Here is a 57671-nt window from a genome sequence, read left to right as displayed (position 1 = left end):
GCTCATCATGCAGGTGAAGAGCGACGGCGACACCATCGGCGGCGTCATCACCTGTGTGGTCGAGGGATGTCCTACCGGGCTGGGCGAACCAGAGTTCGGCAAACTGCACGCCCAACTGGGCAGTGCGATGCTGAGTATCAATGCCGTCAAAGGTTTTGAATATGGCGACGGCTTTGACATGGCCTCACACAGAGGCAGCGAGGTGAACGACCTCTTTGACCCCGATGGCAGCCACGTGACGCTTACCAACCACAGCGGAGGCATACAGGGCGGCATAAGCAATGGCGAAGACATCTGTTTCCGTGTGGCGTTCAAGCCTGTGGCAACACTGCTCAGACCGCAAGCCACAATAGACACAGACGGCAATGCTACGCAGCTGGAGGTCAAAGGTCGACACGACCCATGCGTGCTGCCACGCGCCGTACCAGTGGTGGAAGCTATGGCTGCCATGGTGATACTCGACTGCTATCTGGTCAACAAGACCACACACCTGTAGGAAAGCGGGCGGAACACGGCAGACGTGACGCCCAGCATGACTCATAAAGATACGAAAAAAGGTTCTTCTGTCTTTGCCAATGGCAAGCAGAAGAACCTTTTTCTATGTATTACGCGTCAAGCCTTAATCGGCATCGGGAACGATGAGCTTGTAGCCCTTGCCGTGGATGTTGATAATCTCAATCTGGTCATCGTCTTTCAGATGCTTACGCAGCTTGGTGATATACACGTCCATCGAGCGGGCATTGAAGTAGTTGTCGTCAATCCAGATGGTCTTGAGGGCAAAGTCGCGCTGCAGAATCTCGTTGGAGTGGGCGCAGAGCAGAGCCAGGAGCTCGTTCTCCTTGGTGGTGAGTTTGGTCTGCTTCTCGCCGATGGTGAGCAACTGCTTCTGGGCATCGAACACGAAGCGGCCGATACGGAATACGGTAGCATCCTTGGCCTTCTTGCCATGGACACGACGCAGGATGGCCTCAATACGCAGCACGAGCTCCTCCATAGAGAATGGCTTGGTGATATAATCGTCGGCACCAATCTTGAAACCTTCGAGGATATCGTCCTTGAGGGCACGGGCGGTAAGGAAGATGATAGGAATCTCGGTGTTGGCCTGACGAATCTCCTGGGCCAGGGTGAATCCGTCTTTTTTGGGCATCATCACGTCGAGAACGGCGATGTCGAACTTGCCCTTGGCAAACTCTCTGTAGCCGACCTCACCATCCTGGCAGAGAACTGCCTGATAACCTTTGGCCTGTAGATACTCACGGAGCAACATTCCCAAATTCTCATCGTCTTCGCAAAGCAAAATTTTCAACTTCTCGTCCATAGTTGTATTGTTTAAATGATTATTGATATTGTTTCTATTGATAATTGTGATTGATTAATCTTCTATCTTTGGCAACTTGATGGTAAAGGTGGTACCCTTGCCCACTTCACTTTCTACCTTGATGGTGCCGCTATGCAGGTCGATAATCTTCTTGACATAGGCAAGTCCCAGACCGAAGCCCTTGACATCGTGCACGTTGCCGGTATGCACGCGGTAGAACTTCTCAAACACCTTCTTCAGGTTTTCCTTCTTGATGCCGATGCCGGTATCTCGCACGGAGAAGCAGAGATGGGTATCGTCGTTCCAGGTGCGCAGATAGATATTGAGCGGCTTCTCGGGCTTGCCATACTTCACGGCGTTGTCCATCAGATTGAAGAGGGCGTTCTGGAAATGAACCTCGTCGACATAGATGGCAGAGTCGACAGCCTCAATCTCGGTGTAGATTTTTCCGCCGGTATGCTCTACGCGCAGGGTAAACGAGTTGGCCATGTTCTCGACCATCTCGTTGAGGTCGAGGTGCTTCTTCTTGAACACAGCCTTCTTGCGGTCGAACATACTCATCTGCAGTACCTTCTCCACGAGGAAGCGCAGGCGCTTGGACTCGTCCTGCACCACTCCCGACAGATGCTTCATCATGGTCTCGCTCTTGGTGACACTCTGGTCGTTCATCATCTGCGCCGCAAGCGAAATGCTGGCGATAGGCGTCTTGAGCTCGTGGGTCATATTGTTGATGAAGTCATTCTTAATCTCAGACAATCTCTTCGAGCGGAATATCGTGACTATCGTGAAGATAAAGGTGATGAGCAGCACCACGGTGAAGATCACACTGGGAATCATGAAGCGGATAGACGAGTAGATGTAGCTGTTCATATCGGGGAAGTGCAGCTTGACAACTCCCATCTTGCTGACCGGGTCGTTGCGGAAGAGTATCTGGGTGTAGGTGTACTCTTCTCCCTCGTCGGAATAGTCGGGACAACGATAGACCTCGCGACCGTCCTGGGTAGACACGGTGAAATGGTAGCCAATGTTGACGCCATTGTTCATCAACTCTGCCTTGAGGTCCTGGTCGAGCAGCTTGAAGTTGATGCGCTCCTTCAGCGGTTTGTCTGATGCCGAGTAGAGTATAGACACCACCACCTCGTCGAGCAGCGCCTTCTGATAGACGTAGCGGTTCTTGACAATCTCCTGCAACGACCTCGAAGCCTCGGAGATGCTGCCCTTGTCGTTTTCGAGAATCATTCCCTTGGGCTTGGTGGCAGGATTGGATGATATGGTCTTGAGCTCGAACGAGGTGTAGATAGTGCCGTCCTTGCCCACGGCAGCATACTGATGCGACTGCTGCACTGTAGCGTCGGGATGGCCGGAGCGCGTGCCCACAGAGTCCTTCTTGAAGGCCTTACGCTCAGTCTCGTTGACGTCTTTCTCAAGATAACGCAGGGTCTCGTTAAGCTCCAAATTGCGCGAGGCCTGATAGAGAGAACGGTTGACACTCTCGTCAAACTGCTCTTTCTTCATATCCACCATCTCCTGGATATACTTGAGCTGTAGGAAAAGCAGAATCAGGAAGCTGACGCCCATGATGACTGCTATGGTCCATATTGTTTTCTTTTTCATAATGCAAATATACGTAAATACTTAAAACGTTAACATTAAAAGGTTAATTATTTACACAGAGTTTAACATTATTAACTATAAACACACAGATTACTTACGCATTTGTAATTATCGTGATGACGGATAGGATAAAAAAAAGGAGGGATATGGCTTTACCCATTCCCTCCATCATTTTCGGATTTTATACTCTGTTATTCGTCATCGTCTTTCTGCTCTGCCTCATGCTCGGCAATCAGCTTGGACTGAACATCATTGGGCACGAGTTCGTAGCTGGCGAACTTGGTGGTAAACGAGGCACGTCCGCCAGTAAGGCTACTCAGAGAAATAGAGTAGTTGGCGAGCTCCTTCAATGGAATCTTGGCCTGGAGTTTCTGGTAACCAGCCTCTGAGTCCATACCCATGATGAGGGCACGACGTCCCTGCAGGTCGCTCATCACATCGCCCATATAGTCTGACGGTACATAAACCTCGAGGTCATAGATAGGCTCCAGAATCTTAGGACCGGCATTCTTGAACGCATCAGAGAAAGCGTGGCGGGCAGCCAGGGTGAATGAGATTTCATTGGAGTCAACTGGGTGCATCTTGCCATCATAAACGATTACGCGTACATCACGGGCGTAGCTACCAGTAAGAGGTCCGCGCTCCATGCAGTCCATAATACCCTTGAGGATAGCGGGCATGAAACGAGTATCGATGGCACCGCCAACAACCGAGTTGAGGAATACGAGCTTGCCGCCCCACTCCAAATCAACTTCCTGACGGCTCTTGATGTTCATCTTGAACTCCTGACCACCGAAGTTGAACACGGTAGGATCGGGCATACCCTCGGCATAAGGCTCGACGATGAGGTGAACCTCGCCAAACTGTCCGGCACCACCACTCTGCTTCTTATGACGATACTCGGCCTTGGCTTTCTTGGTGATGGTCTCACGGTAAGGCACGCGGGGCTCATCGAAGACTACACTCAGCTTCTCGTTGTTTTCCAGACGCCACTTCAGCGTACGCAGATGGAACTCTCCCTGACCGTGAACGATGGTCTGGCGCAGTTCCTTGCTCTGCTCTACCACCCATGTGGGGTCTTCCTGACGCATCTTGAGCAGGGCGACCATGAGTTTCTCCATATCCTGGGCATTGGTAGTGCGGATAGCACGCGAATACTTGGAGTTGGGATACTTGATGAAGTCGAAACGCCACTCACAGTCCTTGCCGTTGAGCGTGTTGCCGGTCTTGACATCCTTGAGCTTCACGGTACAGCCGATGTCGCCAGCCTCGAGACGGTCTACAGCGATACGGTTGGCACCGGCGCAGGCATAGATGGTACCCAGACGCTCCTTGGAACCACGGTCGGCATTGGTAAGGTCGTCACCAGGCTTAACCGAACCACTCATAACCTTGAAGTAAGACACTTCACCGATATGGGGTTCCATACCGGTCTTGAAGAAATACAGACTCTCTGGTCCAGCGGCGTTGGCCTCAACCTCTTCACCACGGGTATTGTGCATCTTAGGCATCTCGCTTACGAAGGGAACTACATTGCCCAAGAATTCCATCAGTCGGCGAACGCCCATGTCCTTGCCTGCACATACGCAGAATACAGGGAAGATAGAGCGGGTTACCAGACCCTTGCGGATACCTTCACGCAGCTCGTCCTCGGTGAGGGTTTCCTCTTCGAAGAACTTCTCCATCAGAGACTCGTCGTTCTCGGCAGCAGCCTCGACCAGAGCCTTGTGCAGCTCCAGAGCCTTGTCCATCTCCTCGGCAGGAATGTCCTCGATGATAGGCGCACCACCCTCGGGCTTCCAGCTGTACTTCTTCATCAGGAGCACGTCGATAAGCGCATTGAAACCAGGACCGGTAGACAAGGGGTACTGTATCTGTACGCACTTGCTGCCATAGATTTCATGCATGCTGTTGATGATGTTGTCGAAGTCGCACTTGTCTGAATCCAACTGGTTGACAAGGAAGATAACGGGCTTCTTGAGCTTCTCGGTATAACGGAAGTTATTCTGTGTACCCACCTCAGGACCATACTGGCCATTGATGAGAATCACGGCCTGATCAGTAACGTTGAGGGCAGTAATGGCGCCACCCACGAAGTCATCGGAACCGGGGCAGTCGATAATATTCAGTTTCTTGTTGTTCCACTCTACATGGAATACTGTGGGGAATACAGAGTAGCCATACTCCTGCTCTACGGGGAAGTAGTCGCTCACCGTATTCTTGGCTTCCACTGTACCACGACGTTTGATGATTCCAGCTTCAAAAAGCATACTCTCGGCAAGCGTGGTCTTGCCGCTACCCGCACTGCCAAGCAGCGCGATGTTCTTGATTTCATTTGTTTGATATACTCTCATATCAAAAAGATTTAAGTTGTTAGTAATGTTCTTAGTCATGGCATGTGTTGCGATACACTTGCCCTTATCGATGCTAAAGTTATATATTTTAGGAGAAACACCAAAAGAAAACGGCAAAAATCTTCATTTTTTTTCAACTTATTAGTAATTTTGCGCCAATTATGGCTGGTTTATACATTCACATACCTTTCTGTGCATCGCGTTGTGCCTACTGTGGCTTTTACAGTACCACACGTGCTGATATGCAAGATAGTTATATCGACGCCGTGTGCCACGAACTTGACATGCGCCAAGCCTCTGCCGACAGCATCGATACCATCTATCTGGGGGGAGGTACGCCCAGCATGCTCTCTGCCGGCAATCTCGACAGACTCATCTCCTATATATATAATAGGTATAGGGTGAGCGACGACGCCGAAGTCACCATCGAATGTAATCCTGACGACGTGTGTCGCGCAGGTTTCCGCCTGCCGCCACAGGTAAACCGTGTAAGTATGGGAGCCCAGACTTTCAGTGACAGCAGGCTCCGTCTGATTCGCCGACGCCACACTGCCAATGAGGTGACACGGGCTGTAGAGACACTGCATCTGCTGAACATCGGCAATATCAGCGTAGACCTCATGTTCGGTTTTCCCGACGAGACTCTGGCCGACTGGGAGAGCGACATAGACCATGCTCTCGCTCTCGGCGCCCAACACCTGTCGGCCTACTCCTTGATGTATGAAGAGGGTACCCTGCTCTACCGGTATCTGGAACAAGGGAAGATAAAAGAAATAAGCGACGAACTGTCGCTCGACATGTACAACGTGCTTATCGACCGGCTTACCGCTGCCGGATATGAACACTATGAGATAAGCAACTTTGCCCTACCGGGCTTCCGAAGCCGCCACAACAGCAGCTACTGGCACGACACGCCCTACATAGGCGTAGGTGCAGCCGCGCACTCGTATGACGGAAATACAAGGAGTTGGAATACAGCCAGTCTGGACGACTACATCAGCTCGATAGAAGATGGCATTCGCCCCTGCGAATACGAGACGATAGATGCCGAGACCCACTACAACGACCTTATCACCACTGCTCTACGCACGCGAGAGGGGCTGCAGCTCGAGCACCTTTCGCCCGAAGACCGGCAGTTTGCCCTCGACGCCGCCAGACCACACATCGGCCGCGGCCTGCTGGCTGTCGACGACGACCGCCTCCACCTCACCCGCAGCGGCATCTACCTCTCCGACAGCATCATGAGCGACCTGATGCGGATATAGCCATCCTTACAGTTCTATCTTTCCGTCGCGGCGATACTGCTCGTAGTAGTATTGCTTGATTTCCTTGTCTATTTCGGCCACGCTGCGTTTGCCGGTGACATAGGGACGCACCATCTGGCACACCACCACGCACACCACGCAGATGACGAGCAGGATAAGGAAGTTGACCAGGCTGCTCGCCACAAACCTATAATCCATCAGACACACCACCACGCCCACGGGCACTATCCAGAGCAGCCAGTCGCCCAGAGTGTTCATCCCCAAGCTATGGGTTCGCTCTTCCTGCCAGCGCTTGGGGGCTCGCGCAATGAGTTGTTTGCTATGAGCGGTCCAGAAGTCTTCAAATTCTTTTTCCATAATCTATCTTTTTGCAACGCTACTCTGACAGTGCAAGCCTCAGCCCCGTAGTATGGCGCGAATCGGGCACTGCCGAGCCTCGGGCACATATATAGCACCCTATCTGCGCACCATTCCAGTAATTGCCACGCACCACGCGGAAATCGCCCGTAGCCGGTCCTTTGGGGTCAACGGCCGGGCTGGCCGTATAGTCGCCCATAAAGTCGCTGCACCACTCAGACACATTGCCTGCCATGTCATACAGCCCCAGTTCGTTGGGTTCCAGGCCTCCCACATCGTGGGTGGTCATGTCGCTATTGCCCTTGTACCAGGCCACGTTATTCAGGTTGTCACTACCGCTGAACACATAGCCACGCGACCTGTTACCACCGCGTGCGGCATACTCCCACTCGGCCTCGGTGGGCAGACGGAAACTGTAGCCGGTAAGTGTTCTGAGGCGCGAAAGAAACAGCTGGCAGTCATCCCAACTCACATGCTCCACAGGTCTGTTGTCGCCCTTAAACCGCGAAGGGTTACTGCCCATGACGGCACGCCACAGCGCCTGAGTCACCTCATACTTACTGATAAAGAAAGAGCTTACCGTAACTCTATGAGCCGGCGAGGCCCACCCTACTGCATCCTGCATACCCTTGGTAAGTCCCATTGTATAGGTGCCGCCCTCTACGCGTACCATATCATGTACAGCCTGATCCAGCAGTTGCTTACGCGACGGCCCACTCTTTCGGGTCTGCACCGTACGCTTCTGTGTCTTAGACTTTGAGGGTGTGGTATGCGTAACATTCGGAGCAGGCGTGGTCTTAGGGCGTATAATGCCCTGTGCCCCCATTTCTATCGATACGGCCAGTGCCAGTATCGCCATCATGCTTCTTACTGTTTTCATCCTATATGTATTAAAAGACGAGGACAAAAGTACAAAAAAAAATGATGAAGCAGTCTATTATTCGGGAATAATTGCACAATGCTTCTCATAACCGCCAACATAATAGTAAAAAAAACAATACACTCACATAACGATAATGGGAATGCGCTATGGGGCAGACGCACGAGCCCAAAGACGGTGAGAAACAGATACAGTGCATTCTCGCTGGTTGTTACCATGGTTGGATTCAAGCTCATGTACTATGTCGATTTTATCGCTTTCATGGAAGACCCCGAGAAAACATGGAATGATATTCTTGCAAAAAGAGACGCAAAAAGCGCCGCCACCACCTAATCTTTTCGATTAAGGGGGCTTATTGTTGGAAAAAGAAAGCCCGAAGTCAAATTTACTGGGCTTCGGGCGAGATTTTATGCTATTTTGATTTTTACCGGACAGCAATATTTTCCATAATCATCTGTTTTAATCGTTTCTTCATCAGGTGCAGGCCTGCGGCTACACCCTCTGCTCGGTATTATTGAACTGGAGCATACGTTGGGGCACGCTGCGGCGCACGGCGTCGGCAATGAGATTGAGCACCGAGTGGCGCACAAAGGCACGCGTGGTAAGCAGCACCACCTCGCGCACAGGTATGGGCAGAGCAAAGGGGCGCACCAGTTCGTGCTGAGCCGGAGAGAGCTGTTCGAGAGCCAGCTCGGGAATGAAGGTGACACCCTGGCCGCCCTCCACCATGCGCATGAAGGTCTCGATACTACCGAGCGAATAGGTCTTCTTGCTGCTGTCGGCCGACTTGAGTTGGCAGAACTTGACCAGCTGGTCGCGGAAGCAGTGACCCTCTTCGAGCAGCCATAGGAACTCGTTGTTCAGGTCGCTGGTCTTGATGGCCTTGTGGGAGAAGAGGGCATCGCCACGCGACACGTAGGCCAGAAACTGCTCATAGAAGAGCGGTGTCTGCACATAGTGGTCCATATCGTCGAGGCTCACCAGGATGGCGGCGTCGAGCTCGCCCCGGTTGAGGGCACGCTTGATGTCGGCAGTCTTCATCTCCATCACGCGGATATCGGCCTCGGGGTGCTCGCGCTGCAGACGGGTGAAGAACCGAGGCAGCAGATATGGGGCTATGGTGGGCAGGATACCCAGACTGAAAGTGCCTGCCAGCGACTGGCGCTCTTCGTTCACGATGTCGTGGATGCGGTTGGCTCTCACCAGCACCTTCCATGCCTGCTCTACCACCTTGCGGCCTATCTCGGTGGGTATCACCTGCTGCGACGAGCGCTCAAATATCTTCACGCCCAATTCGGTTTCCAACTTCTGTATCATGGCGCTCAGCGTGGGCTGGGTGACGCCACAATGCTCGGCGGCACGGGCGAAATGGCGAAGCCGATATACCGCCACAATATATTCCATCTGTTGTAATGTCATGGCCTATTTACGCGTTAAAATTATCATTTGTATGGGCAAAGTTAATAAAATAATCAACGGCAGAGCAAACTATTATAGATTTTTTCTATGGGCAGATAGAAAAAAACGTTTGGAGGCTGTCGGATATATGGTTAACTTTGCATCCAGAATAACAAACAAAACAGAAATGATTATGAAAGAACTTAAAGGAACCAAAACAGAGAAGAACCTCATGGAGGCTTTCGCAGGTGAGTCTATGGCTCGCAACAAATATACCTATTTCGCATCACGCGCCAAGAAGGACGGCTTCGAGCAGATAGCTGCCATCTTCGAAGAGACTGCCGCCAATGAGAAAGAGCACGCCAAGTTGTGGTTCAAGTACCTTGAAGGTGGCGCCGTAAAGGATACCAGAAGCAACCTGAAGGCTGCCGCCGAGGGCGAAAACTACGAGTGGACCGACATGTACGACCGCATGGCACAGGAGGCCGAGGAAGAGGGCTTCACAGAGATTGCTGCCAAGATGCGCGGCGTGGCTGCCATCGAGAAGCTCCATGAAGAGCGCTACCGCAAGTTGCTGAAGAACATCGAGGACGCCCTCGTATTCTCACGCGAAGGCGACGCCATCTGGGTATGCCGCAACTGTGGCCACGTGGTAGTGGGCAAGCAGGCACCCCAGGTATGCCCCGTGTGCAACCATCCGCAGAGCTACTTCGAGCTCAAGGCTGAGAATTATTAAGCAATGGCCCTCTGCCGCAAGGCGAGGCCAAGAAGATAACTGCCCAGGACTGTCGAGGAATTTTCCCCACAGTCCTGGGCTTTGTCGTCACTACAACCATCATTCCCGCCACCACACTCCCCCATCCCACCACACGGAAGAAGGTGGTGATAATGGCTTTGGGAAGTTTTTCGGGGTTGGATTTTATTGTTTCGTGGTTTGCTTTTATGATTGCGCGCCACGATTTCTGCATTTCATGCTTTGAGATAAACTTAGGGGTGGTGGCGGAGATGTTGTGGATATGAAAAAAGCCACTCACGGCATGGGTGAGTGGCTTGATGGGGTGAAACTAAAACAGGGATTATTTGGGATTAACTATCTCGTTGACTGCGTCGCCTATGCAGGCGTTGGGCATCTGGATATGCAGCATCTCGCACACGGTGGGGGCGATATCGACGATGCGGGTAGGTGTGGAGGTCTGTCCGTGGGGCACCTTCCATCCCATAAATACCATGGGGATGTGTGAGTCGTAGGGGTTCCACACGCCGTGGCTGGTGCCGCGGTATTCGGGGGTAACCACGCCATCGACATGATGGGGCTTGGGCACCACAAAGAGGTCGCCGCTGCGCTCGGGGTTCCATCCGTTGACGATGCGCTCGCGGATGAGCTGTGGTAGACTGGTGTTGACGGCATTGGCATAGTCGACTACCATGTGTACCTTGGGGTTGCGGGCCAGGAAGTCGGCAGCCTCTTTCTTCACGGCGTCGAGCTGGAGTCCTGCCTTGGCGATGGCAGCGTGGTCGAGGTAGATGCGGTTGGCATTGGCCATGAGCGCCACGGTCTCGATGCCATACTTGGTGCGGAAGGCCTCGTTGAGCGACTTGATTTCGTTCCATGCGGCATAGCCGTCGGCGGGTATCTTGTGCTCCTTCATCACATTGGCGTTGTGCATGCCACCGTGGTCAGCGGAGAGGAAGAAGAGGTAGTTGCCCTTGCCCACCTTCTGGTCGAGATAGGCGAGGAAGTCTGCCAACTCGGCATCGGTACGCATATAGGCAGCCTTATTCTCGGCGCCACGGGTGCCATAGGCATGTCCGATGATGTCGGTCGAAGAGATGCTGATGGCGAGCATGTCGGTGACATCGTCCTGACCCAGCTGCTCATTGTCGAGCACGGCTTTGGCCATCTGGAAAGTCTTGGTGACACCCTCGGGGCTGCACTTGATGTCGGTACCAGGCTTCACGCGCACGGTCTTGTTGAAGCGGTTGACCCACTCGGGCAGCTTGTCCATATAATAGGAGCTGGAGATGAAGTGTCCTGCCGAGGTGTCCCACCAGTAGGCGGCGTCGGCAGCATGGCCTGCGGGCAGGATGGCTGCGCGGTCCTTGAGCGCAACGCCAAAGACCTTGGCCTTGTAGTCGGTGGCTATCTTGAGCATATCGCCGATGCCTGTGGCAAGGAGGTTGCGAGGCGACATTTTGCCCTCTCTGCTCGACGAGCCCACGCCATGCACGGTGGAGTCGGACACGCAGTACATCTTCTTGCCGGCAATCATAAAATCGTTGCCGGCGATGCCGTTGAGGCCTGGCACCGAGCCGGTATAGATACATGAATGGCCGATGGCAGTAACGGTGGGCACATAGTTGATCATGGTGTTCTCGCAGCTGAACCCTTCGCGCAGCAGGCGCTTGAAGCCGCCTTCGCCAAACTGGTCATTATAATAATAGAGGTAATCCCATCTCATCTGGTCGACCACGAAGCCTACCACGAGCTTGGGCCGCTCTACCTGGGCGAAAGTCGCGGTGCAGGCAAAGACCATCATCAAGAAAGAAATCAATCTTTTCATTGTAACTTGTTTTATTGTTTGTTAATTGTTTGTAGAGAAAAAGTCCGGCCACATGCCGAAATCGGATACAAAGGTAAGAATAATCAACATATCAGGGCATAGAAATTTGACAAAAAAGGCCCGGTTTCTTTCAAAACCAGGCCTTTTCCACCTAAATTATTATAATTGTAACACCAATGGTGTTTTACCTTTCTTCGCAAGGGGCTTACTTGCCCATGTCGAGGTTGTGACCCAAACTGATGGCCTTAACCAAAGCGACTGCGATAATCATTACAAATCCTAATGTCAACATAATCTTTTTACCTTTCTTTTTTAAGTTGTTAATGTTATCCTTTTGTTATCGAGTGCAAAGTTACGCTGTTTGCGCACACAGTCCAAACAATTCGCACTAAAATGGTATGAAATCCCACTTTTGTTGACCTCGGTCAAAATAAAAATCGAGGACTTGCGTTATATCAATAAAAGGCAATTAATAACTACATAACAACAACTATGATGACGGAAGGATATATCGTAAAGCGCTTCGGCCAACCCGTAAAGCGTTATGTTCAGATTTTGGAGCTCAAGGACGACCCTGAGTCGCTGGCCAGCTATCGTAAAGCTCATTCGCGCGAGGACTTCTGGCCCGAAATCAAGCAGGGAATACAGGAAGTAGGCATCCTGGAGATGGAACTATATATTATAGGTACACGCGAGGTGATGATCGTAGAGACTCCCCTCGACTTCGACTGGGACAAGGCTATGGCCAGACTCGCACAGCTGCCCCGCCAGCAGGAGTGGGAAAACTTTGTCGGCCGTTTCCAAAAGTGCAAGGAGGGCGATACCTCTGACGAGAAGTGGCAGATGATGGAGCGTTTCTTCTATCTGTACGAAGACTGATGACTGGCAACGGTCGCAGAAACAGCTGCAGAATTAGCGGCATAATGGTTGGAAGAAGTGGGGATAATGATGACAATCCTTACTTTTTTCAACATTTTTCGTAAATTTCATTACAATTTGTGCGGTTTTTAAGTAAAAATGTATAACTTTGCCCAAAAGATTGAGAGAAATTGTATCAAGGTTAACATTTTTACTTAAAACATTAACAGAATGAAAGCTACGGATGTTGTGGAAAATCTTAAGAGAAGATTTCCAAATGAGCCTGAGTATATCCAGGCTGTCAGCCAGGTTTTGGCCACCATTGAGGATGAATACAACAAGCACCCCGAATTTGACAGGGCCAACCTCATCGAGCGCCTTTGTGTTCCGGATCGCATCATCCAGTTCCGCGTAAACTGGGTCGACGACAAAGGCAATGTGCAGACCAACATGGGTTACCGCGTCCAGCACAACAACGCCATCGGCCCCTACAAAGGCGGCATTCGTTTCCACTCATCGGTAAACCAGTCTATTCTCAAGTTTCTTGCTTTTGAGCAGACTTTCAAGAACTCGCTCACTACCCTGCCTATGGGCGGCGGCAAAGGCGGCAGCGACTTCTCTCCCCGCGGCAAGAGCAATGCCGAGGTGATGAGGTTCTGCCAGGCTTTCATGCTCGAACTCTACCGCCACATCGGTCCCGACGAAGACGTTCCGGCAGGTGACATCGGCGTGGGTGGCCGCGAGGTGGGCTACATGTTTGGTATGTACAAGAAGCTCACCCATCAGTTCTGTGGCATCCTCACCGGAAAGGGTCAGGAGTTTGGCGGTTCGCGCATCCGTCCCGAAGCCACGGGCTACGGCAACATCTACTTCCTCGAAAACATGCTGAAGACGCGCAACATAGAGCTCGCCGGCAAGACAGTGCTCGTATCGGGTTCGGGCAACGTGGCACAATATACTATGGAGAAACTGCTCGAGCTCGGCGCCAAGCCCGTCACCTGTTCTGACTCAGACGGATATATCTACGACCCCGACGGAATAGACCGCGAGAAGCTCGACTACATCATGGAACTCAAGAATATAGAGCGTGGCCGCATACGCGAATATGCCGAGAAGTACGGCGTGAAATACGTGGAGGGCGCCAAGCCTTGGTTTGAGAAGGCCGACATCGCCACACCCTGTGCCACCCAGAACGAAATCAACGAAGAGGCTGCGCAGGCACTGGTGGCCAACGGCGTGATAGCCGTAACCGAGGGCGCCAACATGCCCACCACTCCCGAGGCCATCAAGGTGTTCCAGGATGCCAAAATCCTCTACTGCCCCGGCAAGGCAAGCAATGCCGGCGGTGTGGCAGTATCGGGACTGGAGATGACGCAGAACTCGGAGCGTCTGCGCTGGTCGCGCGAGGAGGTGGATGCCAAGCTGCGCGAAATCATGAACGACATCCACGCCAACTGTGTGAAATACGGTACACAGGCCGATGGCTACATCAACTACGTGAAGGGTGCCAACATAGCCGGCTTCCTCAAGGTTGCACGAGCCATGATGGCACAGGGCATAGTCTAAAACAAGATGCGCACCACCTCGTCCATGGGCAGACGCTGCTCCTTGGGCACCGCAAAGTAAAGGTGGCCGTCGCGATAGATAAACGATAACTTCTGGCCAGTGCGCAAGACGGTGACACTGGCAGGCTTACGGGCAGTAATCAGGTTGACCTGGTTGCTGCCCTTTGGCATTACATGGGCATAGAGCGTATCGCTGCCGCGCGAGGTGAGCTTGACGTTGCAGAGCTCGGGTCCGGGCGTGATGCCGGTGCCGAAGATTGACTCGCGACCATACTTCATCCACTGCGACAGACTGTCCATCTTGGCATAGAACTCCCGCGGCATATCGCCGTCGGGCCGGGGACCCACATTGACCAGGAAGTTGCCACCAAGGGAACGCGCCTGGGCCAAGCGGTTGAAGAACCAGGCCATAGGGCGGAACTTCTCCTTGCGGTCGTAGCCCCAGCCGCCGCCATAGGTCCACAGGTCCTGCACCTCCCACCAAGGCGAAGGGATATAGGTAGGCTCGCCGCACTCAAAGGGCGTGGTGAGGTCGCCTATGCGCACGCTGGTTCCGTCGGGGTTGTCGGGGTCTACCAGGTTGGCCCATCTGTCGTTGATGACGATACCGGGCTGCATGGTTCTAATCCAACTGTATATCTTCTCGGTGTTGTTCTCAGTGATGCCACGCCACTCCATACCGTCGAGCCACAGCAGATCTATCTTGCCATAGTGCGTAAGCAGTTCTTCCAGCTGGCGCATCACATATCCCACAAACCTTACATACTTCGCGCGATTGGCTACACTGTCGGTTATGGCTGGCACCTTGCTTCGGGTTCTGACATTAAACTCACATGGCGCCATTGCCTCAGGATAATGCCAGTCGCGGGGCGAAAAGTAAAGGCCCACCTTGAGTCCGGCGGCACGACACGCATCGACATACTCGCGCACGAGGTCGCGGCCGGGCAAGTCGTGGCGCACGCCTATACCATACTTGGATGGCCAGAGAGCATAACCGTCGTGGTGACGGGTGGTAAGCACGGCATAGGTGAACCCGGCGTCATGGGCTGCCGTGAGGAAACTGTCGGGAAGAATGGTGGGCTTGAACTTGCGGGCAAGCCGGTAATAACGCTTGGGACTGTGATAACGCTTGCCGCCATAGCGGTAGTGCTTTATCATGTTCCAGGATGGCTGGATGCCGTCGACACTGTGTATGCCCCAGTGCATAAACAGGCCGAGCGCCGCGCCGGGATACCACTGGGCATCAGGATGGCGCGTGGGCATCACCACGTCGTCGGGCACCGGAGCGGCAATGAGCTTCTCGGCCCGCTGCACGTCGGCAGCGTCTATCTTGTAATCATCGGGGTTGATGCGGGGCTGCGCATGGAGCATCGACGCCGCCGCACAGATAGTCAGCAATGTATTGATTTTTCGCATTAGGTTTGGTATTGTTAAGTATTACTGTTGCAAAATTACACAATTAAGCCAATACCGCGCCTGCAATATTTGCTATTTCGCTTGTGGCACATGACACAATGACAACAACGGCGGCCACCCCAAAAAGAAGAAATGCGGCCTTGCGTGCGGACATAAAAAAAGGACTGAGAAAACCTCAGTCCTTAGTGGTGATTCCGGCGGGATTCAAACCCACAACCTTCTGATCCGTAGTCAGATGCTCTATTCAGTTGAGCTACGGAACCATTCCGTTCTTTGCTTCTTAAGTAGTAGGCTAACCTTGTTCCTTAATTTCGAGTGCAAAGGTACAGAGTTTTTCCTATACCGCCAAACATTTCCCCAATTATTTTTCAAAAAACTGCATTTTTCCTGTTTTCGGCCATATTTTACCCCATATTTGGCGATAATGACTGCCCGGGCCATGTCTGCCGAGCGCAACCTGGCTTCGCAACATAGGAACTGCACCCAGAGACCGGAAACGACAATCTGCGCCCTGGTGACCACGGCGAACATAAAAAAAAGAGCCGTATCCACTACAGATACGACTCTCTAAAAAGAAATATAGATAATTCGATTACTTAATCAGGTCAACCGAACGCTTGAGGAAGTCATTCAGACGCTGTCCCTTCAGCATGCCGTTCTGGAGCAATGCCAAGTCGATGAGCTGATGTACCACCTCATTGCCAGCAGCGTATTCGCCCAGAATCTGGGTCTTCTTGGCGCGCTGGTCGTTGATGGCCTTCTGCGTATTGGCCTTGTCGTCCTTCTCCTCCTGGCTGATTTCCTCGTCTTTCTTGCCACTCTGGCTCTGATTGATGGCAGCCAGACGAGCTTCCTGACCACGCAATTCGGCCTCAACCGGCTTCAGAGCATCTGCAGTAGCCTTGTCGGTCTCGTCAAGTACACGCTTGATGAGCGGATGGTCGCTGTTGAGTACTACCATATACGAATCAGGCATCTGCATATAGAAACTCATGCCAGGCTGATACTTGCTGGTCTCCTTCATACGACGCATATATTCATTCTGGGTGACGAGTACAGGCTGTCCATTCTCGCCCATAGGCTGGACCTCGACCATGAACTCGGCCTTGTCTATCTTGGGCATCTGGGTCTTGAAGACCTCTGACAGCTTGGCGCTCTCATCCTCGCCCAACTCGTTCTTCTTCTCGTCGTCCTTGGTGATAAGACGGTCGGCGATGTCGGCATCGACACGTGTGAAGCGGCTCTTCTCAAACTTCTGCTCCAACATGGAGATGGCAGGAGTATCGAGTTCACCATCCATCAACAGCACGCTGTAACCCTTGGCCTTGGCTGCCTCGATATATGAATACTGCTCGGTGGCATCGTTGGCGTAGAGATATACCAGATTGCCATCCTTGTCGGTCTGGTTGTCCTTGATGAGGGTCTTGTATTCCTCGAAGGTGAAGTACTTGCCGTCGGTGTCCTTCATCAGGGCAAAGTCCTTGGCGCGGTCATAGAAATCTTCCTGCGACAGCATGCCGTAGTTGATGAAGAGCTTCAGGTCGTCCCACTTCTCCTCGAAAGCCTTGCGGTCGGCCTTGAAGAGCGACTGCAGACGGTCTGCCACCTTCTTGGTGATGTAGGTAGAGATCTTCTTCACGTTGGCATCACTCTGTAGATAGCTTCGGCTTACGTTGAGGGGGATGTCGGGAGAGTCAATCACACCATGCAGGAGAGTGAGGAAGTCGGGCACGATGCCTTCGACCTGATCGGTCACAAACACCTGGTTGCAGTAGAGCTGTATCTTGTTGCGCTGGAGTTCTATATTGCTCTTGATGCGTGGGAAATAGAGAATACCCGTAAGATGGAAGGGGTAATCTACATTCAGATGAATCCAGAAGAGGGGCTCATCGTGCATGGGATAGAGCGTGCGATAGAACTTCTTGTAGTCCTCGTCCTTCAACTGACTTGGGGTAGCGGTCCAGAGAGGCTCCACGTCGTTGATGATATTGTCCTCGGCAGTCTCCACCTGCTTGCCGTCCTTCCACTCGGTCTTCTTGCCGAAGGCTACGGGCACAGCCAGGAACTTGCAGTACTTGTTGAGCAGCGACTCGATGCGGGCCTTCTCCAGGAATTCCTTGCAGTCATCGTCGATGTAGAGGATGATGTCAGAACCACGGCCTTCCTTCTCTGTTTCTTCCAGTGTATATGAAGGGCTGCCGTCGCAAGACCATTTCACGGCCTTGGCGTCATCCTTGTAGCTGCGGGTAACAATCTCTACTTTCTTGCTTACCATGAAAGCAGAGTAGAAACCCAAGCCGAAATGACCGATGATGGCATTGGCCTTGTCCTTGTACTTCTCCATGAAGTCGTTGACGCCAGAGAAGGCTATCTGATTGATATAGCGGTCAACCTCGTCGGCAGTCATACCGATACCGCGGTCGCTGATGGTGAGCGTACCCTTGTCCTTATCCAGGTTTACATGCACGGTGAGGTCACCCATCTCGCCCTTGAAATCACCCTGGGCAGCCAGGGTCTTCAGCTTCTGGGTAGCGTCTACCGCATTGGAAACCATTTCACGAAGGAAGATCTCGTGATCAGAATAGAGGAACTTCTTGATGACAGGGAATATGTTCTCTGTCGTTACTCCGATATTACCTTTTTGCATAGTTATATGTATTTTATAAAGTTTCGTTCACTTTAATCATTTGCAAAAAACGTGCCACAGCCATCTGGATGCTCCATAAAATCATATTGCCATGTTGCGCTTGCTCCTTATATATATAATAAGGTATAGGGATGCAGGAAAAGTGATGACTGCTGATTGCCCTACCCTACCAGCTACGAGTGATATGACTCAAAACACGCGCAACAATCGCCTTGATACCCACAAACCCAGCAATCATAAAGCCTAAATAGACAAAAATACGATGAAAACCATCACTTTTCCACTAATTTTCTTTCGTTTTCCAAAAAGATATAGTACCTTTGCACCCGCTGTCACGTGATGGCAGCAATAAAATTCAAACCTAATCATAATTTTACATTAAAAATGGCAACAAAGATCAGATTACAGCGCGGCGGTCGTAAAGGCTATGCTTTCTACAGCATCATTATCGCTGACGCAAGAGCACCACGTGATGGTAGATTTACTGAGAAGATTGGTACTTACAATCCTAACACCAATCCTGCAACTGTAGATTTGAATTTCGAGCGTGCACTCTACTGGGTAGAGGTTGGCGCACAGCCCACCGACACAGCTCGCAACATCCTCAAGGGCGAAGGCGTTTACCTGATGAAGCACCTCAAAGGTGGCGTAAAGAAGGGCGCATTCGACGAAGCTGCTATGCAGCAGAAGTTTGAGGCCTGGAAGCAGGGCAAGGACCAGAAGACCACTACTACTCGTGAGAACGTAGCAAAGGGTAAGAAGGAAGCTGCTGCCAAGGAGCTCGAGCAGGAGAAGAAGATTAACGAGGCTATCGCCAAGAAAGTAGCTGACAAGAAGGCTGCTGAGGCTGCTGCCAAGGCTGAGGCCGAGGCTGCTGCTCAGGCTGAAGCTACCGAAGAGGCTCCCGCTGAGGCTTAATTCTTCACCGGAAAAGAAATTGATATAGGCTGATTTCCGCAAGGAAGTCAGCCTATTATCGTTTGTATGCATCATAATGACGCTACCCCATCCTATCTCCATGATGATAATGACAGCTTTGCCGAGTTCCCGTACCATCGTGATGGATTGCCGAGTTGTGGCAGCCAACAAATGAAAATTGCTTCTATACAATGACAAGGCATCACCGTATAGAAGCAATATATGGGGACAAGTCTATCCCGTAGAGTTATTACATCACGCCGTCTTCACGGAGCTTGAGCTGCCAGTTCCATGCACTGCGCATGACGTCATCAAGAGGAGTATCGGCCTTCCAACCCAGCACCTCATTGGCGTGGGTACAGTCGCCCCAAATCTTCTCGATATCGCCTTCACGACGAGGACCATACTTCCAGTTGAGCTTCACGCCGGTGGCACGCTCAAAAGCCTCGACAATCTCGAGGGTAGAATTGCCCTTGCCTGTACCGATATTGAAATACTCGATAGGCTCGGTTTCCTTGTCAAGCACGCGCGCCATAGCAGCCACATGGGCCTTGGCCAGATCCACTACATAGATATAGTCGCGGATACAGGTACCGTCGGGAGTGTTATAGTCGTTGCCGAAGATGGTGAGCTGCTCGCGTACACCGATAGCGGTCTGAGTGACAAAGGGTATGAGGTTGTTGGGCACACCATTGGGCAGCTCGCCGATGAGAGCCGATGGGTGGGCACCGATAGGATTGAAGTAGCGCAGCACGATGCTCTTGATGGGAGCGCCACTGTTGATATCGTCGAGGATAATCTGCTCGTTCACCTCCTTGGTATTGCCATAAGGCGAGGTAGCCTTCTGGTGAGGAGCCTGCTCGGTAACAGGCAGATTCTCGGGCTTGGGCTGACCGTATACGGTGCATGAAGAAGAGAAGATGATGCCCTTGACATTATACTTAGGCATGAGTTCCAGCAGGTTGACCAGCGAGATGATATTGTTGTGATAATAGAGCAAAGGCTTCTGCACACTCTCACCCACTGCCTTGGAAGCGGCGAAATGGATGATACCCTCGATGTCAGGGTATTTCTCAAACACCTTCTCTGTAGCCTCCTTGTCACGGAGGTCAACCTTCTCAAAGGCAGGACGGATGCCTGTGATTTTCTCAATACCGTCGAGCACTTTCTCATTGGAGTTAGACAGATTGTCTACTACAACTACCTTGTAGCCTGCCTGCTGCAGTTCAACTGTGGTATGAGAGCCGATAAAGCCAGTACCACCTGTTACCAGAATTGTCTGTTTCATATTGTTTGATGTTATGATAAATAATCGTTATTCTACCGTTTATTCGAGCCCCAATGCGGCCTTCAGACCGCTATCCACGCCGCCGAAGCCCATAAATGCGAGACTCAGCAGGCCGGCTGCCACGAGCACGATACCCATACCACGCATGCCCTTGGGTATCTGCACCAGAGCCATCTGCTCTCTCATTCCGGCAAAGACGGTGAGCGCCAAGGCAAAGCCCAATGCGGTAGAGAAAGCATAGGCGATGCTCTCCGCCAGCGTATAGTCTTTCTGAATGACGAGGATGGCCACACCCAGCACCGCACAGTTGGTCGTAATGAGTGGCAGGAAGATGCCCAACGCCTGATAGAGGGCGGGCGAAACCTTACGCAGGATGATTTCAACCATCTGTACCAGTGCCGCGATGACCAGAATGAAGGCCAGCGTCTGCAGATACTGCAACCCGAGCGGCACAAGCAGTCCATACTGGATAAGATAGGTCACGATGGTGGCCAGCGTGAGCACAAAAGCCACTGCCATACCCATGCCCAGAGCGGTGTCTATCTTCTTGGAGACACCCAGGAACGGACAGATGCCCAAGAACTGGGAGAGAATGATGTTGTTGACGAATATCGCCGAGATGAATATCAGGATATATTCCATAGTCTATGCCTTTTTGAAATGGTTGAACACTGCGACAAGATAACCCAAGGTGATGAATGCACCCGGAGGAAGCACAAAGAGCAGGATGTTGGTAGTCTCGGGCAAGAGGGCACACCCGAAGAGCGACCCTGCGCCCAGAATTTCACGCACGGCACCGAGCAGAGTCAGTGCCAGGGCAAAGCCCAGACCGATACCCACGCCGTCGGCGATGCTCGCCAGCGGAGTGTTCTTGCAGGCGAAGGCTTCAGCACGGCCCAATATCACACAGTTGACCACAATCAGCGGGATATAGATGCCCAGACTCTTGTTGACATCGGGCAGATAAGCCTCGATAAACATCTGGAGAATGGTGACGAAGGTAGCGATGACCACTACAAAGACAGGTATGCGCACCTTGTCGGGGGTGATGTTCTTGATGCAGGAGATGACAAAGTTGGTACATATCAGCACTGCCATCGTGGCCAGACCCATCATCAGTCCGTTGGTAGCACTTGTGGTGGTAGCCAGTGTGGGACACATGCCCAAGAGCAATACGAATGTGGCATTCTCCTTGATGATGCCGTTTTTGATTATATTGAGTAGATTCATCGTTGTCTATCCTTTCTTTATTTTGGTTGCGCCGGTGTGGGCGTCGGCAGACTGCTGCATATAGGCGGCATACGCCTGGTTTACGGCTTTCAGGAAGGCTCTCGAGGTGATGGTCGAGGCGGTGATGGCGTCTACCTCACCTCCGTCCTTGCTCACGGCGAGTGGCTTCACGGCCTTCTTGCCGATGATGTTTCCCTTGCCGTCTTTCTGAAACCACGTGGCAGCCTTGGCGCCAAGTCCTGGCGTCTCAGCGTGCTGCAATATGGTATAACCGGTGATGGTGCCGTCATCGGCAAAACCCACCAGCACACGCAAGTCACCGCCAAATCCCATCGTCTGGCTCTCCACGGCAGCACCGCCGCCAGCCACACGATGCACTATCAGTTCCGTCGGTTTGCCGTTGACCGTCATACATACGGTGTCTGTCTTGCTCACCGTCACGTCGCTGTTTCCCATCACGGTGCGTATGCCCTCAGCCAGAGCCAGAGTCTTCTGCGCAGCCTTCGGACCCTCTGTGATGTGGTTGACCACTGCCAGCAGGCATCCTGTCACCAGTGCCACTCCCACCAGCACCACTATCATGTTGGTGAGTGTCGATTCCATTTTCTTCATCGGCTTACCTCCCCAAATCGTTTAGGTTTGACATAGAAGTTGATGAGGGGCGTAAAGGCATTCATGATGAGTATGGCAAACGACATACCCTCGGGATAGCTGCCCCAGTTGCGTATCACCACGGTGAGCACACCTATGCCCACGGCATAGATGACCTGCCCGCGATGGGTCATGGGCGAGGTGACATAGTCGGTAGCCATAAAGATGGCACCCAGCATCAGTCCGCCACTTAGCACCACTGCCATAGGATGGGCGTAGACCGGATTGGCCACATGCAACGCCCCGCTCAGCACGAAGACGGTGGCCAGAATGGTAATGGGGATATGCCAGGTAATGACGCGGCGCCAGAGCATCCATATCAGTCCGGCTATCAGCGCCAGGGCACACACCTCGCCTATGGTGCCTGCTCCATAGCCATTGGCCACATTGCCCAGCAACATGTCGACCGTGTCGGGCAAGCCCTGCAACACGCTTACGTCGCCAGTCTTGATGGCGGTCTTCATCAGGCTCAGCGGAGTGGCTCCAGTCACTGCATCGGTGTACGCCATCTGCTGTCCTGCCACTGGCCATGACGTCATGGCTGCCGGAAAGCTGACCAGGAGAAAACAGCGACCCACGATGGCTGGATTGAAGGGGTTGCAACCCAGTCCGCCAAAGGTCATCTTGCCGATGCCGATGGCTACCAGTGCGCCCACGATAATCATCCAGATGGGGAAGTTGCTGGGCAGGTTCATGCCCAGCAGCAGACCCGTGATGCAGGCCGACCCGTCGAGCAGCGTGGTGGGGCGGCGCAGCATATAGCGTGTTATCGCCCACTCAAAGAAGACACAGGCCGCCACGCTTACCGAACAGACTACCACCGAGCCCAGCCCGAAGTAATAGAACGACACCAGCAGGGCCGGCACCAGCGCTAACAGCACATTATACATATTGCGCTCTACGCTGTCGCCGCCGTGGGCGTGGGGCGAAAGGGATATTATCAATTTACTCATTATCTTATTTCTTCTGATTACGTGATTTGATATTGGCCATCACCCTACCCTTGCCGATTACGATGTTGTCGAGGATAGGCCGGTGTGACGGACAGGTAAACTGGCAGCTGCCGCAGGCTATGCACGATACTATCTGCTCCTGCTCGGCACGGTCGTACATATCGTTGGCAGAGAGCGTAGCGAGCAGATAGGGCTCGAGACCCATAGGGCATACCTCGACACACTTGCCGCAACGGATGCAGGGCTGCACCTTGCCGCGATGGGCGTCGCTGCCACTGAGCACGGTCACGGCATTGGTACCCTTGCATACGGGCACATCGAGCGAGGCTACAGCCTTACCCATCATGGGTCCGCCGGCCAGCACCTTGTTGTCGCCCTCGGGCAGACCGCCGCAGAGGTCCACCAGTTGGGCAAAGGGGGTACCCATGCGCACCAGATAGTTGGCCGACTTGCCCATAGCCAGACCCGACACCGTGGTATAGCGTTCGAAGAGAGGCTTGTGCTTCATCACTGCCTGATAGACGGCATAAGCCGTGGCCACGTTCTGCACGATGGCACCCACACTGACGGGGATGGCAGGCGGCGCCGGAACCTGTCGGTCGATGACGGCATCGACCAGCTGCTTCTCGCCACCCTGCGGGTACTTCATCTTCAGCGGCACAATCTTTATATCTTGCCTGTTGGCAGTCTTCTCTTGCAAGAGACGGATGGCGTCGGGCTTGTTTTCCTCGATACCTATATAGCCACGCTCTACGTGGGCAGCGCGCATCAGCAGGTCGAGACCCACCAGTATCTCGTCGGCATGCTCCAGCATGAGCCGATAGTCCGACGTGATGTAGGGTTCACACTCCACGCCGTTAAGTATCACGCACTCTGCCTTGGCAGTAGGCGGTGGACAGAGCTTGACATGACAGGGGAAGCCGGCACCACCCATACCCGTAATACCGCCCCACTTCACGCGGGCCACGATCTCTTCGGCAGTGAGTTCGGGGTGTTTGTCCAGGGTTTCGAGCGCCGCACTGCGGTCTATCGTTTCTTCCCACTCGTCGCCCTCTACCTTGATGATGATGGCGGGATGGCGGTAGCCCGTGGCGTCGACGACGCTGTCTATGCGGGTCACCGTACCCGATACCGATGAATAGATGGGTGCCGACACAAATCCGCCGGCCTCGGCGATGAGCGTACCCACCTTCACCTTGTCGCCCTTGGCTACCACAGCCTTAGCGGGTGCGCCGATATGCTGTGAGAGGGGGAATATGGCCTCTGTGGGCAGCGGCGCCTGGACGGTGGCCACGTCGGCAGTGATTTTGTGCTCTGCCGGGTGCACGCCACCTATCTTGAATGTATGCAGTTTCATGCTTCTGCCTCCTTCTTCTTTATGGGGAAATTGACTTTGACGATGGCACCGGTAGGACACTCAGCCACACACTTGGTACACATACGGCATTTGTTGTAGTCGATATACGACAGATTGTTCTCTACAGTGATGGCGCCAAAGGGACAGACCTTCTCGCACTTGCCACAGCCTATGCAGGCAGCCTGACACGACTTGCGGGCTATGGGTCCGCGGTCTTGGTTGACACAGCCCACATAGACGCGACGCCCCTTGGGGCCCTTCTTGCGCAGTTCGATGACGTGGCGAGGACAGGCCTTGGCACAACTGCCACAGCCGGTACACATCTGCTCATCGACTTCGGGCAGTCCGGTAGCTGGATTGATGACGATGCCACCAAACTGGCAGGCATCGGCACAGTCGCCACAGCCCAGACAGCCATAGCCACAACCGCTCTCGCCTGCTCCGGCAGCATTGACAGCCGCACAGGTGTGCAGACCTTCATAGACAGCCACCTTGCCACGCTTGTCGCAACTGCCGTTGCAGCGCACCACCGCCACCATAGGTTCGGCAGCCTGGGCAGCCATGCCCAACACATCGGCAATCTTGCCCATAGCCTCGTCGCCACCTACAGGACAGCGCAGTCCGTCCAGACTTCCCTTGTCGGCGCCTTTGACCAGCGCTTCTGCCAAGGCTGCACATCCAGCAAAGCCACAACCGCCACAGTTGGCACCGGGCAGACACTCCTGCACGTCCTTGACGCGAGGGTCTTCCTTGACGGCAAACCTGCGCGACACGATGTACACCACCACTGCTGCCAGCAAACCCCCCCCGCCGAGGGTCAGCACCGCCACTACAATATAGTTCATTTCATTCATAGTCTCTCAATAATGCTTATTTGGATACGTCTGCCCACAATATTACGGCAGAGGTATAGTAATATATAATAAGGTATAAGAACCAGCAGACTGTACAGCGCCGCCGCCATTTCGCTGGTTCCGGCCATGGCTCTACAGACGCCAAATACCGTCATCATCAAGAGCAGCGGCATTGCAAATCCCAATGCCAGAGCCACCTTGACCGATGACGAAGAGGTGACAACTCTCACCCTGTCGCCCACGCTGCAGGCTACGCATCTATCTACAGGTACGCTGATGAGCGTCTCCCTGCACTCCGAGGCGTTGCAGTGACCCGACAGACCGCATCCGGCACAAGCCGACGACCGTACTACCCGTACGCTGACGCTTGTCGGGGTTATCTGTTCTACGATGCCTTCCTTACTGACGGCATTGACAGACTTAGGGGATGAACTTGCTGATGTTGTCAAACCAATCCTAAACACAAAGGCAATAGACTCATTGCCCATATATTAATAATGTGTGCAAAATTAACTATTTTTTCTGACTTAGCCACACACTTTGGCCATTAAATGAGCGTTAAACTTTGATTAAACGATGACCTTCCCACGCCTGTTCATTCCATTTTTGCATACAATGATAAAAAACTTAGGTTTTTTCTTTGTGTTTTATCCCACATCCATTATCTTTGCATATAGATAAACACCATGGAGCCGGCCTGCCGGTACCCTGGAAAACTAATAATACAAAGCCTACGGCATGAAAGCGACAGAACAAACGGTGCAACAGATAGAGCGCGCCATCCGAAAAACAGCACAGAAGTTTCCCACTGACAGCGAGAACTCGGTGATTACAGACATACACATCAAGGTATCGCCTGAGAGCGGCGAGATGGTCTCGTTCGACGACGATGACATGGAGCTCAACCGCTGCGTGGTAGAACAGTGGATAGACTGCAACGACGACGATTTCTACACCCATGTCACCACCCTGCTCACCAACACGCTGAAGCGCATGAGCGACACCATCGACCAGATGGGCATCATGAAGCCTTTCAGTTTTGTGCTGGAAGACGACGACCGCAACACCGTAGCCGACCTGTATCTCGCCGACGACGATACCGTTATCATTGGCGACGACCTGATGAAGGACCTCGACTCAGACCTCGACTCCTTCTTCGACAATCTGATGAAGGAATAGACCGGAGCATTATCCGCCCTCAAGATACCAGCCCCCACAGTGCCAGTCATGGCGTTGTGGGGGCTGTCGGTTGCTGACCGCCCATTGGAGGCCGAAGGGGAAACCGCCGTGATGCGGTTTATCTGCGTTGCAGGGCGCGAAATGGCAAATGCGGGGCGCGAAACGAGTATGGCAAAGCACGATTTCAGCATTTCAGGGTTTGAAACCATCGCCAACGCGGTCGCCGCAGAGAATTGCCGGCACGGTATACACTTTATGCCGTGTGCCAGGGCGACGGGGAGAGACTAACGGCGAGTCTGGCTGACTGCGGAAGACCAAGTGCTGACTGCGGAAGACCAAGCGCTGTACAGCGCCAGCGTGCAGCCCAATGCGGCAGCCACGACATCGGGCACAAAGATTTTGGCGTTTTGTTGTCCGTTCTCATAAATTATTTATAATTTCGCCTTTCAATTGACAATAGCACATAGAGATGAAGAAAACCATAAGATATATAGGTGGCATCGTGACGGCGGCAGCACTTGCAGCGGCAGCGGCATGGTGGCTGAGCCTGCCCGCCCCCGAAGACCAGCACCGCTGCATGGCGATGATAGAGCAGCAACGCTGCGCACAGCTGTCTGTAGGCACGCTGTCTATGCCACTCATCAGCAACATCGACGACCGCGACACCACGCGACCCTACCGCAACTTCGACACATGGACTCCTGCCTATACCGATACCATCTACACCCCGGCGGTGTGGGTAAACCGTTGGGCGCTGCTCCCCTCCTGTCACGGCAGTCTTGCCACTCCCATTGCCCGCCCCATCTATGGCGGCGACAGCACAGCCACAGCCCTTCACCTGCGCCGCGAGCTGGCGCTCTACGAAGATATGCTCCACTACTATCGGGGCGACGAAGAGAGCGGCTATACCCTGAAGAGAAACATCGACGAGCAGCGCCGCGAGACAGCCAATCTGAAATACTATCTGCGGGTACACGGCGTGCAGGACGAAGGCTATCACGACATTACACGCTATTACCGCCGCCAGGACCGACAACTGCAAAGGCTGCTGTCGCTGCAGCGCGACACTAAGCGCCAGACGGCCATCATCACTCAGCGCATATCCATCCTCCGCAAAGCACTCGCCAACCTCTCAGGTGCCAAGTTTACCACCCAAGCCCGATACGAAGCCATTGTACAAGAGGGAAAACAACGGCAGCGCTACCCGCTGCACGCTGTGGCAGAGCGCAGCAGGCAAGGCTATCTGCTGCTGCAACGTACAGACAGCATAACCCCCGACAGCGCAAGGGCCGTGAGCATGGTGGCATGGCCGAGGATGCTGGACGAAGAGGCACTGGTCACCACCTATCGCGACCTTTACGCCCGCCACGTCATACGCGACAACAGGCTCAACATCAGCCGCAGACTGGGTATCACCCCCATCGGTCCCCTACCTGCCGGCTATACCGGCTACTGGCTCAGCCGCCAGGACAATGGCTCGGTCACTGCCGGATATAGGGTCAAGGGTCGCCGCCAGGGCGAGGGCCTCATCTTCTGCCCCGACAGTGTGGAGCTATGGGGACGCTTCAATGCCGACACCCTCTGCTACGGCATCAGCCGCCACCGCACCGACTGGTACAGAGGCGACATGGACCGCCGTGGGCGCCCCCACGGTCACGGCACTCTCTGCTATGACGGCTGTCGCACATACTGCGGCAGCTGGAAAGCCGGACACAGAGAAGGTTTCGGCTATCAGACGGGGCTCAACACGGCACTGCAAGCAGGTGAATGGGAATCCGGAAACTATCGCGGCGAGCGCCTCACCTATACCTCTGACCGCATCTATGGCATAGACATCTCGCGATTTCAACACGAGAAAGGCAAGAAGAAATTCGGCATCGACTGGCAGCGGCTGCGCATCAGCCATCTCGGCACGTCGAGCCGCAAGCGCATCAACGGGCATGTGGACTACCCCATCTCCTTCATGTACATCAAAGCCACTGAGGGCATCTCCATACGCAACCGCTACTACGCAGCCGACTATCGCCAGGCACGAAGCCACAATATACACGTGGGCAGTTACCACTTCTTCTCGACCACCACTCCGGGAGCAGCACAGGCACGCCACTTTCTGCGCCACGCCCGTCTGTCAAAGGGCGACCTGCCTCCGGTGCTCGACATAGAACCCTCGACGGCACAAATCAAACGCATGGGCGGCCCCGAAGCCCTCTGGCGCGAGGTGAGAGCATGGCTCAGGGTGGTAAGACTGCGCTCGGGCGTGGCACCGGTGCTCTACATCAGCCAGATGTTTGTCAACACCTATCTGCCCTACGCCCCCGACGTGCGCAGCAACCATCCGGTGTGGATAGCACGCTATGGCGAATACAAGCCCGATGTGCGCCTGGCCTACTGGCAGCTGTGTGCCGACGGCCGCGTCAATGGTATCAGGGGCGAGGTAGACATCAATGTGTTCAACGGCTATAAAGACGAGTTCAGACTCTTTCTGGAGCAAAACTGCATACGCTGAAAAAAAATCGGCATCGGTGCAACTTTTCCTGCCGATGGTTCGTCCAATAATCAGAAACCAATAAAACAATGACAAATATGAAACGAATAATCATTATGGCACTGGTGGCGCTGATGACTTGCACCGCCATGCAGGCAGCAGGAAAGCACGTTGACGCAACTGAAGGCAACACCGTATCGCAGCGTAGAGTACCCAACTTCACAAGAATAGAATCTGTAGGAAGTATAGACATCGTATACACCCAGGGCAACAGACCGAGCGTCAAGGTCGTGGGAAAAGCCAAAGAGGTAGACCGCGTCACGACCTACGTGAGGGGCAACATACTCAGAGTAGGCTACAACAGCGGATCGCGTATGTTCAGCTTCGACTCAGGAGATGATGTCAAGGTATATGTAACCTCGCCCGACCTGGTAGGCGTAACGCTTAGGGGCAGCGGCGACTTCGAGTCCAAGGGCAAGATAGACAGCGACAACCTGACGGTAGAAATCGTAGGCTCGGGCGATGCCGACATGAAATACGTAATATGCGACAACTTTACCGTCAATCTGCGCGGTTCGGGCGATGTGGAAGTCGACTATCTGCGCTGTGCCACATCGAACATCTGGCTGCGCGGCTCGGGCGATATCGAAATCAAGCAGGACAGGGTCAAGAATACCAACATCATGCTCTATGGTTCGGGCAGCATCGAGGTCAAGGCGCAACGCTGCGGAGTAATCAACGCCTATACATACGGTTCGGGCGACATCACGCTGAAAGGTTCGGCACGCCACCTCAACAGGAGAGCCAACGGCTCGGGCAGCATCGATGCCTCACAACTGATGGAAACGCGATAAGAATGTATCATCATAACCCAAAAGACCATCTTCACCACTGCGGAGAAGATGGTCTTTTGGTTTGTAGCGGGTCAGCGCCTTATCCACGACATGTAGCGGTCGGTCCAGCGGCGCCCTCGGGCTGTATGGGCAAGTACCCACTCGGTAAGCGCCACACCCACAAGCGCCGTGACGATGCCCAGCAAGACATCGATGATGTAATGGTGGCAGGTGTAGACAGCCGTAAACCAGATGCCGATGCAGATAAAGGCGAAGAGCGCGACAAGCCAACGGCGGCTGCGACCCAGGACGGCATAGACAGTGGCTACCAGCATGTAGGCGGCATGCAGCGAAGGCACCGCGGCAAAGACATTGGCATTCTGGCCATACAGGGCATGGAAGACGGGCAGCCGGGTGAGGGCATCAAAGCGCGCGAGACCCGCCATATTGCCCGGCGTATGCAGAACGGGGGTAAATCCATAGTCAAGAGCATACCATGGCGGGGCGGCGGGATGGATGTAATAGACGCAAAAGCCTATCAGATTGACCACAAGGAAGGCAATGGAGAAGCGGAGATAGACCGAATATCTGCCACGGAAATAGAGACACAGCGCAAAGGCCAAGGGCACAGGCACCCAGCACAGATAGAAGAGCCCTGCCATGACATCGGCCACGACATGATGGTGCTGGGCAAACCAGGCGCCGGGAATAACCGTCTCGCCGGAGGACAGGGCAATGCCAAACCATCTGAGCTCGGTATCATAGAGCTGGCGCACGTCGATGTCGTTGACCATATAGTTGGGATAGAGGCGCATGGCATCGTAGGAGCAGGCGAAGATGACCCAAGGCATCAGCGCCAGCGCCACACGGCGGGTGGGTCTGAGGGCAACGAGCGCCACATAGACCACAAGAATATAGATGCTGAACATAGGGGGTTACTGCTTCTTGCCGGCGTTCAACACTTTGTAGCAATGGGCTATGCGCCAGCAGGCAGTAAGATTGGCAAGGACGGCGATGACCAGCATACCGCCAGCCAGCCACCACAGATTGCCGGTCGCTCCGCTCGCGATAGCCGCCAAGGCGGTGATGACCACACGCTCGGGACGCTGGAGGAGTCCTACCTTGCACTCGATGCCCAACCCCTCGGCTCGGGCTCGCACATAACTGACCATCACCGAACCCAGGATGGCTGCATAGGTGGCGATGCCCATCCAGAACCAGTCGCAGTAAAGGAATACGACCGAGACGCCGAAGAGCGAAACCATCTCGCTATAGCGGTCGAGGGTAGAGTCCCACAGGGCGCCGAAGACCGAAGACTTGCCGCTGACGCGGGCCAACCGCCCGTCCATCATGTCGAAGAGTCCGGCAAAGAGTATCGTGGCACCACCCCATCCTACCATCTCCATGGCCTGGGCGGTATCGCCGCTGCGGACCATGAGGGCTGCGACAACAAAGAGTGAGGTGGCAGCAAGATTGCCCACAAATCCTATGGTGGTCACCATATTGGGGGTAATGCCCACCTTGACCATAACCTGGATAATGGGATTGATGATGACGTAGATTACGCGTTGAAGAAAATCTCTGTAATTCATATTTCTATTGATTATTATCCATATTGTCATGACGGCACGCGAAGACATAGCAACGCTGCATCTGATAGTTCCACAAGACTGCCACCAAGCAGGCCACAACCACCTTGGACACGATGAAATTGCAACCGGCGAGCTCGGTGACGAGATAGGTAAGCCCCGTATTGAGCCCGATGCTGCCCGCCCATACCACTATATAGCGCAGAGCAAGCCTCATCTTGCCCAGACGCTGTGCGGAGAAGACCCATCGATAGTTGACCATGCAGTTGACCACACCTCCCGTGACGGCTCCGATAAAGGTGGCGCAGACATACCATAACCCCAGAAGTTCAGCAAGTATCAGCGTGACGGCGAAGTCGGCTGCCGAAGCCACAACCGCCGAAGCCTCTGCCTTGCAGAAAGTCACGAGCTGTGTCTTCATATCATCCATATCACCAGTAACAGGATGAGAAGAGAATAGATGCCAGCCAGAATATCGTCGGCCATAACCCAGAAAGCGCCACGGCAACGGTCAAGGGCACGGATGCCCAATGGTTTGACGATATCAAAAAACCGGAAAAGGACAAACGCCAGCGCCGCAAAGAGCCAGTGGCCCGCGGGGCACACGATGAGCGGAATCCAGACTCCAACCATCTCGTCGACAACCACACGGGAGGGGTCGTCGCCCCAGAACGGCTGCAACTTGTGGGTAGCCCATGTGCCCAAGCTGGTGAAGACCACAGCGGCAGCAAGCGTGACCCACGCCAGAGAGACAGCGTCGAGCCAGAACGATGCCCCCATCCACAGCAAGGTGGCAACGAGGGCTCCCATGGTGCCAGGGCCCCACGGCCAGAAGCCACAGCCAAAGCCCGTGGCTATCAAGGTAGGAACAAAGGGTATATGCCTAATCATGAGTGCAAAAGTACTGATTATAAAAATAATGTAAAAGCTATTTAACGAAAAAAACATAAAAAGACAAAAAAGTTTTCTCGCATCCCAACAATATGCTTACCTTTGTATTTCGAACAACGTAAAAGAAATGGATGACAACAACATACTCTTAATTCGCAGGACTACCCTCGTGCTATTGCTGGTGATGCTAAAACTCACCATGATGGCACAGGCGATGCTCACGGGGCGGATAGTGGACGCTGACGATGGCGGCCCGATACCCTACGCCAGTGCCTCATACAAGGGACAGCACAAGGCGGTGTCGAGCGATGCCGATGGCAAGTTCAGCATCGAACGCCACGAGGGCTGGACACTGACATTCAGTTCGGTAGGCTACACTCCTGTCTCCATCACCGTCAACGCCGCCACCAAGGAGTTGACCATCAAGCTGAAATCGGAGTCGCGCAAGATAGACGAAATAGTGGTCAAGGCACGCAGAGGCAAATACCGCCGCAAGGACAACCCTGCCGTGGAGCTCATGCGTCGTGTCATCGCAGCCAAGAAGCGCACCCATCTCGATAACCACCCCTACTACCAGTTCAACAAATACCAGAAGATAACCTTCGGTCTCAACGACATCAGCGACAGCGACCTGGAGCAGGGGCTCTTCAAACGCTCGCCGTGGCTGGTGGACTTTGTGGAGACCAGTCCCTATAACCACAAGCGCATCCTGCCCATCTCGGTCGACGAGACGGTGACGCAGCATGTGTATCGCAAAGACCCCAAGTCGGCAAAGACCATCATCAAGGGCCAACGTAGTGATGGCATCAACAACGTATTGCAGACGGGCGAAATACTTAATACTATGCTCAAAGACGTGTTTACCGACATAGACCTCTATGACAACCACATCCGTCTGCTGCAACACCCCTTCACCTCGCCTATCGGTGAGACAGCCATCTCCTTCTACCGCTATTATATAGAGGACACAGTGTATGTGGACCGCGACCTGTGCTATCACCTGCAATTCATCCCCAACAACCAGCAGGACTTCGGCTTCAGGGGCGACCTGTATATCCTCGCCGACTCGACACTGCATGTCAAGAAGTGTAACATGACTATCCCCAAGAAGAGTGACGTCAACTTCATCGACGACATCAAGATAATACAGGAATATACCCGTCTGCCCAATGGAGACTGGGCGCTGACGACCGATGACATGGTGGCAGAGCTGAGCATCATAGCCAAGGCAGCCAAGGTGGTATGCATACGCACGACGAGGCTGAGTGACTATGCTTTCGACGAACTGCCCAACAAGATATTCAAGGGCCGTGCCAACACGCGGCATGAAGCCGACGCCATGATTAGGGACGACGCTTTCTGGAACCAGTACCGTGCTGTGGAACTGACCAAATGTGAGTCGTCGATGGATGCATTTATCCACCGTATGGAGCAATCGCGCAACTACAAGTGGGTATTGTTTACCTTGAAAGCCTTCATGGAGAACTACATCGAGACCGGCAGCAAGAAGAACAGCAAGTTTGATTTCGGCCCAGTCAATACCATTGTGTCGAGCAACTTCGTCGACGGCCTTCGTTTCCGTGTCAGCGGCCGCACGACAGCCAAGCTCAATCCGCACCTGTTCTGGAAAGGATACTACGCCTATGGCTCGCGCTCGAACAGGCATTACTATTCTTCGGAACTTACCTACTCGCTCAACAGCAAGAAGAATGTTCCGTTTGAATTTCCCCAGCGTAACATCATCTTTGAAACTACGCGCGACGTGATGTCTCCCGCCGACAAATACCTCCTGCACAACAAGGACAACATGTTCATGGCGTTTCGTGTACAGAAAGTGGAGCAGATGTACTTCTACAACCGTCAGCGTCTGGCTTTCGACTACGAGACCGACTGGGGTCTGAAGATGAGCGCGCAGATAAAGGCGGAGAGCAACAGCCCTACGGGCAATCTTAGCTTTATCAATAATGTCGACGGTAGCAATGTATCGCAAATCCGCACCACTGAGGTGAAAGCCGGACTGAAATACTGCCCCGGCCAGACATACATCAACACCAAGCAACAGCGTCTGCCGGTCAACTTCGACGCTCCCGAATTCGGCATCAGTCATACCGCAGGTTTCAAACACATGCTGGGTGGCCAATACAAGCTCAACCTTACCGAAGCCAGTATCTACAAACGGTTCTGGATGGGCAGTTGGGGATATATAGACAACCGCCTCAACGTGGGGGCACAATGGAGCAAGGTGCCATTCCCACTGCTGATTATGCCACCGGTCAATGTATCGTACTTTGAGCATGAGAACACGTTCTCGATGATGCGCAATATGGAGTTTCTCAATGACCGCTACGCCTACTGGTCTATCAGTTGGGACCTCAACGGCAAGGTGCTCAACCGTATTCCGCTCATCCGCCATCTCAAGTGGCGCGAGTACATCAGCTTCAAGGGCATGTTTGGCAAACTCACTGACAAAAACAACCCTATGGTTAACTCGGCCGACCCTCTGCTGTTCAGATTTCCTGCTGAAAGCCACGTCATGGACAGCCACACGCCCTATATGGAAGTGGTGGCTGGCGTACACAATATCTTCAAGTTCTTCGGTGTCGACTACGTAAGAAGAATCAATTACAACAACAATCCCGACATCAAGAAGAATGGTATAAGATTCAGTTTCTCCATGTCGTTCTAAACACAAAGACCATCATGCAGATATTGATAGCAGACAGACAGGGCATCACAAGGGCAGGGCTCATGTTCCTCTGTCATGAAGCGGGATATGAATACCGCTACACCGATGACAAAACCGAACTGATAGAGGCTCTGTGTGCCGACGGTGACGCCATCGTGATACTCGACTACACCCTGTTTGACATCGGCGACGCTGCCGAACTGCATATTCTCAACCAGCGCTTCCCGCAGGCGTCGTGGGTACTGTTCAGCGAAGACCTGAGCGTAGACTTTGTCCGCATGACTGCCGCCGGAAACAACCGCTTCAGCGTGCTGCTCAAGGAGTCGCCCCTGGAAGAAATCCGAGAAGGACTGGCAGAGGTGGCAAAAGGCAGGAGGTATATATGCAGGAGAATGACAGAGATGCTGCTCACACCGACGCAGACCACACAGGAGGAAAACAGGCTCACGCCCACAGAGACAGAGATACTGCGCGACATCGCCTTGGGGCTCACCACACGCGAAATAGCCGAGAAGCGCTACTCCAGCTTCCACACTGTCAACACCCACCGCAAGAACATATTCCGCAAGATAGGCGTCAACAATGTCCACGAAGCCACACGCTATGCGCTGAGAGCCGGACTGGTGGACAGCGCTGAATACTATATATAAAACACAAAAGGACAAGCTCTCGGGGCTTGTCCTTTTGCTTTTGTCATTTGCCGACAGTGATGCGCACATGCTCGAAACCCATAGCATGAAGCAGTTTGTCCATCTGGGCTTCGGCTTGTTGGCTGGCTTTGTTCAGGTTATCCCTGTTGACAACGCGCTGACGCATGATACGACTGGCTTTGAGGTAGAGGCGCTTGCGGTCGGCAGCTGTCCAGGTGCCAGTCTCATAGAAGGTCTGGGTGCGGGCCTCATCGATAAACTCATTGCCCAGCAGGCGGACGGGAGGCAGGTCGGCACAGACTGTATCGCCCTCAAGCCTAATCCATCCCTTACGGGCCTGACGCAAATCGATACCCATACGGAGGGTACCATAATAGATGCGTATCAGTTCGGAATCGCCAAAGAATCCATGTGAGACCGTATCGACAATCTCTTCATCGCTGACGGCGAGGAACTCCCATTCGCCGATGCTCTCAATAGACTTTATCTGCGTAGGCGTGAGCGTCACCCGCTCCACGCGCTCTGTGGTGACCACATTGCTTTCGCCTGGGCCATAGACCATCCAAAGCAGCATCAGGGCGATGCCCCCCACCACAAAGAAGGCTATCCAGGCATTGACGGGAATGGCGCCGAGGATGCGGCGCGCCAATGATTTCTTCTTATTGTCTTGCTTTACCATGTTCGGAGGTTTGACGGGTAAGACGTTTGATAAGGTCGGCAGGACCGAAGTCTTGTCTGAACGTAATGGTGATATGGTCGCGCTGGAAGCCCATCTGCTCTATCATCGGTATGAGCAGGGCGGCAGCATTGGCGCGGGCAGACTCGATGATGCCCATTTGGGGTATGCTGCTGATAATGGACTGGCGGCCGCGACGCTCAATGGCGCTGAGCTCGGCGTCGGTGTAATGGGTGCGCAAGAGGGGCACGCGCTCCTTGGCATTGTCGTGGTCTATGCGGGTCGAGGTCATCACCACCTGAGGGTCGGGCAAGACTATCTCAATCCTATCTCCACTGCGGGTGATATTGGAAGCCGAGAAGTCGGCAAAGTCTATATAGCCCTTGATGGTGGCATCGATGGGAATAGCCACCGAGCGCTTGCCAGTGGGCAGAGTCACGCTGAAGGGACGGCCAAGCAACCTGCCACTCACCGCCTGTTCGTCGTCTTGGGTTATTATCTTGCGCACCTTATACTCAGTGGTATATAGGCGCGAACACTGCTGTATCTGCATCACCATCATGGGGATGGAGTCGATGGGCTCAGCCGCTTCGGCCACCGGCTGTGTAGCTCTGTTATCGCAGCCCACAAGGGCAGTCGCGACACACAGGGCGAGAATATATCTTATGACTGTCATCATCTTAACTATCTATATCGATGCAAAGGTAGTGCATTCACGGGGGACGACCAAGAAAACCGACAAAAAAATGGAGAGCGTGCTCCCACCGTCAGTGGGCAACACGCTCTCCATATCTATTATTATAGCGTATGTGGCTACTCCATAAACTTCTTGGCTGCACGCAACTGGTGACGCAGGTTGCTCAACAGCTGCTGACTCTCTTGCAGCAGATTGAGATAGAGCATACCTACCTGCAGCTGGCCGTTGTCCTCGATACCCTGCAGACGGTCTATCTGGCGATGACGATACTGCGAGAGTTCGTCCTTGAGCTGGTCGGCAGCGGCAAGGGTATCACGATAGCGGTCGAAACGGCCTGTGGAAATCTGGGTCTCGGTGTCGCGCATCAGTTCGACGATTCTAATCTTAATCATCTGATACTCGGTGCAGACATACATAGGAACAGGGGTGAAGTTGTTATCCACGTGCTCCTTGATTGGCTCGAGCATACGCTGCATGCAATAGATGAGCTGCTGGCTGGCATTGACACCCACGTGGAACCAGGTGTTACGCTCCATAGCCATCTCAATGGGCACACGCTGCAGCGCCACGAGCTGCTGCTTGCGCACGTTGCGCAGTTCCTGCTTGGCGCGACGCAGATGGCGCATCACCTTGCGCAGGGGCGAAGGACGGTTGCTCTCAAATCCATCAATGAGCATCTCATAGTCATCGAGCAGTCTGGCGGTAATGGCGCTCTGGGTGTGGCGCACATACTTCTTGAGCAAATCCCAAACTATCTCGGGCTCCTGGGCACGCATCATCAGACGGAAGAGGTCTTTGCCGTCGGCGTCGCACTCGCCACGTTTCTTGCTTTTGCCAGAGAAGAAGAGGATATAGACCACCAGGGCGATGAAACCTATCTGCACAGCCAAGCCTCCATAGTACATTGCGGCGCAAACCACGGCGGCTGCGATGAAGGCGGCACCGGCTGTGATAAACCATCCACCGATGACCGACAGCACGCCGGTGATGCGGAACACGGCACTCTCGCGACTCCAGGCCCGGTCGGCAAGTGATGAACCCATGGCCACCATGAAGGTGACATAGGTGGTACTGAGCGGGAGGGCGTAGTTGGTACCGATGGTGATAAGCATTGACGCCAGCACCAGGTTGACGGCTGCACGCACCACATCAAAGGCAGCTGCATCGTTGGACTTGACCGATACGGGGGCAAAACGACGGTTTATCCACTGGTTGATTTTATTGACAACCGGGATGTGCTGAACCACAGCACCCACGCTGTCGCTCACACTCTGCACGGTGCGCACGATGGCGCGGGCGGCACGTGACGAGCCGAACATCTCGTCGCCCTCGTCCTGACGGGCCAGGTCTACCGAGGTCTGTATCACGCGCTTGGCCTTCTTCGAGGTAGCCATAGCCGTAATCATCACCAGACCGGCTATGAGCAGGAAGACCACGGGAGTCTTGGCAGGCTGCATGAGCGAGGTCATCATGTACTGGGTGGGGGCCACGCCCGTAGAGAGACCATTGTTATAATAGTCGAGATAACTGTCGAGTCCAGCCAGAGGCACACCGATGAAGTTGACCAGGTCGTTGCCGGCAAATGCCATAGCCAGGGCAAAGGTACCCATGAGCACCACGATGCGGAAGACATTGACACGCAGCAGATGGAGCACGCCCATCAGCACCGTGGAGACTCCGCCGATGCTGAGCAGCAGCATGGGGATGTGCATGCCAATCCAGGTTCTCACGCTCTCAGAGATATAGGGCGAGCCACCCATTCCCTTGAGGAAGATGAAGTAAGCCAGAGCGGTGAAGGCGATGCCGCCAAAGAGCGCCACAGCCACCAGGCCGCCACCGGTCTGACGGAAGGTGAACACCAAGCGAGCTATCCACTGCACAGCCACACCGAAGACGAAGGCTACAGCCACCGACACGAAGATGGCAAGGATAACGCTCAGCGCCTTGTCTGTATTGAGTAGGTCATTGATTTGCAGACTGCCGTCGCCCATCATCTTGACAGCGGCGAGGATGGCAGCGGCTCCCAAGAGCTCGAATACCAGCGACACGGTGGTAGAGGTGGGCATGCCGAGCGAGTTGAACACGTCGAGCACTATCACATCGGTCACCATCACCGCCAGAAAGACCACCATCACCTCGCTCATGGCATAGTGGTTGGGCATCATGATGCCATGGCGTGCCACATCCATCATGCCCGACGACATCACGGCGCCTAATATGACACCGGCAGATGCCACAAAGAGAATGGTGCGAAAGGCGGCAACGCGCGCACCTACCGCAGACTGCAGAAAGTTGACTGCATCATTGCTTACGCCGACATAGAGGTCGAACAGCGCCAAGCAGAGCAGAAACACTACAATGAGAAAATAAATTGCACTCATATTTCTTGTTTTTGTTTTACTGCCGCAAAGGTAGGCAACAGTTATTACAATCGTGTTAAGGCACTATGACAATGGAGTGAAATGTAAAGAGACCGCGGCCAGGCTGTCTGCGAAGGCTAATCATGCCGATTGCGTGGGGCCCATGCTATATATAAATATGTTTTTTGGGTTATTGGCATACATTTTTGGCGCAAAGGGCTCATAATCCAGCTTTTTTGGCTACTTTTGCACCATAATAATCACAACCCGGACAATGGCTATTGTAATAGGTATAGATGTGGGCATAAGTACCACCAAGATAGTGGGAATTAACGACGAAGGCCAAGTGGTAGCGCCCAAGCGCATCAAGGCCACCGACCCGGTGGCTTCGCTCTACGGCGCCTTCGGCAAGTATCTCTATGACAACAAAATCAGTCTGAGCGACGTGGAACAGGTCATGATTACTGGCGTAGGCGCAGCTTACATCGACTCGCCCATCTATGGTCTGCCCACAGCCAAGGCCGACGAGTTTATCTCCGACGGACTGGGCGCCAGCTACGAGACCGACATCGACCGGATGATAGTGGTATCGATGGGCACCGGTACGTCGCTCGTGCAGTGTATCGGCGACGACATCCGCCATATCGGAGGTATCGGTGTGGGCGGAGGCACCCTGATGGGACTCTCGCGCATCATGCTCCAGACCGACGACATACACACCATCAACAAGCTGGCAAACGAGGGCGACCTGAAGAATATAGATGTGCAGATAGGCGACATCAGCCCCAACCCACTGCCCGGACTGCCCAAAGACGCGACCGCAAGCCTCTTCGGCAATGCCAAGAGCAACGCCACGCGGGAAGACATCGCGCTGGGCATCATCACCACCGTGCTGCAGACCATCGGTTCGACCACCATACTCTCGTCGCTTGGCAGCGGCATCAAGGAGTATGTGCTCATAGGCAACCTCACGCTACTGCCTCAGTGCAAGACGGTGTTCCCCTCGATGGAGAAGCTGTTTGGCGTGCGGTTCATCATCCCCGAGTACAGCGAGTTCTGCACAGCTATCGGTGCCGCGCTGGTCTACGTGAAGGGAAAGAAAGGCAAGGAGTAAACTTATAAACCATATAATAACAATGAAGAAAAACTTTTTGATTGTCATGTGCCTCATGATGGCCCTCATGGCCTCGGCACAAGACCTGGTAGTGTGCAGCTACAACATCCGCAACGCCAACCGCGGTGATGCCAAGAACGGCAACGGCTGGGAGAAGCGCTCAGTGTATATGTGTCAGCAGATACAGTTTGAAGACCCAGGCGTATTCGGTTGCCAGGAAGTTAAGAAAGAGCAGATAGACGATATGCTGCGTCTCATGCCCGAGTATGCCTACGTAGGCGTAGGCCGCGAGGACGGCAAGGAGGGCGGCGAATATTCGCCCGTATTCTACAAGAAGGACCGCTACAAGCTGCTGGACAGCGGCACGTTCTGGCTGGCCGAAGACCCCACCAAGGCAGAGCTGGGATGGGACGCCGCCTGCAAGCGCGTGTGCTCATGGGGCTACTTCAAGGACCTCAAGACCAAGCATACCTTCTATTTCTTCAACACCCACATGGACCACATCGGTGTGACAGCACGCCGAGAGGGCGCCAAGCTCATCGTGAGCAAGATGCGCGAGCTGATGAAGAAGAACGACCCCGTTATCCTTACCGGCGACTTCAACGTCGACCAGCGCAGCGAGCCCTTCCAGGTATTCATCAACTCCGGATTCCTCAACGACTGCTACGAGGTGAGCAAGTATCGCTTTGCCACCAACGGCACATTCAACGACTTCAACCCGCTCAACTGCAGCAACAGCCGTATCGACCACATCTTTGTAAGCAAGAGCTTCAAGGTGGACCGCTACGCCATCCGCACCGACGGTTACTGGGACAATGTGGAGATGTATGAAGCCAAACCATCACCCAACGCTCCTATGGATGTAAAACTCAAAGAGGGTGTACGCCGCAATCCTTCTGACCACTATCCCGTGGTAGTAAAGATGCGCTTCTAACATACACGCCATTTATAGAAAAGGCTCTACCCATCAGCATGGGTAGAGCCTTTTTTATGTCTCGTCGCAACAGAGGGCTATTCGTAATCGTCGATGACGCTGTTCATCATGTCCATCATGGGTTTGGCAGCCTCGAAATACTTGAGCAGCTGGTGGGGCCAGTCGGGAGCGTCGAAGAGACTGTCGGGCACACGCTTCCAGCAGCAGTAGTCCTTCATGCGCAGATAGTCGATGTAGGGATAGTCGCGCGGGAAACCCTTGGGCGCCGTCTTGAGCATGGCAATGCCAAAGCCGCGGTCGCTCATCTCGTCATCGTTCATCCCGCCCTCGCCGGGATAACCGAAATAGCGCACGAAGGGACCCGCCTCGACAGCCTTGCGCCAGAGGTCGATGTTGCCCATAATCTCGTTGCGGCATGCGGTAAGGATAGGAGTGGGCAGCCAGTAGGAGCCGATGGCTATGAAACTGTGGCCCGGCTGCAGATGGATATAGTAACCGCCGCGGAGCGACTTGCGGCCCTTGGCACAAATCAAGGCACCGAAGTGGCGCTTGTAGGGCGACTTGTCGGGACTGAAACGGGTATCGCGGTTGAAGCGGTAGATACAGTCTTTGGCCGTGAGATGTGCCACCTCGGCGTCGATGGTAGCTATCTCGGCAATGGCACGCGTGATATCGGCCTCAAAATCGGCTTTACATATATTGTATTCTTTCTTATGTTCGAGGAACCAAGGTCTATTGTTATTGCGAGCCACGGTATCGAGAAATCCAAGTATGAGTTTAGTATTCATAATCCTTATTTTATAATTTTGAATCGTCAAATCTTTTTGGACAGAATGAATCGAAGGGACATTCGCCACAGAGCGGACGATTGCTCCGACAGATATAGCGCCCATGGAGCAGGAGCCAGTGGTGGGCGTCGGGGATGTCCTGGACGGGGATATAGCGCATGAGCTGCTGTTCGACCTTCAGAGGCGTATTGGCAGTCTGGGGAACGAGGCCCAGACGGTGGCTGACACGATAGACATGGGTATCAACAGCCATGGTGGGCTTACCGAACCACACGGCCTGGATGACATTGGCGGTCTTGCGCCCTACGCCCGGCAATGTCATGAGCTGGGAGCGGTCGGAGGGAACTTCGCCATGGAAGTCGCTGACCAGCTGGCGCGCCATGGCTACCAGATGGTTGGCCTTGGCATTGGGATAGCTCACCGAACTGATGAGCTGCAGCACATCGTCGACCTCGGCCTGGGCCATGGCCTGCGCGGTGGGATAACGGGAGAAAAGGGCTGGGGTAACCTGGTTGATGCGCTTGTCGGTGCACTGGGCACTGAGGAGCGTGGCTACCAGCAACTGGAAAGCCGAACCAAACTGGAGCTCGGTGGTAACCTTGGGCATGGCTTCACGATAATAATCGAGCACACGCTGGTAACGCTGTTGACGGGTCATAATAAAATCTGTGTAGGATAAAGGGCAAAACAAACGGAGTATGAAAAACTCTTTCGCTCGTGAGCGGCGGTTTCTACATACTCCGTCGTGGATTGTGAGGCGTGCCTTGCGGTGCGCCCACTAAGGTAAGTATCTAATTATTTCTTCTCTTCGGTGGCCTTCTTGGTAGCGGCTGTGGGCTTGTAGGCCTTGTTGAGACCGGCAACCACCTCGGCAGTAACGTCGTAAGCCTTGTCGGCGTAGAGCAGATTGTCGCCGGCCTTGCTCAGGATAAGGCTATACTTCTTGTCCTTGTTGTAGGCAGCGAGGAAGTGCTGGATAGAGTCGCGCAGAGCGGCGTTGTACTTCTCGGTCTCTGCCTGGAACTCGTTGGAAAGACGACGATTGAGCGCATCGAGGTCAGCGCTCTGCTTCTGCAGACCAGCCTGGATGCCCTCGGCCTGCTCACGGGTATAAGCATTCTGCTGAACCTTCTGCTGGAAGTTGGCAGCGGCTGCCTGCAACTGCTGCTGCTTGGCAGCAAGGGTATTCTGGATGTTCTGGCCCTTCTTCTGAAGAATGAGCGAATAGTCTTTGCAGAACTTATACTGCGACATAATCGAGTCTACCTCAACATAGGCAATCTTCAGGCTACCGGGAGCTACGGGCTGAGCCTGGGCTTCATCGTTAGCGGTACTCTTGTTGCATGAGGTCATAGCGAGCGACAGTGCTGCGACTGCCACCATGGTTTTCATCAGATTTTTTTTCATATCAGTTATAGTATTTATTGTCATCGTTAGCGGCGACGGCCTTCGCATCAGTATGCCCCACCCTTCTGGCGGGCTTCACGGTCCTGGTCCATCACGCAGTGTATTCCGCGGTCTTTCATCGCCTTGCTGTCATGGATATGCTGGGAAGAAAACTCTCCGTGCTTGCGAAAAAGCAACTTCACACACAATAATGCCAGTGCAATAGCAATTATTAACACGCTTAATAGTAGAGTTTCTATCATTTTAATTAATTTTGCAGCATCACATTGACACCTTTCTGCTGACAAAGGTAGCGTTTTTAGATTAAAGGACAAAATAAATAATCATAAAAATGAGTAACGTAGAATTAAAACCTGCTCGCGTGTTTGAGCAGTTTGCTAAAATCAATCAGATTCCACGCCCCTCCAAGCGCGAGGAGAAGATGATTGAGTATCTCAAGGAGTTTGGTAAAAGCCATGGTCTCGAGACTGTAGTCGACGAGACAGGCAACGTACTGATACGCAAGCCCGCCACCCCCGGCCACGAGAACCGCAAGACGGTAATCCTGCAGAGCCACATGGACATGGTTTGCGACAAGCTGGTGGATATCGAGTTCGACTTTGACAAGGATGCCATCCAGACTTATGTAGACGGAGAATGGCTGCGTGCCAAAGGCACCACACTGGGTGCCGACGACGGTATAGGTTGTGCCATCGAGCTGGCAGTGCTCGACAGCGACGACATCGAGCATGGCCCCATCGAGTGTGTGTTCACTCGCGACGAGGAAACCCAGCTCACAGGTGCCATAGGTATGAAGTCGGGCTTCATGAACGGCGACTACCTCATCAACCTCGACTCTGAGGACGAGGGCCAGTTCTTCGTAAGCTGTGCCGGCGGCCGTAGCACCATCGCCACGTTCAGCGTAGAGCGCGAAGAGGCACCTGCCGGTTACTTCTTCATGGAAACTGCCGTGAAGGGCCTGGTAGGCGGACACTCGGGTGACGACATCAACAAGAAGCGCGCCAATGCCATCAAGCTGCTCACCCGCTTCATCTATGCCGAGATGCAGAAGACCGACGTGCGTCTGGTTTCTTTCAACAGCGGAAAGCTGCACAACGCCATCCCACGCGACGGCAAGGTGGTATTCGCCGTTCCCGCTGCCGACAAAGAGATGGTCAAGGCCGACTTCAACATATTCGTAGCCAATGTAGAGGATGAGTTCCACGTTACAGACACCGCCATGGAGTTTGCCCTCACCAGCACCGACGCTGCAGCTGTCATCACCAAGGCTGTAGGCGACAACATCATCTTCGCGCTGCAGGCTGTAGACAACGGCGTCTTCGCCATGTGCCAGGACGAGGCTCTCGACTGGCTGGTAGAGACATCGAGCAACGTAGCCGCCGTGAAGACCACCGACAACGAGGTGGAGGTACTGTCATCGCAACGCTCTTGCGTGATGAGCAACCTCGACAACATGTGCAACACCGTGGCTGCCGCTTACCGTCTGGCTGGTGCCAAGGTGATAACCACTGACGGCTACCCTGCATGGAAGATGAACCCACACAGCAAACTGGTAGACATCACCGCAGAGACCTATCGCAAGCTCTTCGGCAAGGAGCCCAAGGTGCTGGGAATACACGCCGGTCTGGAGTGCGGCCTCTTCTCAGAGCGCTACCCCAACCTCGACATGGTAAGTTTCGGCCCCACACTGCGCTATGTACACACTCCCGATGAGCGTCTGCTCATCCCCACTGTACAGATGGTATGGGACCACCTGCTCGAGATACTCAAGAATATCCCCGAGTAAAGCATATATTAAAATATAGGTACGGGAGGAATTGCCGGCATCCATGCCACCACAACAGCAATTCTGACAACCGGCCTGACGATGACAGCAGACCTCCGCAAAGTGAAGTCTGCTGTCTTTTTTATTGGTTACAGAAAAGCCCACACCGTTCATGCTGAAGGTGTGGGCTTATATAGTAAAGTTAAACAGTCTTGCTGTTTCCGCTTTAGTCCATCCGGCTTATTGCATCGAATAGACTACGTCCATCAGGCGCTTGCCCAGCGCGTCGGCAGCCTCCATAGTGGAAGCCTCGCTATAGACGCGAATGATAGGCTCGGTGTTGCTCTTGCGGAGGTGCACCCAACGGTCGGGGAAGTCGAGCTTCACGCCGTCGATGTCGGTTACGGTCACATCGGCCTCCTTGCCATAGAGTTCCTTGACCTTGACCAGGATAGCGTCGACATCGGTCTCAGGGGTAAGGTCGATGCGGTTCTTGGCGATATAATAGGTGGGGAAGGTGGCGCGCAGCTGGCTGACGGTAAGTTTCTTCTGGGCCAGCGACGAGAGGAACAGGGCGATGCCCACGAGGGCGTCGCGACCGTAGTGGCTCTCGGGATAGATGACTCCGCCATTGCCCTCGCCGCCAATGACGGCACCCACTTCTTTCATCTTGGTGGTGACGTTGACCTCGCCTACTGCCGAAGCATAATACTTGCATCCGTGGCGCTCGGTGACGTCGCGCAGGGCACGGGTAGAACTCAGATTGCTCACAGTGGCACCCTTGACATGGTCCAGAATATAGTCGGCCACGGTCACGAGGGTGTATTCCTCGCCATACATCTTGCCGTCTTCCTGAATGAAGGCCAGACGGTCTACATCGGGGTCGACCACGATACCCAGGTCGTAACCGCCCTTGGCAACCTCGCTCATGATGCCGCCGAGATTCTTCTCCAGAGGCTCGGGGTTGTGGGCGAAATCGCCGGTGGGCTCGCCATAGAGCATGGTATACTCTACGCCCAGAGCGTCGAGCAGACGGGGCAGGATAACGCCACCCACAGAATTGACAGTGTCGACAGCCACACGGAAGTGGGCATTGCGGATAGCCTCGCGGTCAACGAGCTCGAGAGCCAGCACACTGTCGATATGGCGCTGGTCGAAACTGTCGTCGCTGGTGTAATGGCCCAGATGGTCTACGTCGGCATAGTCGAAAGCCTCGGCCTCGGCTATGGCGAGCACCTCGGCACCGTCGGCAGCGGTAAGGAATTCGCCCTCGGCATTGAGGAGCTTCAGGGCGTTCCACTGGCGTGGGTTGTGGCTGGCGGTGATGATGATACCACCATCGGCGCCGCTCATGCGCACTGCCAGTTCGGTAGTGGGTGTGGTGGCCAGACCGATATCAATGACATCGAAGCCCATACCCATGAGGGTACCGCAAACGACGCGATTGACCATCGAGCCCGAGATGCGGGCGTCACGGCCTACTACTATCTTGTTGGTCTTCTTGGTCTTGCCAATGAATGTGGCATAGGCTGTGGTAAACTTTACGATGTCCAGCGGGTTGAGAGTGTCGCCGGTGTGACCGCCTATGGTGCCACGAATACCTGAAATGGATTTGATGAGTGTCATAATTACTTAAAAGTTATCTTCCGCGTTTATAAGTTATATCATACAGACAGGGATAGACGGTCTGCATCGCATAGCTCTGTCCCTGGGCAGCCGGTACGATAAGTCGTACCTTGGCTATCTCTTCGTTCTCGTTCTCCGGACGCCCAAGATTGATGTAGGTAAAGGGCACAAGCCATCCACCAGGTACAGAGGTGGTGCCATAGACCTGATACATGAGACACTTCTTGGTATCGAACGATGCGGTGAAGGTGCCCGATGTGTTGGTTACTGACATCTTGTCGTAATAGTCGGAGTAATAGAGGATATTGTTGGTAAGCTGTATGGAGTCGGTGAGCAGGTTGCGCTCGGTGAAACGGCAGAGCACATAGGCGGTCTCGCCATCCTTGAGCTTCTCGCCACATCCTTGGCGCACAATCTGCATATAGACACCATTGCTCTCGAAAAGTACAAATTCATTTTTAGACACGTCGGTCTTGTAGCCATTGGCCTTGAACTTGGCCTCGCTGATAACGTTTACTGCCGAGTCGGCAATATACTTGCCTATGGCTGCGCGCTCCTTGGCCTTGCGCTCGGCATAGGTCTCGGTATCGTTGCATGACCATAAGAAACTCAGTCCCAAAAACAATAAAATGATATACTGAATACGCTTCATCAGATTGTAATCTATTTGCTATTATTGATTATACATTTATAATATATACCGCCGCCACAATGACGAGGCATAGCCCAAAGCCATATAACACAAGCTCAAAGCTGCGCAAAGTTAAGCAAAAATAAAAGAAAAACACCCTATTTCTTCATAATTTTCGTTCAGAGGCAACGATTTTCATTTTTTTTATCATATCGGGGGCGCCGAGCATGGTCAGCCAAGGAGTCAGAGCGATGCCCTTCGGAGTAGTGGCGGTGGCCATAATCAAAAGTAAACCGCCAGAGAGCGCTCGTGTGAGTCGCCCGCTGACGGTTGCTATCATTCATTATCCACTATGCAGAGCCAGTCGGCCTGCAGTCACTGTCTAAGCATTGACGGCGCCGATAATCTCCTGTACCGAAGCACAGCCATGACTGTCGAGCCAGTCGTTGATGCCGGTCTTTACCTTGTAGGCGATGGCGGGGTCTATGAAGTTGGCTGTGCCTATCTCTATGGCTGTGGCTCCAGCCATAAGGAACTCGATGGCATCCTGGGCCGAAGAGATACCGCCAAGTCCGATGACAGGTATCTTGACGGCACGTGCCACCTGCCACACCATGCGCAGGGCAACAGGCTTGACGGCAGGACCGCTCAGTCCGCCGGTACCGATACTCAGCTTGGGGCAACGGCGCTCGGTTTCAATGGCCATACCCATGAGGGTATTGATGAGCGACACGCTGTCGGCGCCTTCAGCCTCACAGGCACGGGCTATCTCGGCAATATCGGTCACATTGGGCGATAGCTTTACGATGAGCGTCTTGTGATAACGCTCGCGCACGGCCTTGACCACACTCGTGGCGCCGGCGCAAGTCACGCCGAAGGCCATTCCACCGTCCTTGACATTGGGACAAGAGATATTGAGCTCGATGGCAGGTATCTTGTCGAGGGCGTCGATGCGGGCGGCACACTCGGCATAGTCTTCGGGCGTACTGCCACTGACGTTGACAATCATCCGCGTGTCGATATCCTTAATCTGCGGATAGATGTGGGAGCAGAAATAATCGACACCCTTGTTCTGCAGCCCCACACAGTTGAGCATACCCGAAGCGACTTCGGCCATACGGGGATAGTCGTTGCCCTCGCGTGGACGCAGGGTGGTTCCTTTGACGATAATGCCGCCAATCTCATGCAGAGGCACGAGGTCGGCAAACTCCAATCCATACCCGAAAGTGCCCGATGCGGTCATTACCGGGTTGGAGAGTTCTAGGTTATTTATCTTTACATTTAGACTTGCCATAACAGTTTCTTAATATTTAACACCGGACCATCTTTACATACACACAAATTGCCCTCAATAGTCTTCTCTACACAGCACAGACAAGCACCCAGACCACAGGCCATCATATTCTCCAACGACACCTCGCAGCTTACGTCGTGCTTGGTGGCATAGGCGGCTACAGCCTTCATCATCGGCTTGGGGCCACAGCAGGATATCTGGTCGAAATGCGTAGTCTGCAGCACCGAGTGATTGGTGACAAATCCGCGCTCACCATAGCTGCCGTCTTCGGTGGTGACATAGACATCGCCCAGCGCCTCGAAAAGCTCCAACTGGAGCAGGTCGGTCTTGGTGCGAGCGCCAAGAAGGAACGAGGGACGGCCGCCCATCTTCTTTATCTCGGCTCCGAAATAGAGCAGAGGGGCCACACCCACGCCGCCGCCAACCAGAAGCAGACGCTTGTCGGCAGTGTCGGGCATGGTGAAGCCATTGCCCAAAGGAAGGACACAGTTGAGGGTATCGCCGACATGGAGCTCGCCCATCTGGCGGGTACCGTCGCCAATACGGGCGACAAGGAGCCAAAGTTCGTTGGTCTCGGCATCAAAATTGTGAATGGATATAGGACGACGCAGAAAAGTATTGGGAGACTTTTCTACCTTCACCTCAACAAACTGACCAGGCGCCATAGGCGGCATGGCGTCCTGAGAAGTCAACTTGATGAGTACGTACTTCTCGTTGAGGTGGTCGATGGAACTTACGGTCAAGTCCAAGCAAGCCTTCTTCATAAATAGAGTTTTATAAGTAACACTGCAATTTGATGATGACACGTGAAGACGCCGTCAGGCGTCTCACGCGCGTACATATAATTATATGCTGCAAAATTACTTATTATTTTGCGAATAATCACTTTTTGGGTACAAAAGTTTCCCAGGTCTGGTCATCGTAGAAGATACGAATTTCGGTGATATTGCGTTGAGCTTTGTAAATATTTTTCATCACTACAGCAGTGGGCTGTTGACCCTGCTGTTGGGCACGATTGACAGCCGATGGGGTGGGAGCCGTCTGAGGGGCATCGCCGAAATCGATAACCTGTTCACCGCCATCGGGAGCGGAGTCATGACCATGAGTAATGTCGCCGGAATGGTCTCCATACATCGAACCGCTGCCAAACATCAACCAGTCGGTAGAGATGGCAGGAAACTTTTTCTTTATCGCGTCGACAATGTTAAGGGTAGGGTTGGTACGACCATTGAAGATGCTGCTGAGGGTGGCGGGAGACAACTCGAGGGTGTTGGCAAACTCCTGTTGCGTCAACCTCTGGGCTTCCATAATCTGCTTAATTCTGTCCTTCATTTTCTGTTAATGGGTTTAAGAGGGCCAAAAATGGCCATTTTTATACGTTTTACAAAGTTAAAGCATTTTTTTAGAACAAACAACAAAAGTAAAGGATATTTTATGATTGTGATTATTAAATCAGAAATTAAGATTATTGAAATCTGATTTACCTTTGTTGATACCGGAATTAATATTCATAAATCTATATTAGTTCCCATGTTTACATATATGTAATTCACTTGAATAAATACTGTCTTTAGATTGGTTCTCAGTATGATACATATTAACATGTGCATCTAAATCAGCGCTTAATGCGGTTCCGGTGCATAGTAATGGCGTCTTTTGGCATAAAATGATTTAATATATCGCAAATAATCGCTGTTTTTCATAGGTTTTGCGCTGATTTTTGGCGGTGCATAAATATGCGTTAGGTTTGTAGTTGTGAATGTTTTACATATTAATATTCATATCTAAATCACCCGTGATATTCATTGCGATAAATATCATAATATTCAAATGTATATTCATTAACTTCTGCTGTTTAGTTTATGTTTTTAGATTTACAAACTAATATGATAATAAAAGTTAAGACAGCCTTTGCGACCACCCTGATGACCGAAAAAATCAAATAAATCGCATATTTCGAGCCATTGTCCAGCTCGTTTGCAAATATGCGAGTATTTTTGAGGGTATTTCTGCCTAAATAGATAATTTTCAGCCGTTTAAGGCTAAAAAATAGTGGTTCAAAAACTTGCGAAAAACGGCCCAGAAAAGTCCAAAAACCGCGTTTTCAGGGCGAAATAGTGGCAAAAACGGTCAAAAAAGGCATCAAAAAGGGGGCCGAAGCCCCATTTTTGATGCTATAATGATGGTATGAAAAAACGGAAATCAGTGCATTATGAAGAACAGAAGTTCTTTGGCCAAATCGGAAGCCGTAGCCGAAACATTGCCCAAACCTTTGCTCCTTGCATCGACACTTTTTATCATGTGGATAATCTGCATTACCTTCATCGCATTGTAATTGCGCATGCCAGAGATGTACTCTTTTGCCGCCCAAGGAGACTTCAATCCCAAGAACGACGCCACCGAATTTTCATTGGTTCGCTCGGGAGCATAGAAGGCAATCATCAGATTTTGGAAATAATTGAAGAGCAGAGGCACGACTGCATACAGCGAACCAGCCTTGGGATTATTGTCAAAATAATTCATAATCTGGTTGGCCTTGAAAACGTCCTTGGCGACCACCGCATTTTTCAATTCGAAGATGTTGAAATCTTTGCTGATGCCAATTTGTTCCTCCACCACTTCCGGAGTAATCTGCCGGTTGTCCTCGGGAAGAGAGATGAGTACCTTGTCTACCTCTGAGGTGAGGCGTGCCAAATCGGAGCCCACATGGTCGGCTATCATCGCAGCCGCTTTGTGGTCGATGACCGCCTTCTGCATTTTGACATATCCTTCGACAAATGCCGGCAACTCGTAGTCGCGCTTCTTTTTGCTCTCAAAGACCACACCCTTGGCTTTGGCCTTGGCGACCACTCCCCTGTCGGCTTTGCCACCCTTGTAGCAAAGCACCAGGACGGTCGAAGACACCGGGGCTGCAAGATACTTCTCCAGTCCGTCGCCACTCTTCATGCCCTGCGCTTCCTTGATGATGACCACGCGACGCGAAGCCATCAGCGGAAATTCGCGGGCCAAGTCGACCACCTGCGGAGCGGTGATATCCGAGCCGAACGCCACCACCTGATTGAAGTCTTTCTCTTCGGGCTGCAGCGCATGTTCCTCGATATACGCCGAGATTTTGTCTATAAAATAGGGTTCATCCCCCATCAAGAGATAGACTGGCGCAAAATTCTGCGCCACCAGGTCGCGCATCACGGCTTCATAAGTGATTCCTGTTTCTTTTACTGCCATAATCGGTTGTTTCTGACCCCACAAGGCGCATGGCAGCACCCGGCAGCGTCGTTAATGATTGTGCTATCGTAGAGCCCAGCTTTTCGGCTTTCTTGTCCAGCAGTCGTCGCCCCGAAAATAAATCAACCGATTTGTTTGTTATTTCCACAGGTTTACACTACCTTTGTATGAAAGCGCGAGCCCTCTCATTCACCTACAAAGGTAATGTAAATCGGGCGCAATACAAAACAAATTGTTTTTTTTCCCCGTTTACCACTCTACAAACCATTAAAAAATCAGAGAATATGCAATTAAATCTGCCCCCTTTTGATGTACGCATGGGAGGAACGCCCACCCAGCCCACCATCTTTGACATTCTGCGCCGCAAATATGTAGCGCTCACTCCCGAAGAGTGGGTACGGCAGCACTTTATACATTATTTAATAGAGTCCAAGGGCTACCCTGCCTCGCTGCTTGCCAACGAGGTCAAGCTGAAGATTGGCTCCAAGACGCTGCGGGCCGACAGCGTGCTCTACTCCACCCAACTCAGCCCACGCATGATTGTCGAGTACAAAGCCCCGCACATCAAGATAACCCAGCAGACCTTTGACCAGATCTTTGCCTACAACCTGCTGCTCAAAGCCGACTATCTGGTGGTGAGCAACGGCCTCTCCCACTACTGCTGCAAGCTGGATTCGGACAGTCAGAAGTACATCTTCTTTGAAGACATTCCCACTTATGAAAATTTATGACAAAACGGCAAGAAAACAGCGGTAATTTTTCTTGACAGTTTTTATCTCCATTACCGCGCCAACCAAGCCCAAAAATCGCGTAATGACATTGCCCAAATCGGAGGACTAAGACAGTACCGCCGTGATGGTCATGGCCGACGCGCATCGTAAGGCACGTGAGTCCGCATCGTATGAAACGTGTGTCCGCATCGGACAAGACGCGCATCCGTGCCGTCCGACACGAGCCGGCAGCTATCATCCCGGCGCCACGGAGCATCATCTCCATGCCCACCAAACTGACCTCCAACATCACTGCATAGCATCTCCCGCAGCGCAGAGGTCATCTCCAGCAGCACAAAGGTCATCTCCAGCAACGCAGAGGTCATCTCCAGCAACGCAAAGGTCATCTCCAGCAAAGCAGAGGTGGAATACGCCCGTACAGCCACATTGGTGCCCGAGTTAGAGCGTAAGATTTCTGTCAAGGAGAACGACATCGCCTTCTTGGCTGGCGAATATCCGCAGGTAATACACCGCTCCATTCTTCCCGAAGAAGTGAAGTTGCCCGAGTCACTGCCAGTGGGTCTCCCCTCCACTCTGCTGGAACGGCGCCCCGATGTGCGTGAAGCCGAGCAACGCCTGATTGCCAGTAACGCTGCCGTGGGTATGGCATTTACCAACCTCTTTCCACGCATCACCCTCACAGCCAATTACGGTTTGGAGAGCAAGCAAATGTCAGACTTCTTCAAGTCGCCCATTCACTACCTCGGCGCCAACCTGCTGGGTCCGCTTTTCGCTATGGGCAAGAACCGCGCCATGCTGAAAGCGCAGAAAGCAGCCTACGAGCAGGCCTGCTATGGATACGAAAAAGCTGTGCTCAGCGCTTTCAAGGATGCCCGCAACGCCATCGTTGAGTTCAACAAAATCAAGGAAATCTACGAGTCGCGCCGCGAGCTGGAACGCTCCTCAAAGGCGACTATGGAACTGGCGCAGTTGCAGTACATCAACGGTGTCATTGGCTACTTGGATGTGCTCGACGCCCAGCGTAGTTACTTCGATGCCCAGATAGGACTGAGCAATGCCATCCGCGACAAGCAAATCACCATGGTCAAGATGTATAAGGCACTGGGTGGTGGATGGTAGTTTAGGGAAATCATCAAAACTCCAAATATCTTCAAAGCCGTTTCAGCAATCAGTCTGAAACGGCTTTGATATTTCATCAGGTATGCCCATCACTATTGCTGTCTGCTAAAGAATTGGGCTTACCCAGGGGCTTTCCCGTCAGACAATGCTGCTGAGCGTACAAAAAATCCCTATCTGCTGCTTGCGGATAGGGATTGTTATGGTTATGAATGACGACAGGAGATTACTCTGCGTCCTCAGTCTTCTTCTTACGGGTAGCGCGCTTCTTGGGCTTTTCCTCCACTTCCTTCTTGATGCCTGCGAGTTCGCTGTCAATCATGATACGACCGCAATATTCGCATACGATAATCTTCTTGTGCATCTTGATATCTATCTGGCGCTGTGGTGGAATCTTGTTGTTGCAACCGCCACAGGCATCACGCTGCTCTACGGTGATACCGAGACCGTTGCGGGCACTCTTGCGGATACGCTTGAAACTTGCCAGCAGACGGGGCTCAATCTTAGCCTCGAGCTCGCGGGCTCTGGCCTTGAGTTTCTCCTCGTCGTCGCGAGTTTCCTGCATGATTTCGTCGAGCTCGCCACGCTTTTCAGCCAATGCATCAGTGCGGTCGGCGATGATTTCCTTGGTCTGCTCGAGTTCCTTCTTCTTCTCGTCGATGCGAATGATGGCATCCTTTATCTTCTTGTTACAGAGTTCCACCTCGAGCGACTGGAATTCAATTTCCTTGGTCAGCGTGTCATACTCACGGTTGTTCTTCACGTCGTTGAGCTGCTCCTTGTATCTTTCGATACCTGCCTGTGCCTTGGCTATTTCGCCCTTCTTGGCAGTCACGGCACTCTGGAACTCATTGATGTCGCCTTCGATTTTCTCCACACGGGTCTTGAGACCTTCGAGTTCGTCGGCCAAGTCCTGTACTTCCAGAGGCAACTCACCGCGCAATGCGCGCTTCTCGTCGATAGCCGACAGAGTAACCTGCAGCTGATAGAGCGCCTGCAGCTTCTCTTCTACGGTCAATTCAGTAGGTGATTTTTTTACCATAATCGTATTAAAAATAAATGATGGGATTGGTGTCGATGGCCGAAATTTCGCATTTCACACCCTCACACTGCTCCTCTATGATTGTTTTGAATATTTCTGTCGTAAACTGTTCGCTCTGATAGTGCCCTATGACGGCAATCTGTATCTCCTGCTCGTGGCCGAAATACTGGTGATAGCTCATCTCGCCTGTGACAAAGGCGTCGGCACCGCGGGCTATGGCCTCGTCGAGCATGAATGCGCCGGCACCGCCACACAGCGCGACCTTGCGTATGGGCCTGCGCAGCAACTGGTTGGCCATGACACACTCTACGCCGAATGTCTGCTTGAGCATCTGGATGAAATCGTCGGCAGCCATAGGCTCGTCCCACTCGCCCATCACGCCCTCGCCACCTGCCACCATGGCGTCGGCATCTGCCGATGCGCCATGAGCCTCGACCTGGCGGGTCTTGCCGATGAAACCTACGTGGCAGAGCCCCATCTTCTCGGCAATCTTGAAGTTGACTCCACCCTGTGCGGCATCCATATTGGTGTGCATCGACACGATGGCAATGTGATTGACAATAGCCTTAGCCACAACGCGTTGCACCATATCTTCGCCCGCTATACGCCGCAGCCGACGGAAGATGAGCGGGTGATGCGACACGATGAGGTTGCAGCCCTTGCGGATGGCCTCATCCACGGTCTCTTCGGTCACGTCAAGACACAATAAAGCCCCTGAAATCTCCGCTTCTGTCAATCCTATTTGCAAGCCGGCATTGTCATAGTCTTCCTGCAAAGGCAGAGGCGCGAATCGTTCAAGGGCATTAACCACTTCTATAATTTTCACGCTAAATCGTAATATTTAGAGTGCAAAGTTAGTGATTTCTTATGGAATAAAGCGCTTTTCCATAGCGCTTTAACTATTTATAACTATTTTTCCTGCCCTCTGCCACCTTGATTAGCATCAGTCCGATGCCAGTCCACACCAGTTCGCGCAGACGCACCAGCAGCGCCACAAAGATGGCGGCATTGGCGGTCATGCCCAGACCTGTGGTCGAGAGCAGGAATCCTCCCTCGCGTCCACCAAGCTGCAAGGGCATGAAAAAGAGCAGATTGGCAAGCAGCGAAGTAAATGCCAGTATAAGGATGCAGGCTCCATAACTCACCGACGGCGTGAGGACGAGCAGGATGAAGTAGATTTCGAGCGCAGAAAGTATGCGGCAAGCCAGCTCAAGGCTTACCGCCAGTATGAATGACGCCGGACGCTGGCCGTGGAGAGCCGTTATCTGCATGTCGATGGCGTCGAGCTGGGTCTTGTGGGTCTCGACAAACCGCCCTACCCTCGACTTGAGCAGCGGTATGTGACGCAGGAGCGCCATCAGCCTGTTGGCCAGTCCACGGCGATAACCGCTGAGAAAGAACCAGATGCCCAGTCCGCATCCCGCAGTGACCGCCGCCAGCATGATGGCCATGGGCAGATCTACGGGGTAAAGGGCTACAAAGAGCACCACCGACAGCAGCCAGAAGCAGAGATGGCTGAAGATGTGGGTCATGGCGTAGAGTATCACCGACGACGAGGCGCGCTCTGTGCCTATCCTCGGTGCCAGTTCCATGATGCGATAGGGCTCGCCACCCATCAGTCCGCCAGGCGTAGCGTAGTTGAGGGCAAATCCAGACACGGTGAGCTTGTAGAGCCAGGCAAACTTGACATTGCGGCTGTCGCCCTGCTGACTACGGATGATGGTAAGCCAAGAGGCGGTATTAAGCAGATACAGCAACGCCCATAATACCAAAATCACTGGAAACCAGTAGCCTGCCCGCTGCAGTCCGCGCCACACTTCGGCAAAGTCCAACTGTGACACCATCACGGCCAGCACCACCAGTCCAAAGACCAGGAAGGCGTTCTTGTATCTGCTCTTCATCTTCTACTTGTCAGCGCCGCTGTTCTCGTGCTTCTTGGGAATGGCAAATCTTACCTTCTCGCTCTCATCACGCTTCTCGTGATAGAGCTTAGGGAGCGGATTGGCAAGCGGCTCGTCGTACATGGCGCGGTTGCGATAGGTATCGATGGCCAGATAGATAGCCTGGCGCAGAGCGGTTTCATCGGCCTCGTTCTTGCCTGCGATGTCGAACGACGCATCCTGCAAGGGCTGCACACACACCAGTGGCAAACCGGAAGCTATCTCTACCCCACCTTCGGGCGTCTGTGCCAGGAATGGCGCCATACCCTGGTCGTGATACATGGCCAGAATGCCGTCGAAGCAGTCGTACATGCTGTTGCTGAAGAAGTGGTTGGCGGTATAGGGACCAAAGGCATTGACCTTCAGCTCAGCCAGCGCCTCGATGACGGGCTTGATGGTCTCCTTCTCTTCGGTACCGGGCTCGGGATTGAGGGCCAACACTGCCACACGTGGATTGGAGATGCGATAATCGCGCTTCAGCGTCTGGGCGAAGTTCTTGATAGTCTCTGTCAGCGTCTCGCGGGTTAT

Annotated in this window: 55 protein-coding genes, 1 tRNA gene and 1 pseudogene (2 of these 57 cut by a window edge); 18 read left to right on the top strand and 39 right to left on the bottom strand. The window is 53.2% G+C overall.

Annotated elements, in window-relative coordinates; genetic code table 11:
* Positions 1–496, top strand: partial view of a chorismate synthase gene (aroC, locus tag CIK87_RS05020; RefSeq protein ID WP_094386013.1) — the final stretch only. 578 nt of this gene lie to the left of the window's left edge; only the last 496 of its 1074 coding nucleotides appear in the window; the start codon falls outside the window, past its left edge; it ends in the stop codon at positions 494–496.
* A gap of 123 nt (positions 497–619) precedes the next feature.
* Here the strand turns inward: aroC and CIK87_RS05015 are convergent, their stop codons facing one another.
* From CIK87_RS05015 to CIK87_RS05005, 3 genes are all read right to left on the bottom strand, one after another.
* On the bottom strand, positions 620–1318 hold the full coding sequence (locus CIK87_RS05015) for a response regulator transcription factor (RefSeq protein WP_022310730.1): 699 nt from the start codon (positions 1316–1318) through the stop codon (positions 620–622).
* 54 nt (positions 1319–1372) lie between these two features.
* A complete protein-coding gene (locus CIK87_RS05010) occupies positions 1373–2932 on the bottom strand; it encodes a sensor histidine kinase KdpD (RefSeq protein ID WP_022310731.1) in 1560 nt (519 codons plus the stop codon).
* A 191-nt stretch (positions 2933–3123) separates the two neighbouring features.
* Positions 3124–5286, bottom strand: coding sequence for a translation factor GTPase family protein (locus CIK87_RS05005; RefSeq protein ID WP_094386011.1), 2163 nt, complete (start codon positions 5284–5286; stop codon positions 3124–3126).
* Between the two features lie 161 nt (positions 5287–5447).
* On the opposite strand from CIK87_RS05005, the gene hemW reads away from it, so the two are divergent.
* Positions 5448–6551 (top strand): radical SAM family heme chaperone HemW, encoded by a 1104-nt coding sequence (gene hemW, locus CIK87_RS05000; protein WP_094386009.1) that lies wholly within the window; start codon positions 5448–5450, stop codon positions 6549–6551.
* Positions 6552–6557: 6 nt separating this feature from the next.
* Here hemW and CIK87_RS04995 read toward each other — a convergent pair whose 3' ends face one another.
* The gene (locus CIK87_RS04995) at positions 6558–6908 is read right to left on the bottom strand and encodes a hypothetical protein (protein WP_094386007.1); all 351 of its coding nucleotides are present in this window, start codon (positions 6906–6908) and stop codon (positions 6558–6560) included.
* 19 nt (positions 6909–6927) lie between these two features.
* Entirely contained in the window at positions 6928–7788 is an 861-nt protein-coding gene (locus CIK87_RS04990; protein WP_094386004.1) for a formylglycine-generating enzyme family protein, read from the bottom strand.
* A gap of 177 nt (positions 7789–7965) precedes the next feature.
* On the opposite strand from CIK87_RS04990, the gene CIK87_RS14315 reads away from it, so the two are divergent.
* Positions 7966–8121 (top strand): hypothetical protein, encoded by a 156-nt coding sequence (locus CIK87_RS14315; RefSeq protein ID WP_158215102.1) that lies wholly within the window; start codon positions 7966–7968, stop codon positions 8119–8121.
* Positions 8122–8280: 159 nt separating this feature from the next.
* Here the strand turns inward: CIK87_RS14315 and CIK87_RS04980 are convergent, their stop codons facing one another.
* Positions 8281–9207: a hydrogen peroxide-inducible genes activator gene (locus CIK87_RS04980; RefSeq protein WP_022310737.1), complete on the bottom strand. Its 927-nt coding sequence runs from the start codon at positions 9205–9207 to the stop codon at positions 8281–8283.
* Between the two features lie 172 nt (positions 9208–9379).
* Between CIK87_RS04980 and rbr the strand changes: the two genes are divergently transcribed.
* A complete protein-coding gene (gene rbr / locus CIK87_RS04975; protein WP_094386048.1) occupies positions 9380–9922 on the top strand; it encodes a rubrerythrin in 543 nt (180 codons plus the stop codon).
* 340 nt (positions 9923–10262) lie between these two features.
* Here rbr and CIK87_RS04970 read toward each other — a convergent pair whose 3' ends face one another.
* Positions 10263–11747, bottom strand: a complete 1485-nt coding sequence (locus CIK87_RS04970; RefSeq protein WP_094386000.1) for an alkaline phosphatase family protein — start codon at positions 11745–11747, stop codon at positions 10263–10265.
* Between the two features lie 492 nt (positions 11748–12239).
* Between CIK87_RS04970 and CIK87_RS04965 the strand changes: the two genes are divergently transcribed.
* The gene (locus CIK87_RS04965) at positions 12240–12626 is read left to right on the top strand and encodes an L-rhamnose mutarotase (protein ID WP_094385998.1); all 387 of its coding nucleotides are present in this window, start codon (positions 12240–12242) and stop codon (positions 12624–12626) included.
* Positions 12627–12836: 210 nt separating this feature from the next.
* Positions 12837–14171, top strand: a complete 1335-nt coding sequence (locus CIK87_RS04960) for an NADP-specific glutamate dehydrogenase (RefSeq protein WP_094385996.1) — start codon at positions 12837–12839, stop codon at positions 14169–14171.
* Here CIK87_RS04960 and CIK87_RS04955 read toward each other — a convergent pair.
* The 3 genes from CIK87_RS04955 to htpG form a co-directional block, all read right to left on the bottom strand.
* Positions 14168–15586 carry an alpha-L-fucosidase gene (locus CIK87_RS04955; RefSeq protein WP_094385994.1) on the bottom strand — a complete coding sequence of 473 codons (1419 nt, stop codon included), beginning with the start codon at positions 15584–15586 and terminating at the stop codon, positions 14168–14170. The two genes, CIK87_RS04960 and CIK87_RS04955, sit on opposite strands and share 4 nt — an antisense overlap.
* 186 nt (positions 15587–15772) lie before the next feature.
* Positions 15773–15849, bottom strand: a tRNA-Arg gene (locus CIK87_RS04950).
* 329 nt (positions 15850–16178) lie between these two features.
* Positions 16179–18233, bottom strand: coding sequence for a molecular chaperone HtpG (htpG, locus tag CIK87_RS04940; protein ID WP_094385990.1), 2055 nt, complete (start codon positions 18231–18233; stop codon positions 16179–16181).
* A gap of 384 nt (positions 18234–18617) precedes the next feature.
* On the opposite strand from htpG, the gene CIK87_RS04935 reads away from it, so the two are divergent.
* Positions 18618–19151: a 30S ribosomal protein S16 gene (locus CIK87_RS04935; RefSeq protein ID WP_022310745.1), complete on the top strand. Its 534-nt coding sequence runs from the start codon at positions 18618–18620 to the stop codon at positions 19149–19151.
* A gap of 250 nt (positions 19152–19401) precedes the next feature.
* Here the strand turns inward: CIK87_RS04935 and galE are convergent, their stop codons facing one another.
* Genes galE through CIK87_RS04895 form a run of 8 tightly spaced genes read right to left on the bottom strand, consistent with a single transcriptional unit; the run spans position 19402 to position 25933 of the window.
* Positions 19402–20439 carry a UDP-glucose 4-epimerase GalE gene (galE, locus tag CIK87_RS04930; protein WP_094385988.1) on the bottom strand — a complete coding sequence of 346 codons (1038 nt, stop codon included), beginning with the start codon at positions 20437–20439 and terminating at the stop codon, positions 19402–19404.
* Positions 20440–20478: 39 nt separating this feature from the next.
* The gene (gene rsxA, locus CIK87_RS04925) at positions 20479–21081 is read right to left on the bottom strand and encodes an electron transport complex subunit RsxA (RefSeq protein WP_094385986.1); all 603 of its coding nucleotides are present in this window, start codon (positions 21079–21081) and stop codon (positions 20479–20481) included.
* Positions 21082–21084: 3 nt separating this feature from the next.
* Positions 21085–21669, bottom strand: coding sequence for an electron transport complex subunit RsxE (rsxE, locus tag CIK87_RS04920; RefSeq protein WP_022310748.1), 585 nt, complete (start codon positions 21667–21669; stop codon positions 21085–21087).
* Positions 21670–21675: 6 nt separating this feature from the next.
* A complete protein-coding gene (locus CIK87_RS04915) occupies positions 21676–22281 on the bottom strand; it encodes an RnfABCDGE type electron transport complex subunit G (RefSeq protein ID WP_094385984.1) in 606 nt (201 codons plus the stop codon).
* Positions 22278–23273: an RnfABCDGE type electron transport complex subunit D gene (locus CIK87_RS04910; RefSeq protein WP_022310750.1), complete on the bottom strand. Its 996-nt coding sequence runs from the start codon at positions 23271–23273 to the stop codon at positions 22278–22280. Before CIK87_RS04910 ends, CIK87_RS04915 begins: the two co-directional genes overlap by 4 nt.
* Positions 23274–23277: 4 nt before the next feature.
* A complete protein-coding gene (gene rsxC / locus CIK87_RS04905; RefSeq protein WP_094385982.1) occupies positions 23278–24630 on the bottom strand; it encodes an electron transport complex subunit RsxC in 1353 nt (450 codons plus the stop codon).
* On the bottom strand, positions 24627–25475 hold the full coding sequence (locus CIK87_RS04900) for an RnfABCDGE type electron transport complex subunit B (protein WP_094386046.1): 849 nt from the start codon (positions 25473–25475) through the stop codon (positions 24627–24629). The genes rsxC and CIK87_RS04900 overlap by 4 nt, the downstream gene beginning before the upstream one ends.
* Positions 25476–25480: 5 nt before the next feature.
* Complete coding sequence (locus CIK87_RS04895; RefSeq protein ID WP_158216204.1) at positions 25481–25933, bottom strand: SoxR reducing system RseC family protein; 453 nt, start codon at positions 25931–25933, stop codon at positions 25481–25483.
* A gap of 289 nt (positions 25934–26222) precedes the next feature.
* Here CIK87_RS04895 and CIK87_RS04890 point away from each other — a divergent pair, with 289 nt between their 5' ends.
* The 3 genes from CIK87_RS04890 to CIK87_RS04875 all read left to right on the top strand — a co-directional run bounded on the left by CIK87_RS04890 (position 26223) and on the right by CIK87_RS04875 (position 30002).
* Complete coding sequence (locus CIK87_RS04890) at positions 26223–26663, top strand: hypothetical protein (protein ID WP_022310755.1); 441 nt, start codon at positions 26223–26225, stop codon at positions 26661–26663.
* Between the two features lie 469 nt (positions 26664–27132).
* Positions 27133–29169, top strand: a complete 2037-nt coding sequence (locus tag CIK87_RS14640; protein ID WP_254046511.1) for a GH25 family lysozyme — start codon at positions 27133–27135, stop codon at positions 29167–29169.
* 77 nt (positions 29170–29246) lie between these two features.
* Positions 29247–30002, top strand: a complete 756-nt coding sequence (locus tag CIK87_RS04875; RefSeq protein ID WP_158214749.1) for a head GIN domain-containing protein — start codon at positions 29247–29249, stop codon at positions 30000–30002.
* A gap of 71 nt (positions 30003–30073) precedes the next feature.
* On the opposite strand, the gene CIK87_RS04870 is transcribed toward CIK87_RS04875, so the two are convergent.
* The 4 genes from CIK87_RS04870 to CIK87_RS04855 are packed head-to-tail and all read right to left on the bottom strand — an operon-like array spanning position 30074 to position 32458.
* On the bottom strand, positions 30074–30910 hold the full coding sequence (locus CIK87_RS04870) for a phosphatase PAP2 family protein (RefSeq protein ID WP_094385975.1): 837 nt from the start codon (positions 30908–30910) through the stop codon (positions 30074–30076).
* A 6-nt stretch (positions 30911–30916) separates the two neighbouring features.
* Positions 30917–31573 (bottom strand): CDP-alcohol phosphatidyltransferase family protein, encoded by a 657-nt coding sequence (locus tag CIK87_RS04865; protein WP_094385973.1) that lies wholly within the window; start codon positions 31571–31573, stop codon positions 30917–30919.
* A 4-nt stretch (positions 31574–31577) separates the two neighbouring features.
* On the bottom strand, positions 31578–31991 hold the full coding sequence (locus CIK87_RS04860) for a GtrA family protein (RefSeq protein ID WP_254046012.1): 414 nt from the start codon (positions 31989–31991) through the stop codon (positions 31578–31580).
* Positions 31988–32458, bottom strand: a complete 471-nt coding sequence (locus CIK87_RS04855; protein WP_173823480.1) for a phosphatidylglycerophosphatase A — start codon at positions 32456–32458, stop codon at positions 31988–31990. The genes CIK87_RS04860 and CIK87_RS04855 overlap by 4 nt, the downstream gene beginning before the upstream one ends.
* A 130-nt stretch (positions 32459–32588) precedes the next feature.
* On the opposite strand from CIK87_RS04855, the gene CIK87_RS04850 reads away from it, so the two are divergent.
* Positions 32589–35147, top strand: coding sequence for a DUF5686 and carboxypeptidase-like regulatory domain-containing protein (locus tag CIK87_RS04850; protein ID WP_173823479.1), 2559 nt, complete (start codon positions 32589–32591; stop codon positions 35145–35147).
* Positions 35148–35161: 14 nt separating this feature from the next.
* The gene (locus CIK87_RS04845) at positions 35162–35797 is read left to right on the top strand and encodes a response regulator transcription factor (RefSeq protein ID WP_094385969.1); all 636 of its coding nucleotides are present in this window, start codon (positions 35162–35164) and stop codon (positions 35795–35797) included.
* 43 nt (positions 35798–35840) lie between these two features.
* On the opposite strand, the gene CIK87_RS04840 is transcribed toward CIK87_RS04845, so the two are convergent.
* The 3 genes from CIK87_RS04840 to CIK87_RS04830 all read right to left on the bottom strand — a co-directional run bounded on the left by CIK87_RS04840 (position 35841) and on the right by CIK87_RS04830 (position 39551).
* Positions 35841–36476 carry a DUF4230 domain-containing protein gene (locus CIK87_RS04840; RefSeq protein WP_254046013.1) on the bottom strand — a complete coding sequence of 212 codons (636 nt, stop codon included), beginning with the start codon at positions 36474–36476 and terminating at the stop codon, positions 35841–35843.
* Complete coding sequence (locus CIK87_RS04835; protein ID WP_254046014.1) at positions 36457–37152, bottom strand: DUF4230 domain-containing protein; 696 nt, start codon at positions 37150–37152, stop codon at positions 36457–36459. The genes CIK87_RS04840 and CIK87_RS04835 overlap by 20 nt, the downstream gene beginning before the upstream one ends.
* Positions 37153–37286: 134 nt before the next feature.
* Entirely contained in the window at positions 37287–39551 is a 2265-nt protein-coding gene (locus CIK87_RS04830; protein WP_094385967.1) for an inorganic phosphate transporter, read from the bottom strand.
* A gap of 253 nt (positions 39552–39804) precedes the next feature.
* On the opposite strand from CIK87_RS04830, the gene coaW reads away from it, so the two are divergent.
* Together coaW and CIK87_RS04820 are read left to right on the top strand one after the other, a co-directional pair.
* The gene (coaW, locus tag CIK87_RS04825) at positions 39805–40644 is read left to right on the top strand and encodes a type II pantothenate kinase (RefSeq protein WP_094385965.1); all 840 of its coding nucleotides are present in this window, start codon (positions 39805–39807) and stop codon (positions 40642–40644) included.
* 22 nt (positions 40645–40666) lie between these two features.
* Positions 40667–41578: an endonuclease/exonuclease/phosphatase family protein gene (locus CIK87_RS04820; protein WP_094385963.1), complete on the top strand. Its 912-nt coding sequence runs from the start codon at positions 40667–40669 to the stop codon at positions 41576–41578.
* Between the two features lie 77 nt (positions 41579–41655).
* Here CIK87_RS04820 and CIK87_RS04815 read toward each other — a convergent pair whose 3' ends face one another.
* The 4 genes from CIK87_RS04815 to CIK87_RS04800 all read right to left on the bottom strand — a co-directional run bounded on the left by CIK87_RS04815 (position 41656) and on the right by CIK87_RS04800 (position 44015).
* A complete protein-coding gene (locus CIK87_RS04815) occupies positions 41656–42366 on the bottom strand; it encodes a DUF2461 domain-containing protein (RefSeq protein ID WP_094385961.1) in 711 nt (236 codons plus the stop codon).
* Positions 42367–42376: 10 nt separating this feature from the next.
* Entirely contained in the window at positions 42377–43024 is a 648-nt protein-coding gene (gene nth, locus CIK87_RS04810; RefSeq protein ID WP_094385959.1) for an endonuclease III, read from the bottom strand.
* 137 nt (positions 43025–43161) lie between these two features.
* Positions 43162–43773: an OmpH family outer membrane protein gene (locus tag CIK87_RS04805; protein ID WP_094385957.1), complete on the bottom strand. Its 612-nt coding sequence runs from the start codon at positions 43771–43773 to the stop codon at positions 43162–43164.
* 47 nt (positions 43774–43820) lie between these two features.
* Complete coding sequence (locus CIK87_RS04800) at positions 43821–44015, bottom strand: hypothetical protein (RefSeq protein WP_022310773.1); 195 nt, start codon at positions 44013–44015, stop codon at positions 43821–43823.
* An 89-nt stretch (positions 44016–44104) separates the two neighbouring features.
* Between CIK87_RS04800 and CIK87_RS04795 the strand changes: the two genes are divergently transcribed.
* Positions 44105–45559, top strand: coding sequence for an aminoacyl-histidine dipeptidase (locus CIK87_RS04795; protein ID WP_022310774.1), 1455 nt, complete (start codon positions 44105–44107; stop codon positions 45557–45559).
* 219 nt (positions 45560–45778) lie between these two features.
* Here the strand turns inward: CIK87_RS04795 and glmM are convergent, their stop codons facing one another.
* From glmM to holA, 6 genes are all read right to left on the bottom strand, one after another.
* Positions 45779–47164: a phosphoglucosamine mutase gene (gene glmM, locus CIK87_RS04790; protein ID WP_094385955.1), complete on the bottom strand. Its 1386-nt coding sequence runs from the start codon at positions 47162–47164 to the stop codon at positions 45779–45781.
* 13 nt (positions 47165–47177) lie between these two features.
* Positions 47178–47816, bottom strand: a complete 639-nt coding sequence (locus tag CIK87_RS04785) for a DUF4827 domain-containing protein (RefSeq protein ID WP_022310776.1) — start codon at positions 47814–47816, stop codon at positions 47178–47180.
* A 361-nt stretch (positions 47817–48177) separates the two neighbouring features.
* A complete protein-coding gene (locus tag CIK87_RS04780; protein ID WP_094385953.1) occupies positions 48178–49089 on the bottom strand; it encodes a dihydroorotate dehydrogenase in 912 nt (303 codons plus the stop codon).
* A complete protein-coding gene (locus CIK87_RS04775) occupies positions 49077–49853 on the bottom strand; it encodes a dihydroorotate dehydrogenase electron transfer subunit (protein ID WP_022310778.1) in 777 nt (258 codons plus the stop codon). The genes CIK87_RS04780 and CIK87_RS04775 overlap by 13 nt, the downstream gene beginning before the upstream one ends.
* A 118-nt stretch (positions 49854–49971) precedes the next feature.
* Entirely contained in the window at positions 49972–50421 is a 450-nt protein-coding gene (locus CIK87_RS04770) for a helix-turn-helix domain-containing protein (protein WP_094385951.1), read from the bottom strand.
* An 870-nt stretch (positions 50422–51291) separates the two neighbouring features.
* Complete coding sequence (holA, locus tag CIK87_RS04765) at positions 51292–52314, bottom strand: DNA polymerase III subunit delta (RefSeq protein ID WP_094385949.1); 1023 nt, start codon at positions 52312–52314, stop codon at positions 51292–51294.
* 284 nt (positions 52315–52598) lie between these two features.
* Here holA and CIK87_RS04760 point away from each other — a divergent pair, with 284 nt between their 5' ends.
* The 3 genes and pseudogenes from CIK87_RS04760 to CIK87_RS04750 form a co-directional block, all read left to right on the top strand.
* Complete coding sequence (locus CIK87_RS04760) at positions 52599–53045, top strand: type I restriction enzyme HsdR N-terminal domain-containing protein (RefSeq protein WP_094385946.1); 447 nt, start codon at positions 52599–52601, stop codon at positions 53043–53045.
* Positions 53046–53215: 170 nt separating this feature from the next.
* Positions 53216–53344: a hypothetical protein gene (locus CIK87_RS14725; protein ID WP_256388294.1), complete on the top strand. Its 129-nt coding sequence runs from the start codon at positions 53216–53218 to the stop codon at positions 53342–53344.
* 94 nt (positions 53345–53438) lie between these two features.
* Positions 53439–54164, top strand: a pseudogene (locus tag CIK87_RS04750) (TolC family protein); the annotation flags it as partial.
* 223 nt (positions 54165–54387) lie between these two features.
* On the opposite strand, the gene CIK87_RS04745 reads toward CIK87_RS04750, so the two are convergent.
* The 4 genes from CIK87_RS04745 to CIK87_RS04730 form a co-directional block, all read right to left on the bottom strand.
* On the bottom strand, positions 54388–55203 hold the full coding sequence (locus CIK87_RS04745; RefSeq protein WP_094385942.1) for a zinc ribbon domain-containing protein: 816 nt from the start codon (positions 55201–55203) through the stop codon (positions 54388–54390).
* A gap of 7 nt (positions 55204–55210) precedes the next feature.
* Positions 55211–56029: a Nif3-like dinuclear metal center hexameric protein gene (locus tag CIK87_RS04740; RefSeq protein WP_094385940.1), complete on the bottom strand. Its 819-nt coding sequence runs from the start codon at positions 56027–56029 to the stop codon at positions 55211–55213.
* Between the two features lie 73 nt (positions 56030–56102).
* Complete coding sequence (locus tag CIK87_RS04735) at positions 56103–57104, bottom strand: lysylphosphatidylglycerol synthase transmembrane domain-containing protein (protein ID WP_094385938.1); 1002 nt, start codon at positions 57102–57104, stop codon at positions 56103–56105.
* Between the two features lie 3 nt (positions 57105–57107).
* On the bottom strand, positions 57108–57671 hold the 3' portion of the coding sequence (locus tag CIK87_RS04730; protein ID WP_094385936.1) for a PdxA family protein. The gene runs 540 nt beyond the window's last position; only the last 564 of its 1104 coding nucleotides appear in the window; the start codon falls outside the window, past its right edge; it ends in the stop codon at positions 57108–57110.

This window comes from Prevotella sp. P5-64 (assembly GCF_002251285.1).
Classification (GTDB): Bacteria; Bacteroidota; Bacteroidia; order Bacteroidales; family Bacteroidaceae; genus Prevotella.
This window is presented reverse-complemented; position numbering and strand designations above follow the sequence as displayed.

Bases quoted from the DNA above. Each gene is read 5' to 3' on its own strand.
- rsxE (WP_022310748.1), bottom strand. From the start codon at position 21,669: ATGAATCTACTCAATATAATCAAAAACGGCATCATCAAGGAGAATGCC.
- galE (WP_094385988.1), bottom strand. From the start codon at position 20,439: ATGAAACAGACAATTCTGGTAACAGGTGGTACTGGCTTTATCGGCTCT.
- CIK87_RS04785 (WP_022310776.1), bottom strand. From the start codon at position 47,816: ATGAAGCGTATTCAGTATATCATTTTATTGTTTTTGGGACTGAGTTTC.
- CIK87_RS04805 (WP_094385957.1), bottom strand. From the start codon at position 43,773: ATGAAAAAAAATCTGATGAAAACCATGGTGGCAGTCGCAGCACTGTCG.
- nth (WP_094385959.1), bottom strand. From the start codon at position 43,024: ATGACCCGTCAACAGCGTTACCAGCGTGTGCTCGATTATTATCGTGAA.
- CIK87_RS04865 (WP_094385973.1), bottom strand. From the start codon at position 31,573: ATGAATTACAGAGATTTTCTTCAACGCGTAATCTACGTCATCATCAAT.
- CIK87_RS14640 (WP_254046511.1), top strand. From the start codon at position 27,133: ATGAAGAAAACCATAAGATATATAGGTGGCATCGTGACGGCGGCAGCA.
- rsxC (WP_094385982.1), bottom strand. From the start codon at position 24,630: ATGAAACTGCATACATTCAAGATAGGTGGCGTGCACCCGGCAGAGCAC.
- CIK87_RS04840 (WP_254046013.1), bottom strand. From the start codon at position 36,476: ATGGTAAAGCAAGACAATAAGAAGAAATCATTGGCGCGCCGCATCCTC.
- hemW (WP_094386009.1), top strand. From the start codon at position 5,448: ATGGCTGGTTTATACATTCACATACCTTTCTGTGCATCGCGTTGTGCC.
- CIK87_RS04875 (WP_158214749.1), top strand. From the start codon at position 29,247: ATGAAACGAATAATCATTATGGCACTGGTGGCGCTGATGACTTGCACC.
- holA (WP_094385949.1), bottom strand. From the start codon at position 52,314: ATGGCAGTAAAAGAAACAGGAATCACTTATGAAGCCGTGATGCGCGAC.
- CIK87_RS04845 (WP_094385969.1), top strand. From the start codon at position 35,162: ATGCAGATATTGATAGCAGACAGACAGGGCATCACAAGGGCAGGGCTC.
- CIK87_RS04835 (WP_254046014.1), bottom strand. From the start codon at position 37,152: ATGATGACAGTCATAAGATATATTCTCGCCCTGTGTGTCGCGACTGCC.
- CIK87_RS04850 (WP_173823479.1), top strand. From the start codon at position 32,589: ATGGATGACAACAACATACTCTTAATTCGCAGGACTACCCTCGTGCTA.
- CIK87_RS04780 (WP_094385953.1), bottom strand. From the start codon at position 49,089: ATGGCAAGTCTAAATGTAAAGATAAATAACCTAGAACTCTCCAACCCG.
- CIK87_RS04990 (WP_094386004.1), bottom strand. From the start codon at position 7,788: ATGAAAACAGTAAGAAGCATGATGGCGATACTGGCACTGGCCGTATCG.
- CIK87_RS04980 (WP_022310737.1), bottom strand. From the start codon at position 9,207: ATGACATTACAACAGATGGAATATATTGTGGCGGTATATCGGCTTCGC.
- CIK87_RS04830 (WP_094385967.1), bottom strand. From the start codon at position 39,551: ATGAGTGCAATTTATTTTCTCATTGTAGTGTTTCTGCTCTGCTTGGCG.
- CIK87_RS04820 (WP_094385963.1), top strand. From the start codon at position 40,667: ATGAAGAAAAACTTTTTGATTGTCATGTGCCTCATGATGGCCCTCATG.
- CIK87_RS14725 (WP_256388294.1), top strand. From the start codon at position 53,216: ATGAAACGTGTGTCCGCATCGGACAAGACGCGCATCCGTGCCGTCCGA.
- CIK87_RS04910 (WP_022310750.1), bottom strand. From the start codon at position 23,273: ATGAGTAAATTGATAATATCCCTTTCGCCCCACGCCCACGGCGGCGAC.
- rsxA (WP_094385986.1), bottom strand. From the start codon at position 21,081: ATGGAATATATCCTGATATTCATCTCGGCGATATTCGTCAACAACATC.
- CIK87_RS04900 (WP_094386046.1), bottom strand. From the start codon at position 25,475: ATGAACTATATTGTAGTGGCGGTGCTGACCCTCGGCGGGGGGGGTTTG.
- CIK87_RS04775 (WP_022310778.1), bottom strand. From the start codon at position 49,853: ATGAAGAAGGCTTGCTTGGACTTGACCGTAAGTTCCATCGACCACCTC.
- CIK87_RS04860 (WP_254046012.1), bottom strand. From the start codon at position 31,991: ATGAAGACACAGCTCGTGACTTTCTGCAAGGCAGAGGCTTCGGCGGTT.
- glmM (WP_094385955.1), bottom strand. From the start codon at position 47,164: ATGACACTCATCAAATCCATTTCAGGTATTCGTGGCACCATAGGCGGT.
- CIK87_RS04890 (WP_022310755.1), top strand. From the start codon at position 26,223: ATGAAAGCGACAGAACAAACGGTGCAACAGATAGAGCGCGCCATCCGA.
- CIK87_RS04770 (WP_094385951.1), bottom strand. From the start codon at position 50,421: ATGAAGGACAGAATTAAGCAGATTATGGAAGCCCAGAGGTTGACGCAA.
- CIK87_RS04995 (WP_094386007.1), bottom strand. From the start codon at position 6,908: ATGGAAAAAGAATTTGAAGACTTCTGGACCGCTCATAGCAAACAACTC.
- CIK87_RS04935 (WP_022310745.1), top strand. From the start codon at position 18,618: ATGGCAACAAAGATCAGATTACAGCGCGGCGGTCGTAAAGGCTATGCT.
- CIK87_RS05010 (WP_022310731.1), bottom strand. From the start codon at position 2,932: ATGAAAAAGAAAACAATATGGACCATAGCAGTCATCATGGGCGTCAGC.
- htpG (WP_094385990.1), bottom strand. From the start codon at position 18,233: ATGCAAAAAGGTAATATCGGAGTAACGACAGAGAACATATTCCCTGTC.
- CIK87_RS04745 (WP_094385942.1), bottom strand. From the start codon at position 55,203: ATGGTAAAAAAATCACCTACTGAATTGACCGTAGAAGAGAAGCTGCAG.
- CIK87_RS05005 (WP_094386011.1), bottom strand. From the start codon at position 5,286: ATGAGAGTATATCAAACAAATGAAATCAAGAACATCGCGCTGCTTGGC.
- CIK87_RS04760 (WP_094385946.1), top strand. From the start codon at position 52,599: ATGCAATTAAATCTGCCCCCTTTTGATGTACGCATGGGAGGAACGCCC.
- CIK87_RS04970 (WP_094386000.1), bottom strand. From the start codon at position 11,747: ATGAAAAGATTGATTTCTTTCTTGATGATGGTCTTTGCCTGCACCGCG.
- CIK87_RS04795 (WP_022310774.1), top strand. From the start codon at position 44,105: ATGAGTAACGTAGAATTAAAACCTGCTCGCGTGTTTGAGCAGTTTGCT.
- CIK87_RS04965 (WP_094385998.1), top strand. From the start codon at position 12,240: ATGATGACGGAAGGATATATCGTAAAGCGCTTCGGCCAACCCGTAAAG.
- CIK87_RS04815 (WP_094385961.1), bottom strand. From the start codon at position 42,366: ATGAATACTAAACTCATACTTGGATTTCTCGATACCGTGGCTCGCAAT.
- CIK87_RS04735 (WP_094385938.1), bottom strand. From the start codon at position 57,104: ATGAAGAGCAGATACAAGAACGCCTTCCTGGTCTTTGGACTGGTGGTG.
- CIK87_RS04960 (WP_094385996.1), top strand. From the start codon at position 12,837: ATGAAAGCTACGGATGTTGTGGAAAATCTTAAGAGAAGATTTCCAAAT.
- rbr (WP_094386048.1), top strand. From the start codon at position 9,380: ATGAAAGAACTTAAAGGAACCAAAACAGAGAAGAACCTCATGGAGGCT.
- CIK87_RS04955 (WP_094385994.1), bottom strand. From the start codon at position 15,586: ATGCGAAAAATCAATACATTGCTGACTATCTGTGCGGCGGCGTCGATG.
- CIK87_RS04870 (WP_094385975.1), bottom strand. From the start codon at position 30,910: ATGTTCAGCATCTATATTCTTGTGGTCTATGTGGCGCTCGTTGCCCTC.
- CIK87_RS04915 (WP_094385984.1), bottom strand. From the start codon at position 22,281: ATGAAGAAAATGGAATCGACACTCACCAACATGATAGTGGTGCTGGTG.
- CIK87_RS04800 (WP_022310773.1), bottom strand. From the start codon at position 44,015: ATGATAGAAACTCTACTATTAAGCGTGTTAATAATTGCTATTGCACTG.
- coaW (WP_094385965.1), top strand. From the start codon at position 39,805: ATGGCTATTGTAATAGGTATAGATGTGGGCATAAGTACCACCAAGATA.
- CIK87_RS05015 (WP_022310730.1), bottom strand. From the start codon at position 1,318: ATGGACGAGAAGTTGAAAATTTTGCTTTGCGAAGACGATGAGAATTTG.